Source organism: Sphingopyxis sp. JAI128, assembly GCF_014207235.1.
Classification (GTDB): Bacteria; Pseudomonadota; Alphaproteobacteria; order Sphingomonadales; family Sphingomonadaceae; genus Sphingopyxis.
On the sequence record NZ_JACHDA010000005.1, the window covers coordinates 57,672 to 114,289 of the forward strand.

General features: G+C 65.2%; 50 protein-coding genes and 1 pseudogene (1 of these 51 only partly in view). 17 read left to right on the top strand and 34 right to left on the bottom strand.

Features of this window, described 5'->3' with window-relative positions; all coding sequences use genetic code 11:
- The 3 genes in view from HDC35_RS13140 to HDC35_RS13150 are tightly spaced (each overlapping or abutting the next) and all read right to left on the bottom strand, a layout consistent with a single transcriptional unit that may run on beyond the window.
- Nucleotides 1–1,039: the 5' portion of an ABC transporter permease gene (locus tag HDC35_RS13140; protein ID WP_184647518.1), read on the bottom strand. 212 nt of this gene lie to the left of the window's left edge; the window shows 1,039 of its 1,251 coding nt (coding positions 1–1,039); it begins with the start codon at nt 1,037–1,039; its stop codon lies off the left edge, out of view.
- Complete coding sequence (locus tag HDC35_RS13145) at nt 1,036–1,743, bottom strand: ABC transporter ATP-binding protein (protein ID WP_184647520.1); 708 nt, start codon at nt 1,741–1,743, stop codon at nt 1,036–1,038. Before HDC35_RS13145 ends, HDC35_RS13140 begins: the two co-directional genes overlap by 4 nt.
- Nucleotides 1,727–3,013 (bottom strand): efflux RND transporter periplasmic adaptor subunit, encoded by a 1,287-nt coding sequence (locus HDC35_RS13150; protein WP_184647522.1) that lies wholly within the window; start codon nt 3,011–3,013, stop codon nt 1,727–1,729. Before HDC35_RS13150 ends, HDC35_RS13145 begins: the two co-directional genes overlap by 17 nt.
- A gap of 343 nt (nt 3,014–3,356) precedes the next feature.
- Here HDC35_RS13150 and HDC35_RS13155 point away from each other — a divergent pair, with 343 nt between their 5' ends.
- Nucleotides 3,357–4,244: a GyrI-like domain-containing protein gene (locus HDC35_RS13155; RefSeq protein WP_260397721.1), complete on the top strand. Its 888-nt coding sequence runs from the start codon at nt 3,357–3,359 to the stop codon at nt 4,242–4,244.
- Nucleotides 4,245–4,342: 98 nt separating this feature from the next.
- Here the strand turns inward: HDC35_RS13155 and HDC35_RS13160 are convergent, their stop codons facing one another.
- From HDC35_RS13160 to HDC35_RS19955, 4 genes and pseudogenes are all read right to left on the bottom strand, one after another.
- Nucleotides 4,343–5,125, bottom strand: coding sequence for an alpha/beta fold hydrolase (locus HDC35_RS13160; protein ID WP_260397722.1), 783 nt, complete (start codon nt 5,123–5,125; stop codon nt 4,343–4,345).
- Between the two features lie 62 nt (nt 5,126–5,187).
- The gene (locus tag HDC35_RS13165) at nt 5,188–5,778 is read right to left on the bottom strand and encodes a DUF1993 domain-containing protein (protein ID WP_260397723.1); all 591 of its coding nucleotides are present in this window, start codon (nt 5,776–5,778) and stop codon (nt 5,188–5,190) included.
- A gap of 72 nt (nt 5,779–5,850) precedes the next feature.
- The gene (locus tag HDC35_RS13170) at nt 5,851–6,093 is read right to left on the bottom strand and encodes a glutathione binding-like protein (protein ID WP_184647524.1); all 243 of its coding nucleotides are present in this window, start codon (nt 6,091–6,093) and stop codon (nt 5,851–5,853) included.
- 181 nt (nt 6,094–6,274) lie between these two features.
- Nucleotides 6,275–6,505: pseudogene (locus tag HDC35_RS19955) on the bottom strand (glutathione S-transferase N-terminal domain-containing protein); the annotation flags it as partial.
- A 464-nt stretch (nt 6,506–6,969) separates the two neighbouring features.
- Between HDC35_RS19955 and HDC35_RS13180 the strand changes: the two are divergent.
- On the top strand, nt 6,970–7,590 hold the full coding sequence (locus HDC35_RS13180) for a LysE family translocator (RefSeq protein WP_184647526.1): 621 nt from the start codon (nt 6,970–6,972) through the stop codon (nt 7,588–7,590).
- 53 nt (nt 7,591–7,643) lie between these two features.
- On the opposite strand, the gene HDC35_RS13185 is transcribed toward HDC35_RS13180, so the two are convergent.
- Entirely contained in the window at nt 7,644–8,528 is an 885-nt protein-coding gene (locus tag HDC35_RS13185; protein ID WP_184647528.1) for a LysR family transcriptional regulator, read from the bottom strand.
- A 93-nt stretch (nt 8,529–8,621) separates the two neighbouring features.
- Between HDC35_RS13185 and HDC35_RS13190 the strand changes: the two genes are divergently transcribed.
- Nucleotides 8,622–9,305, top strand: coding sequence for a glutathione S-transferase family protein (locus HDC35_RS13190; protein ID WP_184647530.1), 684 nt, complete (start codon nt 8,622–8,624; stop codon nt 9,303–9,305).
- 52 nt (nt 9,306–9,357) lie between these two features.
- Here HDC35_RS13190 and HDC35_RS13195 read toward each other — a convergent pair whose 3' ends face one another.
- Nucleotides 9,358–10,941 carry a pyridoxal phosphate-dependent aminotransferase gene (locus HDC35_RS13195; RefSeq protein ID WP_184647532.1) on the bottom strand — a complete coding sequence of 528 codons (1,584 nt, stop codon included), beginning with the start codon at nt 10,939–10,941 and terminating at the stop codon, nt 9,358–9,360.
- Between the two features lie 81 nt (nt 10,942–11,022).
- Between HDC35_RS13195 and HDC35_RS13200 the strand changes: the two genes are divergently transcribed.
- Nucleotides 11,023–11,901 carry a LysR family transcriptional regulator gene (locus HDC35_RS13200; RefSeq protein WP_184647534.1) on the top strand — a complete coding sequence of 293 codons (879 nt, stop codon included), beginning with the start codon at nt 11,023–11,025 and terminating at the stop codon, nt 11,899–11,901.
- Between the two features lie 378 nt (nt 11,902–12,279).
- Here HDC35_RS13200 and HDC35_RS13205 read toward each other — a convergent pair whose 3' ends face one another.
- Entirely contained in the window at nt 12,280–12,651 is a 372-nt protein-coding gene (locus HDC35_RS13205) for an MAPEG family protein (RefSeq protein ID WP_184647536.1), read from the bottom strand.
- 268 nt (nt 12,652–12,919) lie between these two features.
- On the opposite strand from HDC35_RS13205, the gene HDC35_RS13210 reads away from it, so the two are divergent.
- Nucleotides 12,920–13,492 (top strand): TetR/AcrR family transcriptional regulator, encoded by a 573-nt coding sequence (locus HDC35_RS13210; protein ID WP_184647538.1) that lies wholly within the window; start codon nt 12,920–12,922, stop codon nt 13,490–13,492.
- Between the two features lie 154 nt (nt 13,493–13,646).
- Nucleotides 13,647–14,612, top strand: a complete 966-nt coding sequence (rlmN, locus tag HDC35_RS13215; RefSeq protein ID WP_221438251.1) for a 23S rRNA (adenine(2503)-C(2))-methyltransferase RlmN — start codon at nt 13,647–13,649, stop codon at nt 14,610–14,612.
- A gap of 115 nt (nt 14,613–14,727) precedes the next feature.
- On the opposite strand, the gene HDC35_RS13220 is transcribed toward rlmN, so the two are convergent.
- The 3 genes from HDC35_RS13220 to HDC35_RS13230 all read right to left on the bottom strand — a co-directional run bounded on the left by HDC35_RS13220 (nt 14,728) and on the right by HDC35_RS13230 (nt 18,439).
- Nucleotides 14,728–15,282 carry a GNAT family N-acetyltransferase gene (locus tag HDC35_RS13220; protein WP_184647542.1) on the bottom strand — a complete coding sequence of 185 codons (555 nt, stop codon included), beginning with the start codon at nt 15,280–15,282 and terminating at the stop codon, nt 14,728–14,730.
- Between the two features lie 202 nt (nt 15,283–15,484).
- The gene (locus HDC35_RS13225; RefSeq protein ID WP_221438253.1) at nt 15,485–17,194 is read right to left on the bottom strand and encodes an FAD-dependent monooxygenase; all 1,710 of its coding nucleotides are present in this window, start codon (nt 17,192–17,194) and stop codon (nt 15,485–15,487) included.
- 297 nt (nt 17,195–17,491) lie between these two features.
- Entirely contained in the window at nt 17,492–18,439 is a 948-nt protein-coding gene (locus HDC35_RS13230; protein ID WP_184647544.1) for an alpha/beta fold hydrolase, read from the bottom strand.
- Between the two features lie 74 nt (nt 18,440–18,513).
- Here HDC35_RS13230 and HDC35_RS13235 point away from each other — a divergent pair, with 74 nt between their 5' ends.
- The gene (locus tag HDC35_RS13235; RefSeq protein WP_184647546.1) at nt 18,514–18,867 is read left to right on the top strand and encodes a helix-turn-helix domain-containing protein; all 354 of its coding nucleotides are present in this window, start codon (nt 18,514–18,516) and stop codon (nt 18,865–18,867) included.
- 174 nt (nt 18,868–19,041) lie between these two features.
- Here the strand turns inward: HDC35_RS13235 and HDC35_RS13240 are convergent, their stop codons facing one another.
- The 3 genes from HDC35_RS13240 to HDC35_RS13250 all read right to left on the bottom strand — a co-directional run bounded on the left by HDC35_RS13240 (nt 19,042) and on the right by HDC35_RS13250 (nt 20,691).
- Nucleotides 19,042–19,464 (bottom strand): DUF3224 domain-containing protein, encoded by a 423-nt coding sequence (locus HDC35_RS13240; protein WP_184647548.1) that lies wholly within the window; start codon nt 19,462–19,464, stop codon nt 19,042–19,044.
- Complete coding sequence (locus HDC35_RS13245; RefSeq protein WP_184647550.1) at nt 19,461–20,171, bottom strand: glutathione S-transferase family protein; 711 nt, start codon at nt 20,169–20,171, stop codon at nt 19,461–19,463. Before HDC35_RS13245 ends, HDC35_RS13240 begins: the two co-directional genes overlap by 4 nt.
- A gap of 133 nt (nt 20,172–20,304) precedes the next feature.
- Entirely contained in the window at nt 20,305–20,691 is a 387-nt protein-coding gene (locus HDC35_RS13250) for a VOC family protein (RefSeq protein ID WP_184647552.1), read from the bottom strand.
- A gap of 86 nt (nt 20,692–20,777) precedes the next feature.
- Here HDC35_RS13250 and HDC35_RS13255 point away from each other — a divergent pair, with 86 nt between their 5' ends.
- From HDC35_RS13255 to HDC35_RS13265, 3 genes are all read left to right on the top strand, one after another.
- Nucleotides 20,778–21,350, top strand: a complete 573-nt coding sequence (locus HDC35_RS13255) for a TetR/AcrR family transcriptional regulator (protein WP_184647554.1) — start codon at nt 20,778–20,780, stop codon at nt 21,348–21,350.
- 395 nt (nt 21,351–21,745) lie between these two features.
- Nucleotides 21,746–22,273, top strand: a complete 528-nt coding sequence (locus tag HDC35_RS13260; protein WP_184647556.1) for a hypothetical protein — start codon at nt 21,746–21,748, stop codon at nt 22,271–22,273.
- A gap of 274 nt (nt 22,274–22,547) precedes the next feature.
- Nucleotides 22,548–23,330 (top strand): alpha/beta hydrolase, encoded by a 783-nt coding sequence (locus HDC35_RS13265; protein ID WP_260397724.1) that lies wholly within the window; start codon nt 22,548–22,550, stop codon nt 23,328–23,330.
- On the opposite strand, the gene HDC35_RS13270 is transcribed toward HDC35_RS13265, so the two are convergent.
- Complete coding sequence (locus HDC35_RS13270; RefSeq protein ID WP_184647559.1) at nt 23,327–24,247, bottom strand: dihydrodipicolinate synthase family protein; 921 nt, start codon at nt 24,245–24,247, stop codon at nt 23,327–23,329. The two genes, HDC35_RS13265 and HDC35_RS13270, sit on opposite strands and share 4 nt — an antisense overlap.
- Before the next feature lie 155 nt (nt 24,248–24,402).
- Here HDC35_RS13270 and HDC35_RS13275 point away from each other — a divergent pair, with 155 nt between their 5' ends.
- A complete protein-coding gene (locus HDC35_RS13275; RefSeq protein ID WP_184647561.1) occupies nt 24,403–25,743 on the top strand; it encodes an amidohydrolase family protein in 1,341 nt (446 codons plus the stop codon).
- 47 nt (nt 25,744–25,790) lie between these two features.
- Entirely contained in the window at nt 25,791–28,622 is a 2,832-nt protein-coding gene (locus HDC35_RS13280) for a pitrilysin family protein (protein WP_184647563.1), read from the top strand.
- Here HDC35_RS13280 and HDC35_RS13285 read toward each other — a convergent pair.
- Genes HDC35_RS13285 through HDC35_RS13305 form a run of 5 tightly spaced genes read right to left on the bottom strand, consistent with a single transcriptional unit; the run spans nt 28,619 to nt 34,680 of the window.
- Entirely contained in the window at nt 28,619–29,884 is a 1,266-nt protein-coding gene (locus HDC35_RS13285) for an amidohydrolase family protein (protein WP_184647565.1), read from the bottom strand. The two genes, HDC35_RS13280 and HDC35_RS13285, sit on opposite strands and share 4 nt — an antisense overlap.
- Nucleotides 29,881–31,287, bottom strand: a complete 1,407-nt coding sequence (locus HDC35_RS13290) for an amidohydrolase (protein ID WP_184647567.1) — start codon at nt 31,285–31,287, stop codon at nt 29,881–29,883. Before HDC35_RS13290 ends, HDC35_RS13285 begins: the two co-directional genes overlap by 4 nt.
- Nucleotides 31,284–32,006 (bottom strand): hypothetical protein, encoded by a 723-nt coding sequence (locus tag HDC35_RS13295; protein WP_184647569.1) that lies wholly within the window; start codon nt 32,004–32,006, stop codon nt 31,284–31,286. The genes HDC35_RS13290 and HDC35_RS13295 overlap by 4 nt, the downstream gene beginning before the upstream one ends.
- A complete protein-coding gene (locus HDC35_RS13300) occupies nt 32,003–33,286 on the bottom strand; it encodes an amidohydrolase family protein (RefSeq protein WP_184647571.1) in 1,284 nt (427 codons plus the stop codon). The genes HDC35_RS13295 and HDC35_RS13300 overlap by 4 nt, the downstream gene beginning before the upstream one ends.
- Nucleotides 33,283–34,680: an amidohydrolase gene (locus HDC35_RS13305; RefSeq protein ID WP_184647573.1), complete on the bottom strand. Its 1,398-nt coding sequence runs from the start codon at nt 34,678–34,680 to the stop codon at nt 33,283–33,285. The genes HDC35_RS13300 and HDC35_RS13305 overlap by 4 nt, the downstream gene beginning before the upstream one ends.
- Nucleotides 34,681–34,831: 151 nt before the next feature.
- Between HDC35_RS13305 and HDC35_RS13310 the strand changes: the two genes are divergently transcribed.
- The 5 genes from HDC35_RS13310 to HDC35_RS13330 are packed head-to-tail and all read left to right on the top strand — an operon-like array spanning nt 34,832 to nt 40,211.
- Nucleotides 34,832–36,031, top strand: a complete 1,200-nt coding sequence (locus HDC35_RS13310) for a PLP-dependent aminotransferase family protein (protein ID WP_184647575.1) — start codon at nt 34,832–34,834, stop codon at nt 36,029–36,031.
- Nucleotides 36,031–37,152, top strand: coding sequence for an ABC transporter ATP-binding protein (locus HDC35_RS13315; protein ID WP_184647577.1), 1,122 nt, complete (start codon nt 36,031–36,033; stop codon nt 37,150–37,152). The genes HDC35_RS13310 and HDC35_RS13315 overlap by 1 nt, the downstream gene beginning before the upstream one ends.
- Entirely contained in the window at nt 37,149–38,198 is a 1,050-nt protein-coding gene (locus tag HDC35_RS13320) for a polyamine ABC transporter substrate-binding protein (protein WP_184647579.1), read from the top strand. The genes HDC35_RS13315 and HDC35_RS13320 overlap by 4 nt, the downstream gene beginning before the upstream one ends.
- Nucleotides 38,179–39,375: an ABC transporter permease gene (locus HDC35_RS13325; protein WP_221438254.1), complete on the top strand. Its 1,197-nt coding sequence runs from the start codon at nt 38,179–38,181 to the stop codon at nt 39,373–39,375. Before HDC35_RS13320 ends, HDC35_RS13325 begins: the two co-directional genes overlap by 20 nt.
- On the top strand, nt 39,372–40,211 hold the full coding sequence (locus HDC35_RS13330) for an ABC transporter permease (protein ID WP_184647582.1): 840 nt from the start codon (nt 39,372–39,374) through the stop codon (nt 40,209–40,211). Before HDC35_RS13325 ends, HDC35_RS13330 begins: the two co-directional genes overlap by 4 nt.
- Nucleotides 40,212–40,331: 120 nt before the next feature.
- Here the strand turns inward: HDC35_RS13330 and HDC35_RS13335 are convergent, their stop codons facing one another.
- The 12 genes from HDC35_RS13335 to HDC35_RS13390 form a co-directional block, all read right to left on the bottom strand.
- A complete protein-coding gene (locus tag HDC35_RS13335) occupies nt 40,332–42,146 on the bottom strand; it encodes a DUF885 family protein (protein WP_184647584.1) in 1,815 nt (604 codons plus the stop codon).
- Complete coding sequence (locus tag HDC35_RS13340) at nt 42,143–43,954, bottom strand: DUF885 family protein (protein ID WP_184647586.1); 1,812 nt, start codon at nt 43,952–43,954, stop codon at nt 42,143–42,145. The genes HDC35_RS13335 and HDC35_RS13340 overlap by 4 nt, the downstream gene beginning before the upstream one ends.
- A complete protein-coding gene (locus HDC35_RS13345) occupies nt 43,951–45,894 on the bottom strand; it encodes a S9 family peptidase (RefSeq protein WP_184647588.1) in 1,944 nt (647 codons plus the stop codon). The genes HDC35_RS13340 and HDC35_RS13345 overlap by 4 nt, the downstream gene beginning before the upstream one ends.
- Before the next feature lie 72 nt (nt 45,895–45,966).
- Entirely contained in the window at nt 45,967–49,344 is a 3,378-nt protein-coding gene (locus HDC35_RS13350; protein ID WP_184647589.1) for a TonB-dependent receptor, read from the bottom strand.
- Between the two features lie 72 nt (nt 49,345–49,416).
- Complete coding sequence (locus HDC35_RS13355) at nt 49,417–50,391, bottom strand: FecR domain-containing protein (RefSeq protein WP_184647591.1); 975 nt, start codon at nt 50,389–50,391, stop codon at nt 49,417–49,419.
- On the bottom strand, nt 50,363–50,932 hold the full coding sequence (locus HDC35_RS19960; RefSeq protein WP_184647593.1) for an RNA polymerase sigma factor: 570 nt from the start codon (nt 50,930–50,932) through the stop codon (nt 50,363–50,365). The genes HDC35_RS13355 and HDC35_RS19960 overlap by 29 nt, the downstream gene beginning before the upstream one ends.
- Nucleotides 50,933–51,075: 143 nt before the next feature.
- Nucleotides 51,076–51,801: a hypothetical protein gene (locus HDC35_RS13365; RefSeq protein WP_184647595.1), complete on the bottom strand. Its 726-nt coding sequence runs from the start codon at nt 51,799–51,801 to the stop codon at nt 51,076–51,078.
- 11 nt (nt 51,802–51,812) lie between these two features.
- Entirely contained in the window at nt 51,813–53,510 is a 1,698-nt protein-coding gene (locus HDC35_RS13370) for an alpha/beta hydrolase-fold protein (RefSeq protein WP_184647597.1), read from the bottom strand.
- Between the two features lie 122 nt (nt 53,511–53,632).
- Nucleotides 53,633–54,097 (bottom strand): hypothetical protein, encoded by a 465-nt coding sequence (locus HDC35_RS13375; protein ID WP_184647599.1) that lies wholly within the window; start codon nt 54,095–54,097, stop codon nt 53,633–53,635.
- 152 nt (nt 54,098–54,249) lie between these two features.
- The gene (locus HDC35_RS13380) at nt 54,250–55,482 is read right to left on the bottom strand and encodes an RNA polymerase sigma factor (RefSeq protein ID WP_184647601.1); all 1,233 of its coding nucleotides are present in this window, start codon (nt 55,480–55,482) and stop codon (nt 54,250–54,252) included.
- Between the two features lie 39 nt (nt 55,483–55,521).
- A complete protein-coding gene (locus tag HDC35_RS13385) occupies nt 55,522–55,959 on the bottom strand; it encodes a YciI family protein (RefSeq protein WP_184647603.1) in 438 nt (145 codons plus the stop codon).
- A gap of 100 nt (nt 55,960–56,059) precedes the next feature.
- A complete protein-coding gene (locus HDC35_RS13390) occupies nt 56,060–56,575 on the bottom strand; it encodes a DNA -binding domain-containing protein (RefSeq protein WP_184647604.1) in 516 nt (171 codons plus the stop codon).
- Nucleotides 56,576–56,618 lie beyond the last annotated feature (43 nt).

Below are 56,618 nucleotides of genomic sequence, written 5' to 3' on the forward strand. Positions count from 1 at the left end.
CCGCGGCTTCGACCAGGAATTGATTGCGGATATCGGCGCGCTTCGCGCCGAGCGCCATCCGGAGGCCGATCTCGCGCGTGCGCTCGGTGACGCTCACGAGCATGATGTTCATGATGCCGATCCCCCCGACGAGGAGCGAGATCGATGCGATGGCTACGAGCAGCGCCTGGAATATCTGCGTCGCCTCGCCCGTGACCTCGGCGATTTCCGTCGTCGTGCGGACGGTGAACGGATTGATCTTGCCTTTCGCGACGCGGTAGCGATCGCGCAGGATTTTCTTGATCTCGTTCTGCCCGGCGATGAGCGACGGTTCGTCGTCGAAGCCGACGAAAGCGATATGGATGTCGTCGGGTCCCTGCGCCGGAGTGTCGAGCAGGCGCTGGCGCAGCGTTCCGAGCGGCACGATCACCAGATCGTCATTGTCGTTGCCGAAGCTGCTGCCCTTGCTTTCGAGCAGGCCGACGATACGGAACGGGACGCGGTTGATCCGCACCGTCTCGCCGACGGGATCGTAACTTCCGAACAGGCGGGTAGCAACGGTCTGGCCGAGGACGGCAATGCGCGAGGAGGCATTGGCGTCGCCCTGCTCGATGAAGCGGCCTTCGTCTGTATTGACGTTGCTGACGATCGCATAATCGGGTGTGGCGCCGATCACCTCGGTCGTTGTGTTACGCCCGGCCGCGACGAGTTGCACGCGGGTCCGGAGCTGCGGCGCGGTGGCGGTGATGCCCGGCACCTGTTTGGCGATCGCCTTGATATCCCGTTCGGTCAGCCGGCCGCGATCGGTGGTCCGGCGCGGACCGTCGCTGTCGGGCTCGGGCACGACGATCGCCATGTTCGCACCGAGCGCGCCGATCGATTCGGTCACCGACACCTGCGCCCCGGCGCCGATCGCGACTGCGAGGATGACCGAGAAGACGCCGATCATGACGCCGAGCGTGGTGAGGATCGAGCGCATCAGGTTGACGCGGAGCGCCGTCAGCGCGATCGCGACATTGATCCCCCACCCCGCAAGACTGCGCCAGAGCCGAGCGATCATGACGCAGGGCTCCGCCGGTTCTTTACCGGCTCGTCCTCGATGACCTTGCCGTCGCGAAACAGGATACGGCGCTCGGCATAGTCGGCGATATCGGGTTCATGGGTCACCAGCACGACGGTGATGCCCGCGGCATTGAGCGCCTGGAAAATGCCCATGATGTCGTTCGAGGTCTGCGTATCGAGCGCGCCCGTCGGCTCGTCGGCGAGCAGCATCAGCGGCTCGGTGACGAGGGCTCGCGCAATCGCGACGCGTTGCTGCTGCCCGCCAGACAATTTGGCCGGACTGTTCTCCAGCCGGTCCCCGAGCCCCATCGCTTCGAGCTTCGCCCTCGCGCGCTGCTGGCGCTCGGCGCGGCCGGCCCCGGCGTAGATGAGCGGGACCGCGACATTGTCGAGCGCGCTGGTGCGGGGCAGCAGGTTGAACTGCTGGAAGACAAAGCCGATCTTGCGGTTGCGGATGTCGGCGAGCTCGTCGCTCGACAGGCTGTTGGTGTCGATGCCATCCAACCGCAGCGTGCCCGACGTCGGCGTGTCGAGGCAGCCGATCATGTTCATGAAGGTCGATTTGCCGCTGCCGCTCGCGCCCATGATCGCGACGAATTCGCCGCGCTGGATCGCGAGCGACACGCCGTTGACGGCGTGGAGGATCTCGCCGCCGATCATGTAATCCTTGACGAGGGCGTCCGTCTCAAGAAGCGGTATCATCGCCGCTCTCCTCGTCGCCTGCGCTGCCCTCGTCTTTCCGGGGTTTGAGGGAGCGGCTGCGAACGAGTATCTTCTCGCCCGGTTTGAGGCCGCTGACGATCTCGGTATATTCGTCGCCTTCGACCCCGATGGTCACCTTGCGCATCGCGGGCCGATAGGGATCGTCGGTCGCGACGAACACACGGTGGGCGGGCTTGCGCTTCTTGTCCGGCGGTTGCTTCTCGTCATCGCGCGCGTCCGCTGGCACGTCGTCGGCGCGCGGGCGAAAGCGCAGCGCGCCCGACGGAACGCGGACGACCTTCGGGCGCGAACCCGTCACGATGTCGACATTGGCGGTCATGCCCGGCAGCAGTTTGCCGTCGAGATTGGGAACGTCGGCGATCACGAGATAGCTCACGACATTCTGGTTCTCGACCGCGGCCTGCCGGACCTGGCGCACCGTCGCGCGGAAGATGATGTCCGGATAGCTGTCGACCGAGAAATTGACCGCTTGGCCAACCTTGACCTGGCCGATATCGGCCTCGTCAACCGACGCCTCGACCTGCATCTGCGTGATATCGGTTGCGATCTCGAAGAGGTTCGGGGTCTGGAAGCCTGCGGTAACGGTCGACCCGGGTTCGACCAGCTTGTTGATGATGACGCCGCTCGACGGCGCGACGATGCGGGTTCGGGTGAGATCGAGCTGCGCCGACGAGAGCTCGGCGCTCGCCTGGCTGATCTGTGCCCGCGCACTCGACACTTGCGCCCTGTTCACGCTGGCCGCTGCACGCGCCGCGCCGAGCTGCGCGTCGGCGGCATCGAGATCGGCCTTCGACACGAAGCCGTTGCCGGCGAGCGCCTTGCGCCGCGCGTAATTGCGCTGCTGGATCAGCAGGTCATTATCTGCCTTGGCGACATTGGCCTCGGCCTGCCTGAGGCCCGCGCGCGCGAGCTCCAACTGTGCCTGTCCCTGCTGCACGCGCGCCTGGACACGGGTGGGGTCGATCAGCGCAAGCAGCTGCCCCTTTTTGACGGGACTGTTGTAATCGACGAAAACTTGCGTGACCTGGCCCGAGACCTCGGCGCCGACATTGATCGTGTTGAGAGCGCGCACCTTGCCGCTCGCCGACACGACGCGGTCGACGTCGCCGCGCTCGACTTTGGCCAGGACATACCCATAGTCGCGCGGCGCCGGCGACAGGATCTTGTAGAGCAGGAACGCTGCAATGAGCACGATCCCCGCTGACCAGAAGCGATGCCTGCCGGCCCACCCGCGCACTGTCCGCAACATTTGATTGCCCTTTTAAGACCGACCGAATCCCGGTTCGCCGGAGAACCGGTTCTGCCGGCTGCCTATCCTTGGCATGCCGGCGTGATCTTGCGAAAGCGGAATCGAGCATGACGGTACGGCCGCAGTTCCCCCGAGCCCGTCATCCCGATATCCCGATATGCCGATGCAAACCGCCGATTTGTTGTCTGGCCAAGGGAAAGAGCCGTGTCCGCCGTGGGGGCGTCTGCACGCGCAAGCTGGGCGAGCCCGCACGATGCGTCTTGGACCGGAGCATCGAAAGCGCAAGATCGGTCGAGCGCATGGCGGAGGCATCGCCTATTCCGGATCTGCCAAGCAGGAGTGAATGATGACGGCGGCCCGGAAGAATTATGAGGACCGGATGCAGAGAGTGCTCGATCATATCGACGCGCATCTCGGCGATGACCTCGACCTCGAAGTGCTCAGCAGTGTCGCCGCCTTTTCGAAATTTCATTTCCACCGGCAGTTCGCTGCGACCTTCGGGCTTTCGGTGCATCGCTATGTCCAGCTGGCCCGGATGAAGCGGGCCTCGCACCAGCTCGCGTCCGAGAAGGGACGGAGTGTGACGGAGATTGCGATGGACGCCGGCTATGACGCCCCTGATGCCTTCGCCCGCGCCTTCCGAGGCCGGTTCGGCCAATCGCCGTCGTCGTTCCGCAAATCGCCCGACTGGACGCCGTGGCTTGCGGCCTTCGGGCCTCTGAATAACGCGAGGAGCAGACTTATGCCGGTGCATTATGAAATCGACGACGTGACGATCCGCGACGTGCCGCCAACGCCGGTGGCGATACTGGAACATCGCGGCGATCGCGCGGGGCTGCCGGCCACGATCGAGACCTTTATCGCCTGGCGCAAGACCGTAGGTCTCTCGCCCGCGACGAGCCCGACCTTCAATATCTTTCGTTCGGAGCGGACGCCCGCAGACCCTGGAGACTACAGCATGGATCTCTGCGTCGGGACCGAGCTGCCCATCGATCCGGACGACGCGGTCATGCGGGCGGGGGTGATCCCGGGCGGCCGGTGTGCGGTGCTGCGCATCGAGCATGATACCCATAATCTGGAGCCTGCCGCCCTTTTCCTCTATGGCAGCTGGCTCCCGGCGAGCGGCGAGGAGGTCCGGGACTTTCCCATCTATTGCCGCCGGCACCTCAGCCTTTCTCCAGACGGAGGCGCTCAGGATGTGGTGGTCGAGCTGTTTCTGCCGCTCAAATAGCGCCAGAGGCAGCAGAGCTTTATCGGCCGGCGCACGCCCCCCCCCCCCCACGATATCGGAAACCCTGGGGAGAAGCGACGCTGGAGATGTTGAAAGACTTAAGCCTGGCGCCTGGGCTGCATCGTCTGCCTGAGCCAGGAGGCGAACCTCTCGGTGTGCATTATCATACCAAGATGGTTTCCGGGGGCGTCCCGGAGAGCGACGCCGAACTTTTCTGCGAGCATTTCCGTTGCCACCCGCGCCGGTTGCCCGATCGAGGCCTCGCCAGCCGCGACAATTATCCTCTCGCGGAGGATCGACGGGATGGACGGCTGAAAATGCACGGTGCACGGCGCCATGCGGCCAAGCGCGAAGCGCTGCTTCCCGCTTTCCTCCGTCGACAAGGGCGGCAAAATTATCCGTTCCCGCTTGGAATCTGCACTGCGCGTTTCCTGAAAGACCTGGCTGAGGTCGGCGAAAGCCTGAAGAGCTGCGCCGGGATCGTCGCGTGCCAATCGGAACGCCTTGTCGGCCTCCGCAAGCAGCATCTCGCCGTTGGGCGCCAATCCGAAAAGCGGGGGCTCATGAGCTACGAGTAGCTGCACAATCTCCGGATGTTCCAGAACCAGATGCAAACCGACCGCCGCGCCCCCACTGGCGCCAAAAATGAACACCGGTTCCTGCGAAACGGCTTCGACGATCGCACGAAGATCATCAGCGAGGACTGCCAGAGAAAAAGGAGCACCATCTGGCAGGAGGCTTTCGCCGACCCCGCGCGGATCATGCCGCACCACGGTGAAATCGGCTGCAAGCTTCGACGCAAGCGCCTCAAACCCCTGAATGCCAAGCGGCGCCCCTGTAAGGACCAGGAATGGCCCCGCGCCTTCGACGATGTAGCGCAATGTCACACCATCGCGATGGAGCCAATTTGGCACTTTGTTGCCCTTTCCAGCCGAATGCGACCTCATGAGCTGGGCCGCCCCTGCGCGTCTGCCTGCGCCGTGTGGCGGTCCATATGCGGTATGAAATCCATCTTGCCGATCGGCACACCTGCATGGCGCAACAGGGCGTAGACCATCGTCACGTGGAAATAGAAGTTCGGCATGATCCAGTCCCTGATATCCTCTTCTGCCGACATCACGAAGCGTACGCCATTGGGAAGCGTGAGATCGACGACCGCGTCTGCGTCCGCCCACGCGGCGGCTCCCGCCTCCTCCACCTGCGAGAGAATCGAGGCAATCCGTTCGCGAATCTCGGCGAGCGTGGTGTAGGCGGTCTCGTCGAGCGGAACGGCTTTCCCTCCGACCTGATTGAGGGCAAGAAGCACCTGATTGAGCGCGACGCGGAACTGCAGTTCCAGCGGAAACATGTCGTCGGTGAGCTTTTCCGCAAGCACTGCATCCGTCATTCCCGCGTCGAGAGCCTTGCCAACGAGACGGTCGAGCATCCCGAGCATGTCGATAAAGATGATCCGGGCGGAATGCGCGTAAGTCATAATCTTCCTTTGCAGTGAAAAGTCTGGTGATGCTGTAGCGTCTGCAGTGGTGGCGGACATCCGTCGACTTCGGCCAGATACGGGACGGCGGCCATCGGCCGCTGCGTACGACCGTTGGCTCGCAGACTTTGGTCATCGCCAGAGAGAAATATTCTCCTGTTCGAGCGCGCGCTGGACGGCTGGCCTCGCCTCGATACGCCGGGCGTGGCAGGTCCAGTTGGGAAAGGATTTCGGCATGTCGATGCTCATCCGCATGCCCCACCGATAGAAGACCGCCAGATAGGGATCGACGACCGAATAACGCTCCCCCAGCGCCCAATTGCCGTTGGCAAGCTTTGCCTCGATCACGCCGTAGGCACCGGTGAGGTGCTCCATTCCCCTTGCTTCGGATGTCGGGATGAGCATCGCTCGGATCGCAGAAATAGTCGGGCCGCCATATCATGCGGACCGCGACCGCGTGGACGCTTCCCGAGAGCCAGTTGAACCACTCGACAGCGCGAACGAGCGCTGCGCCGTCAGCGCCGAGCAGACCGACATCCGGACGCTCGATTGCCAGATGCAACAGGATCGCCGGCACTTCGGTGATGAGAAGGTCGTCAGCCGTCAGGACAGGGATACGCCCTTTAGGATTGAGCGCTCGAAACGCATCCGATTTCGTTTCGGGATGCCCCGGCGACATCAGCGCCAGCGTGTAGGGCTCACCGATCTCCTCCAATATGATATGGGGCGCCAGCGAGCACGAGCCAGGTGCCGCGTGCAGCGTGTAGCGATTTTTTTCTTCGTTCATTCAGTCGGTCCCCGTGTCGGCATGGGCAGAGCGGACATGCCGGACATCCGCTTCGATGCGGATGGACGCACCCCATGCCGCAATAGGAAGCGCGGTGTCACCGGGGCGCGTCGATGATGAGGATGCCCTCAGAGCCGCCGGCGGCCGGGTTGGCAAATATCATTCGCCTCCGCCCCTACGCTGGCCATCATCAAGTCGTTTACCCCGCACACCTGCCTTTATGCTGCGGCATTAAGCGGAGCGTTCTCCCCGCCGCTTCGACCCTATCATGCCATATTCGCGCGCACGGACCAGACCGCTTGGCCGCACCGAATGACCACTCGCCGCTAATCGGGCCATTCGCGCGGATCCAGGGTCTAATGCCTCAGCCAGTATCAGTGAAGGCGAAGGGCGCGCAGGGTGTCGAAGCCAGCTCCGAGCGGCGAGCGCCGGTTCGACCCCGGACGGTTTCAGCGAGGAAACACATGGGTTCCTGGATCATGTTCGCGTCGGCGGCGGTACTGCTCAATATCCCACCGGGACCGGACCTCCTGTATGTTACGTCGACGGCGATCGCGAATGGCAGGCGGGTGGGCGTGGCGGCGGCCGGAGGAATCGCGGCAGGCGCAATGGTTCACGTGATCGCGGTATCGCTCGGACTCTCCAGCATTCTTGCTACGTCGAAGGCCGCCTTCACTTTCGTTACCCTGGCTGGTGCCGCTTACCTTGTGTTCCTCGGGTTGCGGAGCTGGAGAACGGGCAGCGCGGGACAACTCGGGCGGCCCGGGGGCTCGATGAGTACCGGCACAGCCTTTCGCCAAGGCATGTTGGTCGACCTGTTCAATCCCAAGTCGGCCCTGTTCTTTCTGGCCTTCCTCCCGCAATTTGCCGATGTTTCGGCAGGCAATCTCGCAGCACAGCTGTTGCTGCTCGGCTTGACGACGATCCTCATCGGCCTGGTCGTGGAAGTCGCCGCGGCTCATGGGGCCGCGCAATTCACCGATACGCTGCGGGCGCGCCCGCGTGCCGCGATGTGGCTGGACCGGATGCTCGGCACGATCCTGATCGCTCTCGGTGTGCGGCTTGCGCTGCAGCGGCACGCTTAGCGCACCCTCTCCGCGCCGCATTCCGCATGTCCAGCGGGCCGCTCGATCCCCGACTATGTCTTGACGGACAGCAGGGCATCGACGACCGCGCGGACGGCGGGCAGAAGCCCGCGTCGCGTGGTGGTCAGCAGCGTGGTGCGAACCTCGCCCGCCGTCCACGCAGGGAGTATCCGCACCAGTCGGCCCTCCCCGATCGCCCCAGCCGACATCCATTCGGGAAGCGCCGATATGCCGAGGCCGGCGGAGCATGCGGCGAGCATGACCTGGGCCTCGTCGGCAACCATCCGGACTCGCGGCTGGACGACCTGGGCATCCCCCTCCGTCGAACGTAGCGACCATTGCGCCTCTGGAGCAGGGATAACCGCCAGGTGGCGCGCAAGATCGGTCACCTCTTCGGGCAGGCCATGTTCTCCGACATAGGCAGGCGAGGCAACCAGGACGACCGGTGCCCGCCTCAGCTCCCGCCCGATCAGGTCGCTGTCGGGCAGCGGCCCGGAATGGCTGCGCAAGGCAATATCGATATTCTCATGGACGAGATCGACGAACCGGTCGGTGACCTGAACCCGCAGCTCCACTTCGGGCAGGCGCCGGGCAATCTCCGGAAGCAGCGGCGCAAGGTGCCATTGGGCACCAGGTACCGACGCGGAGATTGTGACGGGCCCTGCGGGTGTGGATGCACGCCGGGCGATCACGTCCATCGCTGCCTCGCCTTCGCGTCGGAGATCCTGCGCGTGGACCAGCACGTCCCGTCCGAGATCTGTCAGCACGACGTTTCGGGGGGTGCGATGAAGCAGCCTTGCTCCCATCGCATCCTCCAGCGCAGCCATGCGCTTGCTCAATCCCGACTTGCGCCTGCCGCACAGCCGGGCCGCCGCCGAAAAGCTGCCAGCCTCGGCGATGATCGCGAAAAGGGCAAGATCATCGAGCCGCGGCAGCATTGTTCACTTCTGTGAACGAAGGAGAGAAAAATAGCGCACTTTCGAGCATATCGTTCATGATTTAGCACTGCAGGTCTCACATTCAAGGAGACAATGATGCCCAACCCCACCTTGCTCATCGGCTATCCCATGGGCAGCCCGATCGGTCTTGCGGCCGCGCTCGCATGGGCCGAAATCCCCCACGACATCGGGCGCGTCGACCTGCTCGATCGTCCCGCGGCCTTTCTGGCGATCAACCCTCGAGGGGAAGTGCCGGTTCTCATCGACGCCGAAGGACAGGTCCTGACCGAGACGCTCGCGATTGCAAGGTGGATCGAAAACAGGGACGACGCGAGGCGCGTCTCCTTTGCGCCGGGCAGCCGCGACGCGCTGCGCATGTGGGAACTCGCCTCCTTTCTCAACACCGGTTTCACTGGTGCCTTCGTTCCCTTTTGGGCAGCGATGGAAGCGCCGCACCTTACCACCGAACAGCGCGAATTTCTCCGCAGCTTCGGCACCGGCCTCGTCCGGAAACGGCATGAGCAGCTCGAAGCCATGCTCGGAGAGGGACCTTGGCTCGTGGGCGAACGCCGCAGCCTCGCCGACGCGATACTCCTCGGGGTCGGTCGGTGGGTGGAATTTCACGAGGTGTTCGATGTTGCCGACTATCCGCGTATCGCCGCCGTTCGCGCGCATATCGAAAAGGATGCCGTCGCCCAGGCAGCTGCCCGGCTGGAAAGCGATCCGGCCGACCCACGCGTCGTCGACCTCGCGGAGGCTCTCGCACGGGCACGATGACGGAATGCGCCGCGCTCCGCTCCCTGTCGCATCGGGCCTGCCGCTCCGCTCTCTATGCCGATGCGCCGGACATGCCCGGCAACCGTTCTGGGTCGGGATCGCGGCCGCAGCGGTCCGGCGAAACGAAACATCGGCGGGCGGCGACCGAAAACAGCCGCTCACGCGAATAAGAGCGCAAGGGATAATCCCGCGCGGCGAGCGGCGACGACTGGAGGAGGCCGAACAGCTCGTCGACCGGCTGGCCGCGATCGTTAGCGACCAGGAAATCGCCGAGGGCGCGGACGTAGAACTCGGTGATCGTCGCATGATAGCCCGACTGATCGGAGTTCGGGGTGCCAACCGCCTCGTTGTACCGCCTGATTATCCCTGGCATCTCGCGCGAGACCTGTTCAGCCGTTCGATGACGGAGCAGCCACAGGCAGGCGCCAAGATGGGCGTCATGGGTCCAATCGTCCTTCGGCAATGTGCCTGACACGAGCTTCTGCACCAGTTCGCCGAGCCTGCTTGGTTCCGCGGCCACCGCCATCGTTGGCGCCGCCTGCCGCAAAGCGGCGCCGAGGGCGTCGAGTGCCTTGTGCAACTCCTGCGTCGAGCGAAGGCCGAAGCCGAGCCGATAGATGTCATCGTGATCGCCCAGCAAGGTTGCGGGCGCCAGTGCAACGCCGTGCCCCGCCAGGCAGCGAGGGAAGTCGCGAACGGCGCCCGCACCGAGATGTCGCAACGCGATGATCGCGCCTGCGTCGGGACTGGTCCACTCCAGTGCACTCGCATGACGCTCAAGCCAACGTAATGTGATGACCAGTCGCTCAAGCAGCATGGCGCCCTGCTCGGCCAATATGCTCTCGTGCTGGCTCAGAACGGCCGTAGCGACGCCTTCTTCGAGCACCGGGCAGGAGTGGAACAGGTTGGCCGCAGCCTCGATGAGCGACTGCCTCAGTAAAGGGTCGCTGACGGCGATCCAGCCCATCCGCAGCCCCGGCACCCCATAGGCCTTCGACAGCGATCCAATGGTGACGACCTGGGCGCCGAGCCCTGCCGCACTTGGGGCGGGCTTGCCACCGAAGCCCGCCTCGCGAAAGGTCTCGTCGACGACAAGAATCGCCTGCGGCGCTCGCACCTTGACCATATCTGCGAGCCGCCGAATATCGTCACACGGCACGATCTGCCCTCCCGGGTTGCCGGGGGTGGCAAGACACACGAGCCGCGTGGCCGCAGAAAGACGGCGCCCCATCCGGTCGATATCGAGCCGATAAGCGCGATCGAACGTTGTGCGCTCCTTGTACACTGTCGCGCGAAGGGTGCGAAGATAGTCGCGTGCGGGCGGATATCCCGGTGTGACAAGCAGCGCCTCTCCGCCAGCCGCGAGCGCGCATGACGCGGCAAGCGCAAGGCCCGCGGTAGCGCCCGGAACCACGATGATGTCTTCGGCGGGCACGCCGCAGACGGAAGCGATCGCTTCCTTCAGTTTATCGCTTCCGCCGGGATGGCCATACGGAAGATACGAAGGACCGACAGAGGAGAGCATGGCGGACACGTCCAGAGGCGGCGCGGTGCTCCCCGCAAGAGGATGCGGCCCGCTGCATTCGAGCAGGGCGATGATCCCGCGCTTCGTCGGGCCTGATGAGGACATGTTCATCCGCATATCGTGTAGATATGGAAAATTTTGTGCAAACTAATCGTTCTGGCCCATTTGACCTAGATCTGCTAACCTGTCCGAATGAACCTTCGCCATTTGCCCCTTGGCGCATTGCGAGCCGTCGCGGCCGCCGCTCGGCTCGGTAGCTTCGCGCGCGCCGCAGACGAGTTGCACGTGACGCCAGCAGCGGTGAGCCAGCAAGTGAAGCTCGTCGAGGATTACCTCGGCGTTCGACTGTTCGACCGGCTCCACCGCGGGCTTCGGCCGACGGCTCGGGTTCTGGCTCTACAGCTTGAACTCGACCGCGCCTTCGCGACGATATCCGGCGCCTTGCATGAAACCGCCCGCGACGAGCAGCCTCCACTCGCCGTCGGCGTGGTGGGCACTTTCGCGCTCGGATGGCTCTTGCCGCGCCTTCCCCGGTTCGAGGCAAGTTTCCCGTCGGCGCGCGTGCAGCTGTTCACCCACAATAATCGCAAGGTCGACCTTCTCCGCGATCGACTCGATGTTGCAATCCGTTTCGGAGACGGGGGCTGGCCCGGCTGCCGGAGCCGGCATTTGCTTGACAGCTGGCTGACACCGCTATGCACGCCGCGCGTCGCTGCCGTCATGGACAGTCCGCGGGATCTCCGTCGCACGACGCTCCTGTCGACCTATCACCGGGACGACTGGCCGCGCTGGTTGTCGGCGAGCGGTATTGAGGTCGACGGCCGCCGCGGCCCGGTCTTCGATTCGTCGGTCGCGATGATACAGGCGGCGCTCGGGGATTTTGGCGTCGGTCTCGCGGACCCCCGGATGTTCGCGCGCCAGATTGCCGAAGGCGCTCTCATGCAGCCCTTCGGGACATCGATCCCGGCGGTTGGGGAATATTGGCTGACATGGAGGGAGCAGGTCCAAAGCCCGCCCGCTGCAGCCTTCTGCGACTGGATCGTCGCGGAGGCGGCCTCCACTTCCGGGTAGAGGGGCTTTTCCGACACGCGGCGCCGGGTGTGCATCGAGCTTGGCGGTCCGAACTCCTCGCCCGGGCTCGACGGGTGTGCGGTTGGCCTGAGGCCTGCCTATCGAGCTGTTCGGCAAAATATGTGGGTCGCGCCGTGGTCCTGCGTAAAGCTTATCAACGGCGCTACCGCGGGGAAGTCTTTGCGCAATATTCGTCGAACAACGTTCGCCGTGGCTCGCGTCGCAGCCGTTTCCTCCCCTCGCCTCCATGTACCGGGGGCGCGGCCCATCCAGCCAGGATCATCCCCAGCGCCAGCGCGGGTTGCAGCACCTGTGACGCTGGCGACGCCGGCCGCCCCGAATGCCTAACATGGCGCTTCGCATGCGGAGCGAGGGGCCTCACGGGAATAGCAGCAATTCGGCGAGAAGGAGCAGCGAAGCATAGGTGGCAATCATTGCTGGAGGGCGCACGGGCCAGACGTCGAGGAGCATGGCTGCGGCATGCAGAATCCGGCCGACAATCAGCAATCCCGCCGCAAGCAAAAGCCAGCCAGACGGAGCGGCGCGATATTCCGCGAGGCCGCAGAGGATCAGCGCCAAGGGAACATACTCCACGAAATTGCCCTGCGCCCTTATGTGGCGCAGCAGTCGCTCGTCCTCGCCGGTTCCCAGTTTCACCCTGGCTTTCATGCGGGCAAGACTCACAGCGAGGCTGAGACCGAACAAGGCGATCGCGGACAGGGCGGCAAGTGCCGAGGTGATGGGAAGCATCGATAACTCCGTGGTCGAGGATGCTCTGCATGCGCACACGCTTCGCGGTTGGAGCAGACAGATAGCCCGAATCCACCACCTGGCGCCGTAGAAGGCGAGCCTCAGGCGGCGGAGCGCCAAATCATCCTGCCGAACCGCACAGGATGCCGGTGCGATCGGCCGACAGGTCCTTGAATCACCCGGAACGCGGCCCCTTGCGTTTAGCGGATCGTTGAGCCGAAAGTCTTTCCGGGGTAACGGTCCCGGGCCGTTACCCTGCGAGAGACCCATGCCCAGACCCAAGCTCCATAGCGACGAGGACATCCTGACCGCTGCGCGCGACGTGCTCCTGAGCGAAGGTCCGGTGGATTTCACGCTCGCGGACGTTGCAAAGGCCGTCGGCATTTCGCGTGCCGCCCTTATCCAGCGCTTTCAGGACAAGGCGACGCTCCATCGCAAGGTCATGGAGGCCATGACGCAGGAGGTGCGCGATTATTTCGGCGCCAGATCGTTGGTGCCGGGCCTTGACGGATTGTGGAGCCTGCTGCGCGAACTGATTACGGGCATGGATCCCGAAACAGGCAATGAGGCTTATCTCCTGCTGTTCTGGGGCGATATCGTCGACCCGCAGCTTCGCCGCCTCGCGCTCGAACGCAATGAACTGGTGCGCCATGCCATCGAGAGCAGCCTGCCGGTTGCCGAGGGAGACCAGCGCTCCCGGTCCGAGCTGGTCCAGTCGGTCATCCAGGGATCCTATATGCAGTGGATGGTGAGCCGCGAGGGCGAGCTCGCCGATTATATGGCTCTGCGCACCTTGCGGGTTCTCCAGCTTCTTTATCCGGACCATGAATTCCGGCTCTGACATCGAACCCACTTGATAATAACCGACGCGACGGTTATATATTTTGCAGCAGCAGCTTGGCTGCTTTTTGCTGCGAGCAATATCGATGCCTTCAGTCATGCTTCCGCCGGCCCGGCCGGTCGTCAGGGGTGCGCCCCCGAAAGCCCTGCTCGGTTTGAGCGCAGCCGCGTTCGACGCGCTTCGTCCGCCCCCAGGATGCGCCTACCGGGACCTGTTTTCTGCCAGGCTGCGGCCCGACGTCGCGCGCTGGGCAACCGGGCACGGCCTCGCGCTCCATGCGCTCAAGCAGCTACAACGCTCCCGCGGCGGGCGGTCCGAGAAATTTCTGTTCGGCCTGGGCGACGGCTATGCGGTGGAAAGCGTTCTCATCCGACGTCGCGACGGGTTTACGGCGTGCGTTTCTTCGCAGGTCGGCTGCGCCTTTTCCTGCCGCTTCTGCGCCTCGGGGCAAGCCGGCCTGAAGCGCAATCTCACGGCGGCCGAGATCGTGGAACAGGTGGTGCACCTCGGCCCCAGGGTCAACCGCATCGTCTTCATGGGGATCGGCGAGCCGCTGAACAATTATGACAATGTGCTCGGCGCGATCCGCCTGCTCCGCGACCGCCGCGGCCTCGGCTTTCCGACGACCGGGATCACATTGTCGACGATCGGCATTCCCAAGGCGCTCCGCCGGTTGCGCGAAGAGCATCTCGGCATAAACCTGACCATTTCGCTGCACGCGACGACGCAGGCAGTTCGCGATCGCCTCATTCCGGGCGCCGCCAGGCATGATATCGGCGAAGTCGTCACGCGCGCGCTGTCCTGGGCCGATCGTCACCGGCGCAAGGTGACTTTCGTGTACCTCGTCCTGCCGGGGGTCAATGACAGCGTTGCCGACGCGCAGCGGCTGGTGTCGATGTTTGCCGACAAACCGGCACGCATCAACCTGATGCGCTGGAATCCCGTCGACGCGATCAAGCTGAGGCGCACGGAGGACCGCATGCTGAGCTTCTTCCGCCACCGGCTCGACCGGGCCGGAATTCCGGTCGTGGTGCGCGACACGCAGGGAAGCGACATCGACGCCGCATGCGGGCAGCTCTGGCTTCGTGACCTAGGAGGGAACCGGGCAAGCGACAGGTGAGCCGGGGCGCGGCCGTCGACGTGACCCGCCCCGCGCCTGGCGGAACTGGCGCGCGATTGGCTGCTAGGCGGCTCCCGCCCTGGCCAGCGGGAGCGGCACGGCAAACTTTCGCCCTTTATGTGGCACGGGCCGCTGCCCACGCGTCGTGTGACATCTCGTAAAATGCCTCGCCCTGCTCCGAGCCGGCAATCGGGTTGGCGTAAGCGACGAACTCGGTGCGGAGGAGCCTCATACCGATCTTCTCGAGCACCCTCCGCGACCCCCGGTTCACGGCCATCGTCTGGGCCGTGATCCGGGCGTAGCCGGCATGAGCGAACCCCCAGTCGACAACCACCCGGGACATCTCGGTCGCGAACCCTTGTCCCCAGGCGGACCGGCACAGCCGGTAACCGAGCTCCGCGCTATCCTCATCCCCGGGTATCAGCGATATCCATCCGACGAAGCCCCCTCCAGCCCGCCGACGGAGGGTCCACACGTCGCGCTCGATGCCCCTCGGCCTGAGGAACGGGGTGTCCTCATTGCTCGCGGTCTCGTCATCGACGGCGCCGCCATTGAGGAAGCGCATGACCTCGTGGTCGCGCTCAAGACGCGTGAAATGCTCCCGGTCTTGCGGCTGACACGGCGTCGCAACCAGCCGCTGCGTAATAAGGGTTCGATCGTTACCGTTCATCACACACGCCATACCAGACTCTCCGCGCGTGGATCGCATGCCCTTAGCGCGAGAGGAAGACGTCGAGCAGGGCCGGTCGCTCCCGCCAAGCGAGGCCACGATCTCCCTCGTGGCCTCGCGCGGAACGGTAATCCAAGGCGAAACGAGTACCCCAGGCAGCGGGCGTCAGACGCCCGAGCGCGAAGAGCGCCCGCGCCTCGGCCTACACACCATCGCTGCCGAACCAGAAGCCGAGCGCATCCCGCAAGCTGGCGTCATCGAGGCTTCCCGCCCAGGCGACGTAGCCATCGGGACGCACGAGCAGCGCCTCGGGCGGTTCGACCGGCCCCAGAACCGGCAGGTCCCAAGTCGCTTCGCATCGCGCCGCGATCCGCAGGACCCGGTCGCTGGCCGCAACCTTCTCGGGATCGGCGCCTTTTGCGAACGCGAAGAGAACCGGCCGTCCCTCGTGAAGATATTCGTACATGGTCCGGGTGCGTCCTCCGGCGACGATCTCGAGATCGGGGAGACGGCGTCCGACGAGCGGATGGTCGCCGCCGAGATCGTAGCGAATGGTCAGACCAGCGCGCTCGGCCACGAGATATTTGCGCGGGGCGTCCATGGCGGCCAGTTCGGACATTTTCTCTCCCAGCGCCCGGCTGCGGGGGTCGCGTCGCTGCAATGCCACTTCGGCCATGGCGTTGCGAAGCACGCGGTCGGCGACAGGGTGACGTTCAGCCTGATAGGTGTCGAGCAAGGCGTCGGGAGATAGGCCCTGCACCACCTGCGCCAGTTTCCAACCCAGATTGAAGGCGTCCTGGACCCCCATGTTGAGCCCCTGCCCCCCCATCGGCGGATGGATGTGCGCGGCGTCGCCGGCGAGAAGCAGGCGGCCCTGTCGATAGGCGACCGCCTGGCGGCACTGATCGGTAAAGCGCGAGATCCAGGTCGGGTCATGGATACCGAAGTCCGTCCCGTAAACCTCGACGAGAAGGGCCTTGACCTCCTCCAGTCTCGGCTGATCGCCGCGATTGAGAGCATGCTCGACAAGCACGATGCGCACCCGGTCGGGTTCCTCCATCTTGCCGAGCGCATAGGTTCCATGGGCGTCGTCGGCGATTCCCCACCGCGGTTCCTCCCGCCATCTGGCCTCGGCGATCAGCCAGCTCTTGGAGGGCTCCCAGCCCGCAAACTCGATGCCTCCCTGCTTGCGGATGGCGCTTCGCGCGCCGTCACAGCCGACGAGATAGGCCGAGCGCAGATGCGTGCCGTCCCCGAGCTGTGCCTCAACCCCCTCCTCGTCCTGCCGGAAGTCCACGACCTCCTGTCCGCGGTAAATGCGAACGCCCTGTCCCGCGACACGGTCGGCAAGCATTGCCTCGAAGCGGCTTTGCGGAAGCGCGAGGAAATAGTTGCGGCGCGTCGGCGTGTCGCTGACGTCCAGCATCGTCTCGTGGAACGGCGCGATCTGGAAGCGCTGCCCTTCCGCGACGAATTGGTCGCCGACGCCGCGCTGATCGAGAAGTTCGAGTGTTCGCATGTGGAGGCCGCCCGCACGCAGCCCCGAAAGGGCCTGCGTTGCGCGCTTCTCGACGATCGCGACGTCGACCCCTGCAAGTGCCAGCTCCGATGCGAGCATCAGGCCCGTGGGGCCGGCGCCCACAATCAGGACCTGGTGCGTATGAGGAGCGTGTCCGGGCGAGCCGGTCGAAGCCGCGATACCTGAGTTCTGCGTCAAAATTTTTCTCCTGCCTTGTAAGCCACTGAAAAATATCACGAACTTTTTTCTCGCCAATTCTTGAAGAAATGCCATCCGGGCCCATTTAGATACCGAGGAAGACGTGCGCGTTTTGTACGCTCCGGGCGGATGGTCGCTACTTTGCCCAAACTCTTCTGATCCTGTGCAAATTTGCCCATTCGGCGCGCCGGGCACGACTGCCGCGCTACGTCTGCGCGGGCCGTATGGCGGAGCAGCACCGACGCTGTTTCCAAGTTTTTTTGCGGGAACGAATCGCTCTCGATTCGCGCGCCGGACCCCGGCGCGCCGCTCGGGAAAGTCGATTGTGCCTCCCACAAGTTTCGTCTTCCCGCGCGACCGGGTCCGCACCCGGTACGTCCCCTCTTTCAAACCTGGAGAATGACGGCTCGATAAAGCGAGCAGCAACCTATGTCGCGCTAGGCACCACGGCAAAGCCCTCCAGACAACGAGAGCATGATCTGACACGTTCGATTACGCCCAAAGGAACCTGGCCTCCGCGATGACGATGTCGGGCCGCTCTTCGGTGAAGAAGAGCTTCGCGCCGTCCACCTTGCGGATACCGCGCGACGCCGGGAAGGTGCGATCGAGCCACTCGGCCCATTCGAACCTGAAGTGCACATCGCCCGTGCCCCAGATCATGCGCACGGGACCTCGATAAGCCTTGAGGCGCCCCTCGATCGCGGGCAACAGGTTGGGCTCGAACGCAACGCCATACTGCTGGAACTGCGCACGCCGTAGCGGGGTCGCGAGAAGCGGCGTAAAATATGTGCGCATCGCTTCTTCGGTCAGATTGGCGGGATCGGTATAGCAGATGTGGCCGAGACCCAGCGCCGAAACGGAAAAGCCCGGCTCGGCAAGATGCCGGGCGATCAGATCGGCAAGCGAACCGTTGCGGGCGGCCTCCAGGGCGGGTCGTAGAGCCTCGGGCGGGCTGTTCGTGTGGGCATCGCCATTGCTGAGAAGAAGGCTGTCGATGCGGTGAGGGTGGGAGGCGGCAAGGAATTGCGCCACGCCGGTTCCGCTGTCATTCGCGACGATATCCGCCGAGGCGACGCCGAGCGCATCCATGAGGCCGAGGATCATGCCGGCCTGGGCCTGCGGCGAGAGATCCTGTTCCGCCCTGACTTCGCTGTAGCCAAGCCCCATGAAGTCGGGCGCGATGCAGCGCCGCCGCTGCGACAGCACTGCAATCGAATCCCGCCAGTGAAAGCCGTTCAGCGGCCATCCGTGCAGAAAGATTGCGGTCCGCGGCCCTTCTCCAGCTTCGACATAGGCGATATCGCCCTCAGACAGTGTCGCAATACGGCGCTGGTCGGCGAACTCCGCCGACGCGAGGCGGGCTCGGGCCGGCAAGGCCGGTCCGGCGGTGGCGGCCGCAGCAAGGCCTGCACCCATCTTCAATATGTCGCGGCGAACCATTATCCTTCTCCTTCATGATGCGATTCGCCGGGCCGGATAAGGCAGCGTCTCGCTCCTATCCAAACGGGAAGCAGATGAGCTACGACGAGGAAGCAGTCGCGGTCGCGAATCTTCACGACGAACAGTTTTTCAGGCTCGCGAGCGAATGCACGGTCGAGGCCTGGCTGACCTTTCTCGGGCACCGCTGGTCGGCGCTGATCCTGTATCACCTGTCGCAAGGCCCCAAACGATTCGGCGAGCTTTCAGCATGCCTCCCGTCCGTCACAGCCAAGATGATGAGCGAGCGCCTCTTGTCGCTTCAGCGACGCGAACTGCTGGAGCGCGACGGCCGTCATCGCGACGCTGCGTATCGACTGACACCCAAGGCCGGGCAGCTTATGCCGATCCTCGACGCACTTGAGCGATGGGCAAGACCGTCGCCTGAATAGGGCCAACCGCCCCGCGAAGCGATTTCGGTGAGCGCAACGGCGGCCGACGGCAACGCCATGGAGGAGGCGCTTTACGCCAGTGCGGCGCCCTTGCCGGCGACATGCAGGGAGGCCGCAAACCACCCCTCTGATACGATCAGCCGCGCCGCCGCAGAGGCCCGCCCATCCTATCTTTCAGCCTGATTCGAGCCGGTAGTCGATATAGATCCTGTGCGTGCCGTCGGGCGCGATCTCGATACGGCCTGTCCCCGAGATGCCGGCGAGTTCGCCTGTTCCGCTCGATTCGACGATCCGGAAAAACTCATCCGTCCGGTCGGCTCCGCGGGTGGAGGCGGAGTGCAGGAAGACGAAGGCGCCACTATGCCCGTCTACGCATCCTTCGAAGCTTTCCATGGCAATGTAGGATCCTACGCCGCTGACTTGGTCGAACGCCGACGTAAACAGCGTAATCGAGCAGCCTTCGACTGCGCCGACGTAGATTTTCCTCATGGTGAACACGCCAACCGGGAGCGCGGTGGAGATGGGAGGAACCGCGACCGGCGCGGCCTGAAAGTTCTGAACCTCGAACACCGCGGCCGCATGGAAAAAACCTGTCATCGCATCCCGCTTTCCTGTTGCTGCTCCGGCGCTACGCCGTTCGGCCCACGCATCGCGCCAGATGCGCCCGCCATGATGAACCCATCGACGTCCGCGCGGGGCCATGGATCGGCCCAGGCAGGATATTCGAGCAGATGGTCCAGCCATTCGGTGATATTCCCGTAGTCCCCGAGCGGCATCCTTGCATCGCGCCAGTAGGTCGCCATCGAGGCAAGCGCGAAATCGGCGATCGTCAGTCTGCCGCAGGCAACATGGGTTCGGCCCGCAAGGTGGAGGTCGAGGACGGCCGCAACGCCGTGAACCCCATTCGTCCTGTCCGTTAGCACTGCCTCGTCGGGTGCCCCGAGCCCGAAGGTCGGCTTGACCACGTGTTCGAAATAAAATGGTGCCAGCGCGGGCGACCAATGGCTGTCGCCCCACGACAGCCAGCGCAGCATCTCGACCTGTTCAGAGGGCGCTGTCGCGGGCCACATGTCCGATCCGCTGCGAATGCAGAGATGAGCCATGATCGCATTCGACTCCCAGACCGTCTTTTCTCCGTCGATGAGAACTGGAACCTTTCGATTGGGATTGATTGCGGCAAAGGCGGCAGCCGCAAGGTCCCCCCGGACCAGATCGAGTTCGATAAGATGCACCCGGATGCCAAGATGCTTCACGAGCGCCAAAACCCGCCGCGGCGCCTGAGCCTTGATCCAGTAGAGCTGCATCAGCAGGTCTCACTGCGGAAGGAGCTATCCGAGCCCGCTATGCCTATGCCGCTGCTGGCTCGTGCCGCGGCAATTATGGGCCGGACAGCGCGGCAGGCGGGGCGACCGGAGGCGTGGAACGGGACGCTCCTGTTCACGCCGCGGAACCGCTGCGGAAGACCGCCTCGATATTGTTGCCGTCCGGGTCGAGCACGAACGCGGCGTAATAGCCCGGAGGATAGCCCGGGGGGCCCTGGCGCAAGCCGGCATCGCCATTGTTGCGTCCACCGCTTGCCAATGCGGCCGCGTGAAAGGCGTCGACCCGGTCGGGCCCACTGGCGACAAATGCTACATGCTGACTGACGCCATGGGGATGAAAGCGATCGATCCAGAAGACCGGGTAGGTCATGCCGTAGCCGATGGCGTCGGCCCCGTCGCCAAGCGACAAGACGCGCCGGAGTCCGAGCGGCTCGAGCGCTGCATCGTAAAATTGTCCGGAAGCCGCGACGTCGCTGACCCCGATTCCCGTGTGATCGATCATATTAGCCATCCTTTCGTCCGGGCCCGATTGCCAGCGTTGCAAAATATGTTCAAAGACATAAATAGGCCTGCCTTCCTCGGACGACGATGCCGTACAGCGCGTTCCATAAAGCCCGCACTCGCGAGCGCATTCTCGACGCGGCGCGCCGCGCGTTCGCTCGTGTCGGTTACGAGGCGGTGACGATCGACGAGGTCATGCGCCGAGCCGGCCTCACGCGTGGCGGATTTTACAATCATTTCCGTCACAAGGCGGACCTCTTTGCGGCGGCGGTCGAAAGCTACGGGACCGCGACACCCTGGCAGGACGCCAAGACGTCGGGCAGCTCGGCAAACGGCCTTGCCCGCTGGTTCATCGACTTTTACCTGTCGGACGACATGCTCGCCAACGTGGAAATCGGGTGTCCGCTCTACGGGTTTCCTAACGATATCGCCCGTGCGGGGTCCGCGCCGCGCCACGCCTATACCCGGCTGATCGAGCGGACCGCCGCGATCTTCGAAGCAGCGCTCGGTTCGGAGCCGGACGCCGCCGAACGGGCCGAAGCAATTCTGTCGCTTTGTGTCGGCGCGATGCTGCTCGCCAGCACGACGGAAAGCGAGACGCTAAGAGTATCGATCCGCCGGTCGGCGCGACGCACCGCACTTGAACTTCTCGACTCCTGAAAACAGCGAACGGCCAAGACATTGTCGAGCGCCAGCCTGTCTTCGGCCCGCCAAGGCCATTGAACTTACCCAGGAGGTTCGTCCTCGAGACCATGTCTGTTTGTGGACCATGCTGAAAGTTCGGCAAATGGTTCCCCGCGCTTGTCCAAGTGCCGGGCTCAAGCGGCACCTCGTGATCGCAGCCCCGGGACCAAGCTTGGCCGGCACGTCGGTTTCAGTCGCAGCACCGGGGCGCATGCTGGCTCTAGAGGACCGGCCGACCCATGTAGGCACGTCGCAAACTTCGGCCGCAATTCGGCGAACGGTCGTACGGTGCTGCTCAACTGCAAGTTCGAAAAGACATGGTTAAAGTATCTGGAGCGAAAATCGGCGACCAACCTTGCAGGAGCCACACCATGCACATTTCGAACCGTCCGCCCTATCATTCTGCCACCATCTCAATGTCCCGTCGACAGGCTGCAGGCGGACCCGACGCTCCTCCGCTCGGGAGCAGAGGGGCGTCCGACAGGCAATTTTCAACCGATCTTCTGAACGCGCTGATGAACAGCGCCGGAGGCGGAACCAACAGCACGCTTCGCCTTGCCAACATTGGGGCGGGAGAGACGCCGCTCACCGGTTACACCGTCGATACGCCAGATGGCCCCAGGACTTACGCGCGCGGGGGCGAACCCTTGCATGACGCGGCCTACCGCCGCGACGCCGCGGCGCTCGCATTCGATCTCGTAAGTGCGATCGGATCGGAAGGGGCTGTGTCGCTGGCCGAAGTGGAGAAAGCCATGGGTATTGAGGAGGCAACGTGCGACGCGAAAGATTTGCGCGCCATCCGTTCCGTGATCGAGAACAATTGGGATCGGCTGAGCGGCGGTTCCCGTGTGATGACGGCAGGTCAGCTTTCGGATGCGATCGCTCATCATCTCGGTTAGGACGACGCGTGAGAGAAGGCGAGCCAAGGTTCCGGCGCCCGCCGGGGGCCGATCACCTTTCACATCATCCTTCTGTCCGGCACAGGCAATCCTTGCTTCTGCCTGACCCGGGGCCGCAATTGCTTCTCGCTGGCGCCGCGATTGGAATGAGCGTCGAGCATCAATGGAGGCTAGCTTGTTGATCCGATCCTGGGGCGCTGCGCTCTCGCTGCATCTTTGTCTGCTCGCTGCTGGCGTTCCCGTATCCGCGCAGGAAATCGCGAGGAACGAGCCGTTGACGATCGGCACATCCTTTCGGTTTACCGCGCTCGACGCAGAGCGACGCGTCCACGTCGTGGCACCTGCCGGTTATGAGGACAACGACACCGCCTATCCGCTCGTTCTCGTTCTGGACGGGGGACTGAAGCAGGACTTCTTCCTGACGCTGGGTATGGAGCGGTGGAACCAGCTCTGGCAGCGTAGTGCTCCGGCGATCTTCGTCGGCATCGAGACGGTCGACCGGCAGCGCGAACTTCTGCCTCCTACGTTCGATCCGGAGGAGCGCAAGCGCTATCCGACCGCCGGGGAAAGTGACGCCTTCCGGTCCTGGCTGACCGATACCGCGCTGCCGGCGCTCCGCAAACGCTACCGTACCGATGGACGCGCGTTCCTCATCGGCGAGAGCGCCGCCGGCCATTTCGTGGTCGAGACCTGGGTCAAACAGCCCGGCGCGTTCGACGGCTATGCCGCGCTTTCGCCGAGCCTGCAGTGGAACGGTCAGGCGCTGAGCCGGGCCTTTCACGCGGCACCCGGGCAGCGGCGCCCGCCGCTCTTTCTTTCTCTCGCGAACGAGGGGGGCGCTACCGAAGAGGGAGTGATGCGGTTCGCCGAGGATTCTAACGCCTGCTTTGCCGACCGCCGGACAGAGCTTGAGCATGCGACCACCCTGCACGGCCTGTTTCCCGAAGCGCTGCAATATCTGCTTCCGACCGGCGCCGACTGGCTGAAGGGCTTTGGCCTGACCGTAGGATGCGTGGAACGGGATCGAGAGGCGGCAGCGGACGATGCCGCTCATTAGGTCGCGGCATAGCCATATTTTTCCGCCAGTCCGAGGTCGTGGACGATCCGCAGGCCGGCCGCGACCTGCATAGCGTCCAGCTCGCGCAGCGGCTTGCGCAGCGCGCCGACCGGCAAGCCGCACGCGCGCATCAGCGACTTCACCGCCACCGGGTTGATTGCGGAGTAGTTGAAATGCAGCAGCGGCAGCAAGCTGAGATATTGTTCACGAAAGCCGGCTGCCTTCGCCTCGTCTGTCCACGGTGCCGAGATGGTCGCCATCTCGGAAGGCGCGATATTGCCGCCCATGTTGGCAGTGCCATGGCCGCCGAGCGCCATCGTCGGAACGACGAGGCCGAGGTTGGGAGAATCGCAGCACATGACCGATACTTCGGGCGCGGCCGCGAGAATCTGCGCCACCTGCCCGACGCGCGCCGTCGATTCCTTGTGGATGACGATGTTGGGGTGCCGGAAGAGCCGAAGCAGTTGGTCGCATTGAAGGTCCGTCCGCACCCGCGGCGGGTTGTTGTAGATACCGAGCGGGAGGTCCACCGCGTCGGCCACCTCGAGGTAGAATTGCTCGATATCGGCCTCGGATGCGCAGATATAGGGCGGTGCAGCGATAATCGCTCCATCAGCGCCGTTTGCCGCGGCGAAGCGGACATTCTCGATCACCTGTTCGGCCGATGGGCCGGTGCAACCGTAGAAAAACGCCATGGAGCCGGTCCGCATTTTCACCGTCTCGACGATGATCCGCTTCTTCTCGTCTGGCGAAAGCAGCGAGGGCTCGCCGGTCGAGCCCATGAACAGGATGGCGCGCGTGCCATGCCTCTCCTGATGGTCGAGCAACGTGCGCCAGGCGCCGAAATCGATCGCGCCGTGGCGGTCGAACGGCGTGACCGTGGCGACGAAAGATCCCTCGATCCGCTTGGCGGGCATGGCGCGGCTCCTCGAATGATGTCGGACGAGGACAAGGAGGCCCGGGCGCAGAAAATCCGCTACTCCGGCTGGCGGATTTCAGCGCCTCGCTGCTCGTATAAAGGGAACAAGCCATAGCCGCGCCGACCGGCGCGGACGACGCGGAGGACCAAGCGATGCGAAATATTGCCGGAAGCATTGCACGCACTCTTGGCGCAGGCCTCCTGTTTCTTTGCGCGGCCTCTGCGGCGAGCGGGTCGGCGCCCGAGGCACCGGAGACGATCGTCCTGCGCGCGGCGCGGATGTTCGACGCCACAAGCGAGCGGATGCGAACCGACGCCGTCCTGGTCGTGCGCGGCGGGAGGATCGTGGGGATTGGCGACAGCGCACCGGTCCCCGACGGTGCCCGGATCATCGACTTGGGCGACGCGACGCTGCTTCCGGGTTTCATCGACGCCCACTCGCACCTGACGCTCGAACCCGACGAGAATTATTACCGCAAGACGCTCAACGAGCTGATGCGCAATCCCACCGAAATGGCTTTTTACGCTGCCGCGAACGCGCGGCGCACGCTGGAGGCGGGGTTCACGACGGTGCGCCACGTCGGCGCGCGCGAGTTCATCGACGTCGGGCTGCGCAATGCGATCTCCGCGAATCTGGCCGACGGCCCGCGCATCCTCGCCGCAGGCAACGCGATCACCGCCACCGGCGGCAGCTGCGACCGGCCGCCTTTCCCGCCGCAGCGCGTCGCTCCGCTGACGCCGGCCGAAGGCGTCTGCACCGGCGCCGACCAGTGCCGCGAGGCAGTGAGAAGCCAGATCAAATGGGGCGCCGACGTCATCAAGGTGTGTGCGTCGGGCGGGGTCCTTTCCTATGACCCGGTCGACGTGCCGCAGTTCACGCGCGCCGAACTCGAAGCCGCGATCGGCGAGGCGCATCACTGGGGCCGCAAGGTCGCCGCGCACTCCCACGGCGACACCGCCTCGCGTCTCGCGATCGAGGCGGGTGTCGATTCGATCGAACATGGCAGCTTCCTGTCGGAGGACACGCTGAAGCTGATGAAGTCGCGCGGCGTCTTTCTCGTCCCGACCTTCATGGCGCTCGACTGGGTGGAGCGGAATGCGGACAGCTATCCTGCCAATATCGGGGAGAAGGCGCGCACCGCGGCCGCGTCGCACACGGCCATGTTCAGGGCGGCGCTACGCCTCGGCGTCCCGATCGCGCTCGGCACCGACGCGACGGTCCGCCCCGACGGGCATGGTCGCAACGCGATGGAGTTCGGGCTGATGGTCGAGGCCGGCATGCGTCCCGCTGCCGCGCTGCTGGCAGGCACGCGCAATGCCGCGCGGCTGCTGGGCCTCGAGGACGAGATCGGTACCCTCGCTGCCGGCAAGGCCGCCGATATCGTCGCTGTCCCGGGCGATCCGCTGACCGATATCCGTGTCACCGAACGCCCGCTGTTCGTCATGCAGCGCGGGCGGGTGATCCGGCAGGACGGCAAGTCGCTGCTGCGATGACGCGGCGCAGCGCCACGCAACAGTCTCAAGCAACAAGGGGAATTCCGATGCGTCGCCTTTTGACCGTCCTGCTGCTCGCCGCAACTTCCCTGTCGACAATCCACACTGCGGCGCAGGCCGAGACGGCCTCCCGAACCGAGCCCCCTCCCCGGACCGAGACGCCCCCCGACAGCGAGACGTCGACCCCCAAGTTGCTCGACGTTCCGCGTCTCGCCTTTACCAGGCGTGTCCTCGCCAATGGCGCCACCCTCTATGCGATCCGCGACACCACCACAGCGACGGTATCCGTCAACATCTGGTACGATGTCGGCCAGCGCGACGACCCTCCCGGACGCGGCGGCTTCGCGCATCTGTTCGAACATCTGATGTTCAAGACGACGCGGAACCTGCCCGGCGGCGTACTCGAGACCGTCAACGCGATGGGCGGCAGCAGCAATGCGTCGACCCTGTTCGATTATACGGATTATTATATTACCGTCCCCGCGAACGAGCTGGAAGCGATGCTGTGGGTCGAGGGGGAGCGGCTTCGGAACCTCGTGATCGACGAAAAATCCTTCCGCTCCGAACGCGAGGTCGTGAAGGAAGAATTGCGCCAGCGCGTGCTTTCGCAGCCTTATGGCCGCATTCTGTACATGTTGCTTCCCGCCTTCATGTTCGACGGCCACCCCTATGAGCGGCCCATAGGCGGCTCGATTGCCGATCTCGACCGCGCCGAGCTCGCCGACGTGCGTGCGTTTCACGAGGCCTATTATCGCCCCGACAACGCGGTCTTCGTTGTGTCGGGCAATTTCGAGCCGGCAAAGCTCGATGCCTGGGCGGACCGCTACATCGGCTCGATTGCGAGGCCTGTCCGCCCGATCCCGCGCGATCCGGCAAAGGGAACGCCCGTCGCCGCGAGGACGATCGACGCCTATGCCCCGAACGTCCCGCTCCCCGCGCTCGCGGCCGCATGGCGGGCGCCTTTCGCAGCCGACGCGGATGCGGCGGGGATCGACCTCATCGACGCGCTACTCACCCGCGGCGCCTCGTCCCGACTGCGGCGCGCGCTCGTCGACGAGCAGGGGCTCGCGTCGGCCGTTACCAGCTATAACCTGCCGGCGCGCGACGGGCATGCATACGCGCTTGTCATCACGCTCGCCAAAGGCCGCGAACTCGCCGATGCCGAAGACGCGCTGGCGAGCGAACTCAGGCGCTTGCGTGACGGACCTGTCAGCGACACCGAACTTCGCGCCGCGAAAAACGGTCTGTTCGGCGATGCTCTCACCGCGCGTGAAACCGCGCGCGGGCGCGCCTATGCGCTCGGAGGAGGCGCCGCGCTGACGGGAGATCCGGCGCTTGCCGACAAGCGCCTCGACCTGATCCGCCGGATGACGGCGGCCGATGTCCAGCGCGTCGCGGCGACGTGGCTCGACGACGGGAAGCGCATCACGCTGCGCTATCGCGACGAAAGCCAGCGTCCCCCAGGCTATGCCGGCGACCGGCCTGCGGACGTGTCGGCAATGGGACCGGCGGTGCCGCCCGCAAGCCAGCCGCCGGTCGAGATTGCCGGCGACGGTGCGCGCGAAAGGCGCCCCGCGCCGGCGCATGCGATTGCGCCGTCGCTTCCAGTCGTGGCCGAGAGCCGGCTCGCAAACGGACTGCGCGTCGTGGTCGCGAGATCATCGACCGTGCCCCTGACCTCGCTCAAGCTCGTGATCGACGGAGGCGATGCGGCCGACCCTGCGGGACAGTCGGGACGCGGAGATATATTGGCTGCGCTGGCAATCAAAGGAGCGGGCGACGTCGCCGCGCTGGGCGGGACGATCGCCGCCAGTTCGGAACCAGACGCGACGGTCCTTTCGGTGAACGTCCCCGCGGCGAAAATCGAGCCCGCGGCTCGCATTCTTGCCGACGTCGCGATGCGTCCGGCCCTGCGGGCCGAAGCGTTCGAGAGCGTCCGCAGCCAGCAGCAGTCGGCGCTCGCGGTGACCGCCAAACAACCGATGCAGGCGGCCCTGCGGGCCGTACCTGCCGCAATGTTCGGCAAAGCCTCCTATGGCGCCATGCCTACCGTCGCCTCGCTCGGTGCGGTAACGCGCGAGGACATCGTTGCGGCGCAGCGCGGCGGCTGGGGCCCGCGCGGCGCGACGCTTATTATCACCGGCTCACTGGCCCCGGAGGCGGCGCTCGAACTTGCCGGGCGCCTGTTCGGAAACTGGACAGGCGGCGGGATCAAGGAGACATCGCCCCGAGCATCGTCCATCGCCCAACCGCGCGTCATCGCGATCGACATCCCGGGAGCTGCGCAGGCTGCCGTCATCGCCGCCCTGCCTGCCACCGGCCGCGACGATGCTGACTGGCCCGGGGTGCGGATCGCCAATGCCCGGCTCGGCGGCGGCTTCCAAGGCTGGCTCACGCAGGAGATACGGGTCAAGCGCGGGCTCAGCTATGGCGCAGGCAGCCTGCTCGACGTCCGGCGCGATGCGACGATATTGATGGCGGTGACCCAGACCAAGAATGAATCCGCGGTCGAAGCCGTCGGGCTGGTCCTCGACCAGATCGCCCGGCTTTCACGCGAGCCGATCGACGAGGTGGCCGCGACCGAGCGCAGCATGTTCCTCGCCAACGGCCTCTCGAGCCAGCTCGAACGAGCATCCGGCCTTGCGGATTATCTCGCCTCGCTCGTCGCCACCCATGCGCCGCTCGCTGCGCTGCAGCCGGAAATGTCTGTCGGAGCGCCACCGTCGCCCGAGGCCATCGCCGCGGCGATCGCGGCGCACCTGAAGGCTGATCGGGCGACCATCATCGTCGCGGGCGATTCCGGACAATGGGCGGCCGCACTCCGCAAGCGATTTCCTGCCCTTGAGCATATGGACGCGGACGGGAAGCCCCTGCCCTAGGGCGCGCGCGGCAGGTAGCGATCGCGCAGTTCGAGCGGACGCGCGGTCAGCGGCTTTTCGGCCCCCTCAACGAAGATCGCCTGCGGCTGCGACAAGGGTTCGAGCGGGTCGCCGTTCCACAAGACGAGATCGGCCAATCGGCCCGCTTCGAGCGATCCGACACGGTCGGCGACGCCGAAGACGCGCGCGGGATTGATCGTGATCGCTGCGACAGCCACGTCGTGGGGCAGGCCGTAAGCCACGGCATTGCCCGCGCCGTAGCGCAGCTCACGCGCGCGATGCGCGGTTCCGCTCCCGGTCTTGATGATCACCGTGACCCCGGCAGCGTGGAGCCGCGCCGCATTTTCCATCGTCGCGCCGAGTTCGGAGAAGCTGCGCGGCAGGTTCGCAAGCGGATCGACGATCACGGGTAGCCCTGCCGCGGCGATGTCCGTGGCAACCCGCCATCCTTCCTCCGCCCCGTCGAGAATGACACGCAGCTTCTCCTCGCGTGCGAGCGCGATGATCTCGCGAATATCCGATGCCCGGTCAACCTTGACGATCAGCGGCATCCGCCCTTCCGCGACGGGGATCAATGCCTCGAGATCGATCCGCGACAGTTTCTGTGGCCGGCCCTTGCCGCGGTCGTAGTCGGCTCTATGCGACGCGAAATGTCGCACGTCGGCGAGCGCAGCCTTGAGCGCCACGATCGCAGCGGCGCGCGCGCCGCCGGCGCGTTCGGCCCCGCCCTCGCCCATTTCGAGCACCATCGCGGCGCGGGGCCGGGTGATCATCGCCGGCCCCTGCGCGAGGTCGATCACCGCGGCCTGACCGGCGAACTGCAAGTCGCGGCCGGCCCGATCGTCGTAGAGCGGCGTCGCCACCGCGTGGGTGATACCGGCCAGCCGCGATACGGGCAGCAGGATCGAGTCCGGATTGAGCCCGAGCGACAGGTCGAAGCCGGCGCTGATTGCGGCGCTGTGGGTGGCGCGATCGGTGCTTGCCGGCACCTGGCTGACCTCGACTGCGCCCAGGGTGCTGTCGGCCTGCAGGAATCCCGGCGTCACCGTGCCGCCGCGCCCGTCGATCACCTTCGTTCCCGCAGGCACCGTCACCGCGGGACCGATGGCGACGATACAGCCATCGCGGATCAGGATCGTGCCGCGCTCGATCTCGCCCGCTGCCGCCATCGTCATCAGCCGCGCGTCGACGATCGCGATTGTTTCGGCGCGCGCCGACGTCGCAAGGGCAAACGCCGCGAGAGCGAGCAGGCGGCGGTTCATTGCGTGTCTCCCGGCTGGCCGAGTAGCAGGTCCGAATGACGTCGGCAGGCCGGATCGGCGCGGTCGAAGACGACGGCGCCGTCGATCCACACTTTCTCGGCGCGGGCATAGATGCTGAAGGGATCGGCGCTCCACAGGACGACGTCGGCGTTCTTTCCGGGCTCGAGCGTTCCGACCTTGTCGGCGATGCCGAGCGCTTTCGCCGGATTGGCGGTGATCCATCGGATCGCATCGGCCCTGGCGATCGGTATGCCTGCCCGCCATGCCGACGACAGCGCCGCCGCCGCTTCCTGGTTGAGATGCTGGACGAGGATTGCATCGTCGGAATGGATGATGGCGCAGCCGCCCGCAGCGTGAACGAGCGCCGCATTTTCCTCGAGCGCATCGTACACTTCCATCTTGTACCCCCACCAGCTCGCCCAGGTCGCGACGCAGATATCTTCCTTCGCCAGCAGCGGCGCGATCTTGTACGCCTCGTTTGCGTGGTGGAAGGCGCGGATGCTGAAACCGAACTCGCGCGCGATATCGATCATGTTCGCCATTTCGTCGGCGCGGTAGCAGTGGTTCTGTACGAGAATCTCGCCCTTCAGGACCCCGGCGAGCGTTTCGAGTTGCAGGTCGCGCTTGGGGCCATCGCCGACGCGCCCCCCCTTTTCCCATTTGTCCTGGCGGCGCGCATAATCCTGCGCGTCGATCCAGGCCTTGCGATATCCCGCGACATTGCCCATCCGCGTGGCCGGTGAACGTCCGCGCCCGCCGTATACGCGTTTCGGATTCTCGCCGCAGGCAATCTTCAGTCCATAGGGCGCGCCGGGGAACTTCATCCCCTGCATGGTCACCGACGGAACATTTTTCAGCGTGACGGTCCGTCCGCCGAACAGGTTGGCGGATCCCGGCAGCACCATCATCGTCGTGACGCCCGCTTCGCGCGCGGTGTCGAAGCCCGGATCCTGCGGCCAGACCGAATGCTCGGCCCAGACCTGCGCGGTATTGGGATCGGTCATCTCGTTGACGTCGTTGTTCGCCTCGACCGTGTCGGGCTGCGACCACACGCCGAGGTGCGAGTGCGCGTCGATCACTCCGGGGGTAATCCATCGGCCGCGCGCGTCGATGCGTGCATAGCCGTCGGGCACGGCGAGATCGGGGCCGACCGCCACGATCTTGCCGCGGTCCATCAGCACGGTGCCATTCGCAATCTCGTCTCCCGCTGCGGTCAGCACCGTAGCGCCGACGAGCGCGACCCGCCCCGCTGCCGGGGGACGATAGGTCGCGGGATAGGGATTGGGAGCGACGAGCGGTCCCTGGACTTCGGCAGCCGGCGACACGGCGGGCTGGGGCCGCTCCCCCGCCGCGCATCCGGCGAGCGCCAGCGCCGCCAAGACAGTGACCGCGCGCACGCTCATTTGGTGTCGGGGCTGACCGACCGGAGCACCGCGCCCTTCTCGTCGAGGAAGTCGATCGACGCCTTGCCGTCGGGCGTGACCTTCATCATGATACGCGGACGCCCCATCGCGTCGCTGAGCATCACCGCCGACTCGCGGTCGCGGGTCTTGCCGACGTAGAGCCGCTGGCGGCCGAACGTGCCATCCGCCTGAACCTTCTGCAGCGCGGCGGTCCGCTCCGGGCCTTCGGGCATTTTCGAGATGCGCTCGGCGAGACCGAAATCAAGCGCATTGTCGGGCCGGTCGTTTACGACCATGGCCGCCCACCGCCGCCCGCCCTGCTCATTCTGGGTCAGCTGGATCACCTGGTCCTGCTCATACTGGTCGAAACTCAGATGCCCGCCGCTCGATATCTTGCCATCGGGTCCCTTCCGGCCGCTGAAGGTCAGGCCGCCGTTCTCGGAGCCTTCGTCATTGTAGAAGATGATGCCGGCGCCGCGATTGCCTCCCGGATGCGGGCGTTCCTTGCCGTGCATGATGATGCCGGGCGAGCGGCTGGTGTTCGACACGATCATGCGGATCGTCCCGTCGTCCTCGCGGACGTTGATCCGCTTGACGTCGATCTCGTCGAAGGCGGCCTTGACCGGGGCCGTATCGGCGCCGGCATTGGTCGCCAGGCCAAATGCGAGCGCGGCGGTCACCACGCCCGAATAGAGGGCGAGCAGCTTGTTGGCATTCATGGCTTGTCTCCATTGGCAGGCGGCAGGACGCCGGGAAGATAGCGGTCGCGCAGCTCGGTCGCGCGCGATTGCATCGGCTGGGGGACGCCGCGGATCAGAACCGCGATCGGCCGGGACAGCGTGTCGAGCGGGTCGCCGTCCCAGACCACGACGTCGCCGTCCTTGCCGGGTTCCAGCGAGCCGATACGGTCCGCGAGCCCGAAGATGCGCGCGGGATTGATCGTGATGGCGGCCAGCCCGGCCCGCCAGTCGAGGCCGTTGGCGACCGCGTTCCCGGCGTTATACCGCATCTCGCGCTCGCGGTGATTTCCATTGCCCTGGATCGCGACGGTAACGCCCGCTTCAGCGAGACGCCGCGCATTGGTGAGCGTTGCGCCGAGCGCTTCGAACGACGCCGGCGTATTCTCCACAGGCGTCACGAGCACGGGCACGCCCGCCGCGGCGATGTCGGGCGCGACGCGCCAGCCCTCGCTCGCACCTTCGAGAATCAGCTTCAGCCGTTCGCTGCGGGCCATTTCCAGGACGTCGCGGATGTCCGACGCGCGGTTGACGCTGACGAGGAGCGGCATCCGCCCCTCGACCACCGGGATCAGCGCCTCGAGGTCGGAGCGCGAAAGCGTGTAGCTGCGGGTTTCGCCGCGATCATAGGCAGCACGGCGAATCTTATAGTCGCGTACCTCGGCGAAGATCGCGCGGAGCGCGACCAGTTCGGCGGCGCGTGCGCCACCGGCGCGCTCGGCGCCGGCATCCCCCATTTCGAGTACCATCGCGACCCCGCGCCGCATCAGCATCGGAGTCCCATCGAGCACGACCGCCGCTGCCTGGCCGGCGAACAGCAGTTCGCGGCCCGGCCTGTCGTTATAGGCCGGTGTCGCGATGGCGCGGGTGATCCCGCCCAAGCGCGCGACGGGGATGAGCATGGAATCGGGGTTGAGGCCATAGCCGGCATCGAAGGCCGCGCTCAGGCCCGGCGCGCCGCTTCCGCGGTCGTCGGTGGCCTCGACGGTGCGCACCTCGATCAGCCCGAGCGCCGTGCCCGATGCCACGAGCCCGGGGGTGACCACCTTGCCGGTCGCGTCGATGATCCTGGCGTCGGGCGGAACGGCGACATTCGCACCGACGGCGACGATCCGGCCGTCGCGAACGAGAACCGTTCCCTTCGCGATGTCGCCGCCCCCGGCCACGGTGACGACGCGGCCACCCGTGATCGCCACGGTCTCGGCGCCGGCCGGCGCCCCGAGGGCGCATGCAAGCAGCGCGGCTACGAACGCGCGGATCATCGGCTGGACTCCTGCCCCGGCTGCCCGAGCAGAAAATCGGACGGCGCCTGGTAGCGCGGGTCGGCTCGATCCCACACGGGCACGCCGTCGATCCAGACGCGCTCGGCCAGGGCATAGACGCTGAACGGGTCGGCGCTCCACAGCACGACATCGGCCATCTTGCCGGGTTCGAGTGTCCCGACGCGGTCCGCTATTCCCATCGCCCTGGCAGGATTGGCGGTGATCCATTTGATCGCCTCGCCGCGCGGGATCGAAAGGCCCGCGTGGTTGGCGGCCGTCATGGCGATCCCCGCCTCCTGGTTCAGACGCTGGATCAGCAGGCCATCGTCCGAGTGGATGATCGCACAGCCGCCCGCGGCGTCGATCATCGGCGCGTTTTCCTCGAGCCCGTCGAGCGATTCCATTTTCGCGCCCCAGCTGTTTGCCCAAGTCGCGACACAGATATCCTCCTTCGCGAGCAGAGGTGCGATCTTGAAGGCCTCGTTCGCATGATGAAAGGCGCGGATCCGGTATCCGAATTCGCGCGCGACATCGATCATCACGACCATCTCGTCGGCGCGATAACAATGATTCTGGACAAGGATTTCGCCTCTCAGTACGCCGGCCAGCGTTTCAAGCTGCAGGTCGCGCCTGGGCGGATCGCCGGCGCGGCCGTCCTTCTCCCATTTTTCCCATTTGCGCGCATAGTCTGCGGCGTCGATCCACGCCTTGCGATAGCCGGCGACATTGCCCATGCGGGTTGCGGGCGAGCGCCCCTTGGCACCGTAGACGCGCTTCGGATTCTCGCCGCACGCCATTTTGAGACCGTAAGGCGCATGGGGGAACTTCATGCCCTGCACCGTCACCGCTGGTACGTTCTTCAGGGTCACCGACCGGCCGCCGAACAGATTGGCCGACCCAGGCAGGATCATCAGGCTGGTCACCCCTCCGGCGCGCGCGAGCCGGAATTTCGGATCCTGCGGCCACACCGAATGCTCGGCCCATACCTCGGCGGTATTGGGTGCAACCGCCTCATTGCCGTCGTCGTGCGACGGGGTTGCGGGCGACGGGTAGACGCCAAGATGCGAATGCGCGTCGATAATCCCGGGCGTCACCCACTTCCCGCGCCCGTCGACCGCGGCATAGCCATCGGGCAAGGCAAGCTTTGCGCCCACCGCCTCGATGACCCCGGCGCGGACCAGCACGACGGCATCGGGAATCTCGGCCCCCGACCCTGTCAGCACCGTTGCACCGACAATCGCGAAGGGCGGCGCGGCAGCCGCACGATAGGTACTTGGAAACGGGTCGCCCCCCGCCGCATCGGGCGCCGCAAGCGCGCCCGCGCTGCCGATCAGCAGCGTCGCTGCGAGGGTCGCGGCCCGGCCGCTGCTCTTGAAATATTCCGTCAGCCCCATTTGCTGCCTCCCGCCTGAACGAGCGACGGGCGCGGCAAATCCGCCATCTGCTTTTTGACCTCGCCGCGATGGCGGATTTCTCACCGCGGATCATCGTCTTCGGCAGGGCGCGCTGCATGTCCGGGCGCAGCATTCGGGGGAGGGGCCAATCTTGTTCAGTGACAATCGCCTGGCGCGTCGGGCAAGGACGCTGTCGACCCAAATGCCCGCGCCGCATTTTCCGTCGGAGTTCGGCGAGCAGACGATCCTGTTCGACTCGGGCTTTGCCGCGCCGCAGCTCCTGCCCGACCTTGCCGCGCACGCGGCAAACGCGCTGACCGCGCACCGCGACGAAGTACTGCAATATGCATCGGGCCGCGGTCAGCCCTATCTGCGCGAATGGCTGGCCACATGGATGAATTCTGACGGCTGTGCGCTGACGTCCGACCATATCCTGGTCACCAATGGCGCGAAACAGGGCATCGATCTCGTCTGCCGGCTTCTCCTCGACGAAGGCGACGCGATCGTCGTCACGGCCCCGACGTATTTCACGGCAATCCCGATCTTTCGACACCATGGGGCCGAGTTTATCGAGATCGGCCAGGATGCGCACGGCCTTGACGTGGACGCGCTCGCCTCGGCGCTCGACGCCCGGTCGGCAGCCGGCAAGGCCCCGCCCAAATTCATATATAACATTCCCGAGTTCCATAATCCGACCGGCGCCACCATGTCGGCCGAGCGGCGGGCCGCGCTGGTCGCACTGGCCGAGGCGCGAGATATTCCGATTCTCGAGGACAGCCCCTACCGCCGCGTGCGTTTCGAAGGACCCGACGAGCCCTTGCTGAAAGCGCTCGATCGCTCGGGCAATATCCTCCATCTCGGTACATTCTCGAAGCTCGTGGCGCCCGGGCTGCGGATCGGCTGGGTTGCCGCCGAACCGGCGCTGATCGCGCGGATGATCCAGCTCAAATCGGAAGGCGGCTCGTCGCCGCTCATCCAGCGGATCATTTACGACTTCGCTCGTTCCGACGCGTTTCCCGCGCACATCGCCCGCGTCCAGACTGCCTATTGCGAGCGGCGCGATGCGATCATTGCCGCGGTGAAGCACGAACTGCCCGGTACGCTGATCGCGATACCCGACGGCGGCTATTATGTCTGGCTGACATTACCCCTGCCGGTGGATGGCGACGTGCTCGCGGCGAAAGCCGGCGAGGCGGGCGTCCACCTCATCGCAGGCAGCCGGTTCTTCGCGGGCAGCGGCGCCGGCGTTCCGCGCAACCATGTGCGCCTCGCCTTCAGCTTCGCGACCGCGGAGCAGATCGCCGAAGGGGTGGCGCGGCTTGGGGCAGTCTACCGGTCGATGGCCGGTTGATGACGTCGTCCGGCGGGCCTCTTGTCGCGTTCCGCGGCGTCGAGAAGCGCTACAGCGTCGGTGGGCGCGCCGCCGTGGCGGGGCTCGACCTCGAGGTGGCGCGCGGCGAATTCCTGACGCTCCTCGGGCCGTCGGGTTCGGGCAAGACGACGACCCTGATGATGCTCGCGGGCTTCGAGACCCCGAGCGCGGGCGATATCCTGCTCGATGGCCGGTCGCTCGTCGATCGGCCGCCCTACAAGCGCAACATGGGCGTGGTGTTTCAGAACTATGCGCTCTTCCCGCATATGAGCGTCGCCGGGAATCTCGCCTTTCCGCTGGGGGTCCGCGGGATCAAGGGGGCAGCCGCCAAGGCAAGGGTCGATGCCGCGCTCGCGCTCGTGAAGCTCGACGGGCTCGGCGGCCGGCGCCCCGATGCCTTGTCGGGCGGCCAGCGGCAACGCGTCGCGCTCGCCCGCGCGCTGATCTTCGAACCCGATCTGGTGCTGATGGACGAGCCGCTCGGCGCGCTCGACCGTCAGCTTCGCGAGCATCTCCAATCGGAGATAAAGCGCATCCAGCGGGTGCTCGGTCTCACCATTCTCTACGTCACGCACGACCAGGACGAAGCGCTGACCCTGTCGGACCGCGTCGCAGTCTTTGCGGAAGGATCGATCCAGCAGATCGGCAGCCCTGCGCAGATTTACGACCGCCCGGCGAACGCGTTTGTCGCCGGGTTCGTCGGCGAGAACAATCTGCTCGCCGGAACGCTTGTGACGCGTCAGGGCGACGAATGCAGTCTCCGCCTGCGCGGGGGCCAAATGGTGACCGCGACCGCAACCGGCACTATCGCGCCGGGCGACGACGTCATCGCGGCGGTCCGTCCCGAGCATGTGGGGACCGGGGCCGATCGACCGGCACTTTGCAATGCGCTGGATGCCCGCGTCGACGAGCTGGTCTATCGCGGCGACCACAGCCGGATCCGCGTCGGCCTCGAAGGAGGCGGTTCGCTGTTGATCCGCGCGCCGAGCGCACCCAGCGTTGCGGTCGCCGAGCGGCTGCCGGTCGGCTGGTGCCGCGATCGCTGCTTCGCCTTTCCGGCGACCGGTGTGGCCCTCGCCTCGACGGACACCGGGGCATGAAGGTCGCGCTTCGCCTGCTGGGTGCGTTGGCCCTGCTTGCCGGATCCGCGTGCGGTTCAGGCTCCGATGTCCGCCCGCTTACCGTCGTCGGCTGGGGCGGCTCCTCGCAGGACGCGCACAGAAACGCCTATTGGAACAGCTTTACAACCAGCAGCGGGATCCCCTTGCGCGAAGACAGCTGGCGCGGGGGCGTCGGCGTGATCCGCACCAAGGTCATCGGCGGCGACGCGAGCTGGGACATCGTCCAGGTCGAGACCGAAGACCTCATCCTGGGCTGCGAGGAAGGGTTGTTCCAGCGCCTCGATTGGGCCGCGCTCGGCGGCCGCGACGCATTCATTCCATCGGCCGTCCATGACTGCGGGGTCGGCGCGATGCTCTGGTCCTATGTCATCGGCTACGACGGCGATCGTATCAAGGGAGCGGGTCCGCAGAGCTGGGCCGATTTCTGGGACGTGAAGCGCTTCCCGGGCAAGCGCGGCATGCGCAAGACGCCCAAATATTCGCTCGAGTTCGCGCTGATGGCCGACGGTGTTCCGGCCGGGCAGGTCTATTCCACGCTGCGCACGCCGGCGGGCGTCGACCGCGCGTTCCGCAAACTCGACGAGATCAAGCCGCATGTGATCTGGTGGTCGTCGATTTCCCAGGTTCCCGACCTGCTTGGCTCGCGGGAGGTCGTGATGTCGGTGACCAGCCCCGGCCGCCTGATCGTCGCCAACCGGACCGAAGGCCGCAATTTCAAGCTCGACTGGCACGGCAATATCTACGCCGTCGACTATTGGGTCATCCTCGCCAACAGCCCGCGCCCCGCCGAGGCGGCGCAGCTGCTGCGCTACATGACGCGCCCCGAGAACCAGGCAAGACTCGCGCGCTATATCCCGACCGGCCTGACCAGTGTCGAGGCGAACCGCATCGTCGATCCGAAGCTCAAGCAGAATACGCCGAGCGACCCCGCGAACATGACCGATGCGCTGGAGCTCGATGCCGATTTCTGGGTCGAATATGGCGATCAGCTCACCCAGCGGTTCAATGCCTGGGTCGCGCGCTAAGTCGGCCGACCCGCGGCGGCGCTGGTGGCCGTTCGCGCTCGTCGCGCCGCTTCTTATTTTCCTGCTCGCCAGCTTCATCCTGCCGGTGGTGTTGATGTTGTCACGCGCCTTGACCGACCGCGAACTGCAGACCGTCTGGCCCGACAGTGCCGCCGCGCTGCGTCACTGGCACGGCAACGGCCTGCCGCCCGATGTCCTTGCGCAGCGGGTTGCACGCGAGATGGTGGCCGCCCGCCGGAACGGAACGCTCAATCGCGTCGCCAATCGCCTCAACTATGACATGGTGGGGTCGCGCACCCTGCTTTACGGGACCGCCGACAAGCTGCTGGCCGGGGCTCCTGGGAACAGTGTTGCGGCGCTGGCGAGAATCGATCCGCGCTGGGGCCGGCCCGCCATATGGGCGGCGATGCGTCACGCCGACGGACCACTGACCAGCCACTATCTGCTCGCGGCGCTCGACCGGCGTCTCGACAAGGACGACCGCATCGTCGGCGTCGCGCCCGAGCAGGCGGTGTTCACCGCCATCTATCTGCGGACGTTCAAGATCAGCGCGCTCGTCGCGCTGTTCTGTATCATCCTCGGCTATCCGGTCGCCTATCTGCTCGCATCGCTTCCCGAGCGCCGAGCCAATCCGCTGCTCATCCTCGTGCTCCTCCCCTTCTGGACCTCCGCACTCGTCCGCACGGCTGCCTGGGCCGTGCTTCTGCAGACCGACGGGGTGATCAACTCGCTGCTGCAGGCGATCGGCCTGCTCGATGCGCCGGTGCAGCTCATCTACAACCGGCTGGGGGTCTATATCGCGATGACGCACGTGCTGCTGCCGTTCTTCATTTTGCCGCTCTACGGCGTGATGAAGGGTATCTCGCCGGTCGCGATGCGCGCGGCAAGCTCGCTCGGCGCCTCGCCGCTCCGTGCTTTCCTCAGGATCTACCTGCCGCAAACGCTGCCCGGTGTCGCTGCGGGAGCGATCATCGTCTTCACGCTTGCACTCGGCTATTATGTCACGCCCGCGCTTGTGGGCGGTGGTGCCGACCAGATGATCAGCGCGTCGATCGCCTTCTACACGAACCAGTCGCTCAACTGGGGGATGGCAGCAGCGCTCAGCCTGCTGTTGCTCGCGCCGCTGCTGCTGATGCTCCTCGCCGGCCGAACCCTCGCCCGGGCGGTGCCGGCATGAGCAGCCACCGATCACGACCCGAGCGGATCGGCAGGGTGTTGCTGATCCTGTTCTGCGCTCTCGTGTTCGCCTTTCTGGTCCTGCCGATCCTGGCGGTCATCCCGCTGTCCTTCAACCCGGGGAGCTTTCTGGTTTTTCCGCACGATGCGGTCTCGCTCCGCTGGTACCGGGTGCTTGCCGGGTCGCCGCAGTGGACGCACGCTTTCGGCAACAGCCTGAAGATCGCCGCGGCGACGACGCTGATCGCCACGCCGCTCGGGACACTCGCCGCGATCGGGCTCGCCGCGATGCGCTCGCGTGCCAAGGTGCCGATCGTGGCGATCATAACGGCGCCGCTCGCCGTGCCGGTCGTCGTCGTCGCGATCGCCTTCTACTTCCTTTTCGCACCGCTGGGGCTGGTGAACGGACCGGCCGGGCTGATCGTCGCGCATAGCGCGCTGGCCCTGCCCTTCGTCGTGATCGTCGTGCATGCGGCGCTCAGCGGCATCGACTTCGAACTGCTGCGCGCCGCGGCGAGTCTCGGGGCGCGGCCGGCAACGGTGCTGGCACGCGTCCTGGCGCCGCTCATCGCGCCCGGGATCGCAGCCGGCGCGGTATTTGCCTTCATGACCTCGTTCGACGAAGCCACGGTCGCGCTGTTTATCGCAGGACCCGAGCAGCGCACGCTGCCCATCCAGATGTTCGAAGGGGTACGCGAACAGGTCAGCCCGGCCATCGCGGCGGCGGCGACACTGCTGGTGATCGCCTCGACGCTGTTGCTCGGCGCTGCCGAACTGTTACGGCGCCGCGGCGAGCGATTGCGGGTGGGGTCCACGGCCGCGCGCAGCGGCGAATAGCGCAAGAAATGCGCACCGCCAGCGATCGGCATGCCCGCGCATCACCGCGTTCGGTGCGCTCGCTGCCCGCGGTCCGGCTCGAAGCACGAGTCGTCGGCACCTTTGGCCGTCACGGTCGGGTCAGGCGATATCCCCGTCACCGCCTCGGGCGATCCAGGCGTCGATACGTTCTTCGAGCAGTGGCAACGGCAGCGGTCCGGCGCCGAGCGTCACGTCGTGAAAGCGGCGGAGGTCGAACCGGTCACCGAGGCGCGCGCGCGCGCGCGCGCGCAGTTCGATGATCTTCTGCATTCCTATATAATAGGAGGTCGCCTGCCCCGGCAGCACAATATAGCGCTCGACCTCGCGCTGGTTGTCATAATGGCTCGATGGCATGTTCGCATCGAAATAGGCGATTCCCTGCTCGCGCGACCATTCGAGCGAATGGATTCCGGTATCGACCACGAGGCGGCACGCGCGCATCAGCGAGAGCGAGAGGCGTCCGAAGTCCGAATAGGGATCGGCGTAAAGCCCCATTTCCTTCGGCAGCAGCTCCGAATAGAGACCCCAACCTTCCGAAAAGGCGGCAATACTTGCGAAACGGCGGAACCTGGGCAGCCCTTCCATCTCGTGCGCGACGCAAGTCTCGATGTGATGTCCGGGGATGGCCTCGTGATAGAGCGTCGCCGCAAGCTGGTATCGCGGCTGCGCTTTCATGTCGGCGAGGTTTATATAGAAGATGCCGGGCGCCGATCCGTCCTGCGGCGGGTTGCGATAATGCGCCTTTGGCGCCGATTTCTCGCGCCACGCCTCGATTGCGCGAACCTCGACCGGCGCTTTCGGCAGATGTTCGAACAGCTCGCCCTGCCGGGCGCGAATTTCTTCCAGCAGCGCCTCCGCCTCGGCCACATAGGCGGCGCGGCCGGCCTCGGTGTCGGGATGATAGAAGCGCGGATCGCTGCGCATAAAGGCGAAGAAGGCCTGCAGGTGTCCCGTAAAGCCGACCTCCTTCATGATCGCGCGCATCGCGTCGTGGATGCCGGCGACTTCTTTCAGGCCCAACGCATGGATGTCGGCCGCCTTCAACGGCAAGGTCGTATAGCTTTCGAGCTGCGCCGCATAATAGGCTTGCCCATCGGGCAACTTCCAGGCGCCCGCGCTTTCGTCGGCTTTCGCTTCGGCAGCGCGCAGATGCGCGATCAACGCGCCATAGCCCGCCGCGAACCCGCCCCGCAGCGCCGCGATACCGCGTGCGAGGAGGTCAGCGCGCTCGGCGTCGGACAGATCCGCCTTCGCAAGCTTTCCCCGGAAATCGGCGAGGATCGGACTGTCGCCCTCACCTTCGAAGGGCGCGCCGCTGAGCAGGTTGAGGCAGGGTTCGAGGACGAGGCCATAGACGAAGCGCGGCGGGCGGATTCCCTTCGCCTCCTGCGCCGCCATCCGCTCGACCGCCTGCGCCATCAGCGGCGCGACGGCGTCGAGCCGCTTGATATAGGCTTCGGCATCGGCTTTGGTCGCGATCGGATGGCTGTTGGTGAGCGTGCTCGGGACGCGGGTGTGCATACCGCCCATCTGGGTCATCACATAATCATGATGACGCCATCGGAAATCGCGGATCGCGTGCTCGGTCGAGCGCTCGAACATGCGAAGACTGAGCGCCGCCTGCGGCGACAGCGTCGCCGCGTCGAAGCCTTGTAGCGTCGCTTCATCCCCCTTGCGCAGTTCCTGATCCTCGAGCTCGCGCGCTTCACTGAGGTCGTCCCACTTATCCTGGTCGCGGCGGATGCCGAGCGCTGACTGGCGCGTCGGGCTGCGGGCGAGCGACCGCTGGAAGACGGTCTCGAAAAAGAGATCGAGCCGCGCGTCCTCGTCGGTCTCGATCGCGAAAAGGGGCGGCGCGATCAGTGTCGCGCCGACGAGCGCCGCCGATCCGAGAAAGTGGCGGCGGCCGATCATGCTTTTCCTCCTGTGGCGATCCACGCATCGATGCGGGTTTCGAGCATCGGCAGCGGTAGCGGCCCGCAGCCGAGCACGCGGTCGTTGAAGCGGGCGAGATCGAATCGCGCGCCGAGCTGTGTCCGCGCCCGATCGCGGAGTTCGACGAGTTTGAGCTTGCCCATCTCGTAGGCGCATGCCTGGCCCGGGGTGACAATGTAGCGCTGGATCGCGGTGACATTATCGGCGTGGTTCGACGGCGTATTCTCGTCGAGCCACGCCACCGCCCGTTCGCGGCTCCAGCGCAGCGCATGGACGCCGGTGTCGGTTACGAGGCGACCCGCGCGCATCAATTCCATCGAAAGGCGCCCGAACTCCTGCCATGGATCGTCATAGAGTCCCATATCGATCGGAAGCTGCTCGGCATAAAGTGCCCAGCCCTCGCTGAACGCGGTATAACCGCCGAAGCTCCGGAATTTCGGCAGGCCGGTCAGGCCGCGCGTCACCGCCTTTTCAAGATGATGGCCGGGCACGCCCTCATGATAGGAAAGCGCCGACAGTTCGAAAATCGGCAGGTTTCGCATGTCGCGCGTGTTCACATAGAGGATCCCGGGGCGCGATCCGTCGGCCGACGGGGCGAAATAGCCCGCGGTGCCTGCCGACGCTTCAAGCCAGGGTTCGACCGGCTTCACCAGAACGCCGGCGCCAGGCACATGGCTCGTCAGTTCGCCGAGGCGCGCGCTCACCGCGCCGATCTTCGCCCGCATCGCGTCGAGATAGGCGGCCCTCCCGGGCGCGGTGTCGGGATAATAGAAGCGGTCGTCGGTGCGAACATGCGCGAATAGCTCGGGCAGCGTGCCGGCGAAACCTGCGCGCTTGGCCACCGCGCGCATCTCTTCGTGGAGGCGCGCGGTTTCTTCGAGGCCGATGCGATGCACTTCGGCGGGTGAAATCGGCAGCGTCGTGTTCCAGCGAAGCTGCGCGGCATAATAGGCCTCGCCATCGGGCAGTCGCCAGACGCCTTCGTTGCAGTTCGCATCGCAGCTCAGCCTGCTAAGATGGTCGATGAGCAAGCGAAAGCCCGGCCCGAAGCCGTCGAGCAGCCCGGTTTCTGCCGCTTTCAGTAACCTCGCCTTCTCGCCGTCTCCTGCCCCGAGCTTCGCGAGCTTGCCGCGGAAATCTGCAAGGATCGGGCTGTCGGGCAGGCCTGGCTGAAAGGGTGCGCCGGCGATCAGCTTCTCGCAGTTGCCGACGACGAGCGGTACCGAGAAGGGCGGCGGGACGACTCCCTGCGCTTCTTGCCGCAGGAGCTCGGTGACGACCGCGGCGAGATAGGGACGCACTGCGTGCAACCTTGCGATGTAGCGCTCCGCGTCGGCGACGCTTGCAACGGGATGATTGTTGATCAGTGTCTGCGGAACGTCGCGCTGCGGCCCGCGCATCTGGCATACGGGATAATGGTTGCCACGCCAGCGGTGGCGCTCGATCGCCTCTTCGCCGTCATAGGCGAACAGATCGTAGCTGATTTGCGCTTCGGCTGGCAGCGCGGCGCGATCGAAGCGCCGGAGTTCGGCGAGGTCCCGCCGTACGAGGGCCACATTTTCGTCGGCGCGCGCCTGGCTGACGTCGGGCCACCAGCCCGCGGTCCCGGCCATTACCCCCAATGCCGACTGCGCCGCGGGGTCACGCGCCAGATCGCGCTGAAAGACACTCTCGAAAAAGGCATCGAGCCGGGCGCTTTCGTCGGCGGGTGCACCCCGTGCCGGCACCGCGGCGGCGAGCGCCCCGGCGACGATCAGTTCGCGGCGACTGAGACGGAAGTCGTTCACTGGCCGTTCGGAAAGTCGCCGAGCGGCGACACCGCCGCCGGCCGAGCTTTGCCGGCCCCGGCCGGCCCATGCTTCACATGGGTATCGAGAAATTCGAGTATCTTGCGATAGGCGACGATCTGGTTCGCCTTCTTGCGAAAGCCGTGGCCTTCGTCGGGGAAGACGACATAGTCGACCGGCACGCCGTTCGCCTTGACCTTCGCGACGATATCCTCGGACTCGACGGGGAGCACGCGCGGATCGTTCGCGCCCTGGAGCACGAGCAGCGGCTTCCTGATATTGCCGGCATGAAAGACGGGCGAGATTTTACGAAGATAGTCGGAGTCGGTCGCGGGGTCGCCAATCTCGGTGAAGAGCAGTCGGCGCAGATCCTCCCACCAGCCCGGCGTATTGGCGAGCAGCCGCGGCCAGTTCGATACGCCGTAGATGTCGACTCCGGCTGCGAAAGCGTCGGGGCGAAAGGCGAGCGCGGCCAGCGTCATGTAGCCGCCGTAGCTCTGGCCCTGGACCGCGACCCTGCCGGGGTCGACGAAGCCCGTGGCCGCCAGCATCGCTTTCGCCGCGACGACGTCGTCGAGGTCGGCATCGCCATGCCTGCGATCGTCGAGATGATAGAAAGTGCGTCCGGAGCCGCTGCTGCCGCGATTGTTGATCTCGAACACGACATAGCCGTGATTGACGAGATACTGCTGCAGCGGGCGATAGCCGATCCGGCTTTCATCACCCGGTCCGCCGTGGACGTGAATGACGGCCGGGAGCGCATCGCCTTTTCTTGCTCCCTTGGGGACGTAAAGAATGCCCGGCACATCGACGCCGTCGTAGGATTTGAAGCGCACGACCTCACCCGCCACCAGGTCGTCGGGCGCCACGCCGGACGCACGCGCGTCGAGAAGCGGCGTCCGTTTGCCCGTAGCAAGGTCGAGCAGCAGGATTTCGCCCGGCGTGGCGCCGTTCGAGGCGCTCAAGAGCGCCTTTTCACCATGGTTCGCGAGAAGCAGGCCGGCGCTTGCATTTGGTGCCGGGTCGGCAAGGCGCCGGGGAGTGAAGGTCGAGGCGTCGAGAAGATAGGGACGTGAGCGCGCATCCTCGTTGACGGCGACGGTCAGCGTGCGGCCGTCGCGCGACAGGCTCGCGCTCTCGACGTCCCAGTCGGGCTTGAAGACCGTGACGCGCTCGCCCGTGGCGAGATCGTGGCGCACGAGGAAGGCAAACTCGCCGCCGTCATCGGTAGTGTAGAAAAGCTGCGCGCCCTTGTCGGTAAAGGTCTGGGGTTCGCACGCGACGGGCTGGCCATCGGTCGTGAGCTGGATCAGTTTCGTCGCGGTCCGGTCATAGACGTAGCAATGTTTCGTCGCATTATCGACGATCCGGCTGAGCCCGACATAGCGGCGATCGGGGCTGACCGCGCGGACCTGATAGGCCCTGTCGTTCTCGAACAGCAGCGTCTTCGCATAGCCCTCGACCTCGACCTGGTAGAGATCGAAGTAGCGCGGGTCGCGCTCGTTGGTCTGGACAAAGAAGCTCTTGCCATCCCTCGCCCATTCAACGAACCGCGCGACATGCTTTTCGCCCGGGGTCAGATCGCGCGTGGTGCCATCGCGTTCGCGCACGTAGATATGCGCGAGCTCGTTGCCGCCCTGATCGCTCGAAAAGAGGATGCGCTCGTCGTCCGGAAAATATCCGATCGCGCTGACCGTTTCCTTGACCGAGCTGGTGAGCGGGGTCGGTACGCCGCCGCCGGACGGCATTTCGTAGATGTTGGCGATGCCGGAGCGGTTGCTCGTGAAGATGATCTTGCTGTCGTCGGGGGACCAGGACAGGCCACTGATCGAGTCCGAAGCCATGAGCTGTTCGATCGTGTAGAGCATGGGCGGATCGGCCGCGTCTGCCGATACGGCCGGGGCCAGGGCAAGTAGCCAGATGCCAAGCCAATTCCGCATGTCATCCTCGTTCTCGGTGGCAGGAAAGGAACGGTAAGGCGGCGTATTGTCGGAGCCGCCTTACCCAATTGTTCAGAAGCTGGCAGTCGCTGTCACCAGATAGCTGCGACCGAGAATGTCGAAGCTGCCGTACCGATTATAGGCGATTGCGGCGAGCGGGACATCGCGGTCGAAGATGTTGTTGACGATCAGCTGGAAACGGAGCCGTTCATCGACACGGTACCCCAGCGTTCCGTTGACCAAAGTGTAAGCGCCGACGTCATTGGCGGGCGTGTCCTCGATGGTCGCGAGCGTATCGATCTTGGTCTTGTCCCTCCAGAGGACCTGGAAATCGAGATCGGTATTGCCGAGCGTTACCCCGACATTCGTCTGGACGCGCCATTTCGGGAAATTTACCGATCCGACCGCTTCGGTTGGAAGCTCGCCTGCAAACGATGTGAGCGTGTATCTGTCGGTGTAGAATAGCTTCGTCCCGAGGCGCAGCATGGCGGGCTCGGCTCCGCTGATATCGACGTTATAGTCGCCCGCCACGATCAGGCCGGCAAAGTGCAGGCTTGACGTATTGACAAAGCCAGTGGTGTAGCCATTCGCGATGTCACCGACCGAACGCGCGATACCGCCGGTTCCGTTGCCGGAAGCGATGTCTTCGGCGGTCAGGCGGCGAAACGATCCGCATGCCGAATTAGTCGGGAAATCGGCGCTGTCGTAACAGGATGACAAAAGCGAATTGATACCCAGATTCTCGATCCCACCGGTCAGCCGGATGTCGGTCCAGTCGGCCGCCAGGCGTAAACCTGGAATGGCGCGCGGCTGATAAACCAGCCCGACGGACCAGGATTTTGCTTTTTCATTATCAAGGTTGGCATTGCCCGATACATTGCCGGACACCGATCGACCATCCGTGGTCGGCACGAACGCAGCAGGGGCCGGTGCATTCACGGCGGCCAGCGCGATCGCGCAATTGGCCGCGCGCACATCGGGGTTGTTGCCGCGGTTATAGTTGCTGCTACTGCACGGGTCAGCCAGCGTGCTCGTGGTCGGCGACGAGGCCAGGAACAGCTCGCCGATCGCAGGCGACCGGATCGCGCGGGTGTAGACACCGCGAAAGGTCAAGCCCTCTCCGAGGCCCCCGAGTTTAGGCGTGAGACGCCCTCCCGCCGACCAGGTAAGAGCGCCGCCGGCAAGCGAATGATCGACATACCGGATCGATCCGTCGAGTTCAGCTTCGCGGATCAGGGGGAAATCCTGGTCCCGCGAGACCAGCGGGACGACAAGTTCGCCATATACTTCCTTCGTACCGAACTTGCCCGCCACCGGAGAATAGGCGCCGATGCCGTCCCCGAGCAGTTTCACGCCAGCCTGCAATATTTCGTCAGGCGCGAAGATCGCCTTTTCAACGCGCCGCTCGACGCCGATGTTGAATGCGATCCGCTCACTGGAGACCCCGATCGGCAGCTTGCCGCCGAGATTCGCAGTAAGCACTGCTTGCGTGTTGGTGCTCTTCGAACGGCCGGTATCGGTCACATAGGCGACGGCCTCGGCGCTCGGCGCGCCGAAACCGAAAAGGTTGATCGGAACGCAGCCCGCTGGCGCCGCGCCGCCGCACACGATCGATCCGTCGGCAGCGCGAACGGCATTCGCTGCCGCAAGGAAGCGGGTCGGGTCGACGTAGGTAACCTGCGAATTGTTGCGCACACGACCATAGTTGTAGGACAGGTCCCATTTCCAACGCTCGCCGGCAACGTCAAAGCCGCCTTCCAGGCCGCCTACCGCACGGAACATTTCCTGGATCGATTGCTGGGGCGTGCGCTGGACAATGTCATTAAGGTTGCGCGTCATGTTGAAGCCGGTCAATCCGTTCGCCAGCAGCACCGACCGCGCCTGATCGGTGAGAAACGGATTATCGACCGAGAAGGTCAGCTTCGGTCCGCCCAGCAGGCCCGGCGCAATCACCGACGTCAGGTCGGAGAGCCGAACGACTTCGCTCCGTGCATATGCGCTCTCGAAGAAAACCCGCACATCGGGCGTGATATCGTAACGGGCATTCAGGTTTGCGAGAACGCGATCGGTCGGCGTCAGCAGCGAGGTGTATTCAGCGGGGCTGAGGCCGTTGCCGCCATTCGCCGCAACGGGCAATGTACCAAGACCCGTTCCTCCCAAAGCATCGTCGGCGACGAACCCGGGGTTGTAAACGACCAGGTCCCCATTGGGCCCGAATTGCAACGGCCGCCCTTGGGCATCGAATATATAGTTGCCGTTGGGCGCAATGCCGAACGGCGGCAACGACAAGCCCGGGCCATCGGCCCCGAGCAAGCCTTCAGCCCCCGAATCGAAATAGGGAAGCCCTCCCTGCGTTATGAAAGGAATCCGATAATCGTCGATGATGATCACCGCGGGGATACCATCGGTCGAATCGACATTGGCGGGGTTGGGAACGCGATATTTGAAGCCGCCGAAACGGTCACCGTACAGCAATCCGCTCTGCCGCGTATATTCAACGCTGCCGACGACATTGCCGCGCCCTTCGGCAAAGCTCAATCCGCCGAGTGCCTGCAGCCGATAGCGCGACGAGGCGCCGTCTTCGCCGACCCCGGCCAGGCCGGAGAGTTGCAGACCTTCGAAATCATCCTTGAGGATGATATTGACCGTGCCGGCAATCGCGTCCGATCCATAAATCGGCGCACCGCCGATCGCGATCGTTTCCACCCGATCGACCAATCCGGACGGAATGAGGTTGAGATCGACCTGGGACCCCGCCGATGCGTTGCCGCCGGCCGCAGCCGAGTTCGCCGAAACGAAACGGCGTCCATTGACCAGCGTCAAGGTTCGCTGCGAGCCCAGGCTGAACATGTTGACAAAACGCTGGCCAGTTCCATTGACTGCCTGGTTTCCACCGACCGCGCTGCTGTCCGACGTACCGAACAACGGATTGGACTCCAGCGCGTCCGCGACATTCAGGTGCCCGCGCTTCTGGATTTGTTCGGCGTCGTCGACAACCGCTGGCTGCAACGTATCGAAGCCCGCGCGTTCAATGCGCGATCCGGTGACGACGATTTCTTCGTCGACAGTTTCGGTCGCCGGTTCCGGAGCAATGTTGTTACTGGAGGTTATGCTGTTGTTGTCCGTGCCGCTGCGCCGGATCACGACGACATTGCCCTTCTGGACGATCTCGAGGCCCTTGCCTGCCAGCATCCGTCGCAGCGCCTCGACGGGCGTGAAGGATCCGCTCACGCGGTTCGTCGTGACACCGGAAAGATCGCCATCCGGGGCCATGATCTGCAGCCCGGACTGCACTGCGAGGCGCTGGACAGCCGCGGCCGCGTCGCCGGACGGAATGGAATAGGCCTGCCGGTTCTGCGCTGCCGCTGGCGCCGCCCACAGCATCGTTACAGCTGCGCCAAGCATCAAGGCCGACCGCATGGCCTTACGGTTTCTCTGTTCCCACCTCATCGCATACTCCTATGCCCCGAAGCGACCCCGCGCTTCCCTGACAAGAGAGCAGCGGCGCGAAAAAATCCGCCACTAGTGCGATGGAGAATTCTGCTGGCGCACCAGAACGAGGTCGTTTCCGCGGCGCACGACCTCGCCATTGAAGGCTTGAGCGGCAGCGCCTGCAAAGGCTTGCGCATCGCCAAGCTTGAACACGCCCACAAATTCCGCCCGCGCGAGGGTGGGATCGTCGATCACCACGCGAAGGCTCGAATAACGATTAACTTCCGCGGCCGCTGCGCCGAGCTGCTGGCCGTTGAAAACGAGCATACCGTTGCGCCAGGCGATCCGGCGTTCGACGTCGGCTGGATCGAGGACAGCCTTGCGCGGCCCGGTGGTGGCCGACACGAATTGTTCGTTGCGGCGCACATAACGCGGCTGGGTCGAGCCGCTCGCCTTGCCGCCGACAGCAACGACACCTTCCTCGACGGTCACCTCGACGCCATCGTCCTCGATACCGACGATAAATTCAGTCCCTACCGCACGGACATCGAGCCCTTCGGCACTGACCACAAACGGGCGCTCCTTGTTATGGGCGACCTCGAACGACGCCTCGCCGCGACGGAGAATGACGCGCCGGATGTCCTCTTCATATCGGATCTGCACCGCCGAATTGCCGTTGAGCGTCAGGACCGATCCGTCGTCGAGCGCGATCCGGCGCACCTCGCCGCGGTCGGTCGATATCCGCCCGGCCAGATGATCGTAAGCCGCAGTGCCCGCGAAAGCTGCCAGCGCGACCGATGCGGCCATCGCATAGCGCCGCCAGGGGCGCTGGCGAACGGGTTCGGGAACCTCCCGCACCGTTCCGCTGTCGAGCGCGGCGACCCGGTCGATATCGAGCCAGATCGCCTGCGCGCGAACATAGGCCCCCAGGTGGCGACTGTCGGTCTCAAGCCATGCGTCGAGCTGTCGCTGTTCGGCGCTGCCCAGCGGGCGCTCGGCCGATCGAACCACCCAGGCTGTCGCCTGGGCGTCGACGTCAGCCCCATTTCCAGAACCTGCGCTCACGCTGTCTTCCATCCTGCGCGCCGCCTGGCGCTTCCTTCATTGCGTCGGAAACGAGCCGAAGCGCCTTGGAGAGATGCTTCTCAACCGTGCTTTCGGCTATTCCCATATGTTCGGCGATCCGACGCTGCGAAAAGTCCTGGAACTTCTTCAACTCGAACGCCTGTCGGCATTTTGGCGGCAGCGTCTGCAATATTTCGTGCAGGCGCGCCAGTTCTTCCTGTCCGCTGAGACGCCGGTGAACGCTCATCTCTTCGTCAATGATGTTCAGCGAGTCCAAATCCGCCACAAAATCGATCGCGACGATACGCGAGCGGCGAAGATGCTCGCCGACAATATGGCGCGCGGTTACGAAGAGATAGGCTCGCGCGTTGCGGATCGTCTCGGGATCGCCGGTCCAGAGCCGCGCGTAAGCCTCCTGCACCACTTCATCGACATCGCAGGACCCGAGACCGCGAACCCGCGCCGCGAGCCACTTGCGCAAGTCGGGCTCGTGCGGAAGCACCTCGCGTGCAAACCAGCGGAGTTGGGCCTGACGATCCATGTCGGCATGGCATCAGCATTCGGATTTCAGGTCAAGAAAAAATGACAACTCCGTGACATTTTTCTTTTATATTCAATTTGTTAGAAGGCAACACAAAGCGGTCCGGGAGCCGCGTCCCGGCCGGCGCGCAGAGATGGGGAAGCCTATTGCGTGATGCGCTTGACGACCCTCCCCGCCGTGTCGAGGAACTCGATGCTCGGCTCACCGTCCGCGCCGACCTTGAGGAGCAGCCGGGGTCTGCCGCTCTTGTCGGCAAGCCGAACGATCGCGTCGTCGGTCGTCTTGCCGGCGAAGACGCGCTCGGCCCCCGCCCCGCCGTTCGCCATGGCATAGGCGCGCATTTCGTCGCGGATGCGGGTCCGCCCGACCTCGTCGGATGCCGCCGCAGCGCGCGCGCTCATTTCCATGAGCGGCTTGATCGACCAGTCGGGGCGGTCCCAGACGCGCAGCCCGGCGGTGCGTTTCCCGTCCGCCTCGCTATACTGGATGCCGACGGTCTGGTCCTGCTTGTACTGGTCGAACATCAGCGAACCGGAGGCGCGGCGGTTTTCGCCCACCGTCTTGCTGCCGAAGGTCAGCCCGCCGACCTCGTCGCCCTCATCGTTGAAGAAGAGCATCCCGCCGCCGTCGCGGCTATGGTGTTTATATTCCCTGCCCTCCATGAACAGGCCAGGGAAGCGATCAGAATTGGCTAGGACGAGGCGATATTTGCCATCGGGTTCGACGATGTTGATCCGCTTGACGCTGATTTCGTCGAACGCCGCCTTTTGCGGTCCGCTGTCGGCCATCACGAGCGCCGTCGGTGCCGCGGCTCCCATGACAAACCCGGCCGCCACGAGCGCGAGACGCCTTCCCCCGAATTCGACCATCTGCCCTCTCCTCAGTAGTTCCATTGATCGACCGCTGCCCCCTCGGGGGCATTCTTCCGGACGTGCGCGGCAACTTCGCGCACGACGCCGGCCCAGTCGGTGTGGTGCCAGTTATGCCCCTTTTTCGGCCGCCCATATTCGAAGCGGATCGGATAATCGCTGCCCGCGACCCCGGCGATCATGTCCTCGAACCGGTAGACCGCGAGGTTGAGGTAGAAATCGTCCATCTCGCCCGCGAAGAAATTGAGCTTGCCGCGAAGCTTCGGACCGAGGGTCGCCCAGTTGTCACGGGTATAGGCCGACAGGTCGAAGCCCTTCTCGCGCATGTACCTCGCGACATCCTTGTTGATGACGCCCGTCCTGTAATCGAACAGCATGACGGGATAGCCCTCGGGGCCGACCGGGCCGTGCGTCGCCTGCCAGATGCCGAGTTGATAGCCGGAGCGGCCTTTCGAGCCGAGCATCGCCTCAAGTGCTGCGAGGGTTCGCAGGTCGACGAGCGGCTGGCCTTCGCGGCTGCGACGGAACGGCTTCTCCTTCGTGATCCAGTCGTTGATCTTCAAGGTGAACATATTGTCCTCCTTGTAGATGTCGGTGAGCTGGTAGCGGGTAAAGTCGATGGGGTCGGGGTTGAACACCCATGCGCCGCCGAACAGGTCGGGATAGTGGAGCTGCAGTGCGAGCGCCTCCCAGCCGCCAGTCGAAGCGCCCTCGACGATACGGCCGTAGGGCTGGTCGACCAGGCGGAACCTCTTTTCGAGATAGGGCATCAGCTCCTTGGTGATCGCGTCGCCCCAGGGACCGTTATTGGCCGAATTCAGGGCATAGGATTCGACGAAATAGGGTCCCGGCGTCTCGAGCGTGATCGCGGCCATGCGCGGAAAATCGTCGCCGTTCCACGCCTGGTAGAATTGATATCCGGTTTTCACATTGGCATCGGCAGCGGCGCGGCGCGCGGCCTCGCTATCGCCCGCCGGGTCGGTGTCGAAATTGAACGACCCGCCGAAATGCCCGTAGGTGTAGATGGCGGGATAGCGCGCGTCCGGATGCTTGTCGAAGTCCTTGGGAAGCAGCACTTCGGCGCCGATATACATTGGCATCCCCCAGAAATCCGACAGCAGCTTGCTCTTGATGCGAACGCGCCTGATCCACGGTGTATCGGCTTCGCGGGCGATCGGTCCGATCGTCTCGGTGAGCGCCAGCGCCACAGGCGCATTGGCAGAGGGGTCGAGTCGGACGTCGGCAGGCCTGCTGTAGGGATTGCCCGGAAACAGCGGCGCGATAACGCGCTGGTCGCTCATCGGCACCCAGACGGTATGCCCGTCGGCGCGCTTCGCCTTCTTGTAAGGGATCAGCACCGCCTGGACGCGATAGTCGCCGGCCGGGAGACTATCGAGCCCGAACGGAAAGCCGTCCGACGTGGCATCGAGGGTAACGGTTGCGCCGGGCCTGAGATTCTCGACGTCCATGCCGAAGGCCGGCGGGCCGTTCATGCCGATCATTTCCCGCGGCTCGGCGCGCACCGGCGACCCCTCCTCAGCGCGGCGGGTCGTCACGACGATCAGGCGGCCGGTGACGGGTTCGCTCGCGGCGGACTTTGGCAGAGTCACCGAAAAGCTGATCTGCGCGGCAAGAGGGCCGGCGAATGCGAACGCGGCCGCCGCAAGGCTCCAGCGCAGCAGCGGCCTGACAAGCTTCGAAATCCCCATTTCAGTCCCCCGAATATTCGTCTCCGCCATTAACGATGGGCGGGGTCGGAAAATCCGCCACTGGGCAGGAGCCGGCCCGGTTTCGAGGACGGACAAGCGCGGCATGACCCGGCACCACCGTGTCAGCCCAGGTCCACTTCGGTGGATGCATTTTCTAGGAGAGCGAGAAGATGGTCGACGGCTCCCTCCAGATCGTCCGCTTCGAACCGACGCTCCTCGCCGCTGCCTTCGAAACCGCGTCGGGCGCCGTGGTTGACCATCGGAAGCACGTGCAGAATATCCTTCTCGAGGGTGACGTCGACCAGCACGGCCCTGGCCATAAACGCCTTGTGGCTTTTCAAGCCCGCCGCCGCGACGACAGGCCCGAAATCAAAAGCGTCGCGGTGCGGTGTCGCCATGATCCGGCCCGATGCGGCGAGCGCCTCCTCGATCGCACCGATCATGGCTTCGCGGCCGATCGGCCAGTCGAACGCGGCAGGCGGACCTGCGAGAAAAAATCCGGCCTTCGTCAGGAGCTGCGGGCAGAGGACAAGGCGGTCCGCGACGCGATAGACCGAGGCGGAACGGATGGTCGCAAGCTCGCGCAACCGGCGGTGCCACGCGAGCCTTGCAGCAAGGAACCGGAACATGGGCGGACCTTTCGGGTGAATGCGGGCTCACGGGCGTTTATCGCAGCGCTCGGCACACTTCCCGTATCAAAAGGTAACAGCGCCATTCGGCGCAGGAGTTCGGGGGCCAGCTACAGTTGATCGACATAGGCCCTGATCTGGGCGGCTTCAGCGGCGCTTTCGGCAAGTCCAAGCGCGCGTCGATAGGCCGCCGCGGCTTCATCGCTTCGCCCCAGCGCTGCCTGCAGTTGGCCGAGCACCACATGATAAGGAAAATAGCCGTCAAGCGCCGTCGCAAGGGGCTCGGCTTGGGCAAGCGCTTCGCCCGGGCCCCGCGACCGCCAGATCGCCACGGCATGATTGAGGGCGACGACGGGAGTGGGCCACATGTCCTCGAGCACCCGGTACAGGCCTTCGATCTGGTCCCAGCGCGTGTCGGCGAAGGTGGGCGCGCGGGCGTGCATGGCCGCGATTGCTGCCTGCAGCTGATACGGGCCCGGCTTCCCCATGCGAAAGGCGCGATCGGTTAGCATGATTGCCTCGACTATCCCCGGGCGATCCCAGCGGCCGCGGTCCTGCGCCTCGAGGAGAACCACACCGCCGGCGGCGTCGAAGCGGGCATCCCGCCGCGAATCCTGCAGCAAAAGGAGAGCGGCGAGGCCCAAGACCTCGGGCTCTTCGGGGAAGAGGTCGAGGAGGAGCCGGGACAGCCGGATCGCCTCGTTGCAGAGCGGGCGGGCCCGCGCTGCCTCGTGCGAGGCGGCTGCATATCCCTTGGTGAACAGAAGATAGATCATCGATGCGACAGCGCCCAGCCGTTCGGCGCGGAGCGCGGGCGAAGGCGGTTCGAAGCGGATGTCGGCCTTTGCAACGGCGCGCTTCGCGCGGGTGATGCGCTGCTCCATTGCCGCCTCGCTGACGAGGAAGGCGCTCGCGATATCGGCAACGGAGAGTCCGCAGACGATGCGGAGCGCCAGCGCGATCTGCTGCGTCGCCGCGAGATCCTTGTGGCAGCAAATGAAGAGCAGCCGCAGCATGTCGTCGCCATAGGCGGCTTCGTCGAGAACGCCTGCGATGTCGTCTTCGGCATCGCCCTGCGGCGCCGCGATATCTGCGGGCAGCGAGGTTTCGCGAAGCGCACGCCGCACGGTGTCGATGCCGGCATTGGCGCCGACGCGAACGAGCCACGCCGTGGGATCGCGCGGCGTCCCCTGCTCGGCCCAGTGGCGAAGCGCGCGGAGGCACGCCTCCTGGAAAGCCTCCTCCGCCGCCTCGACGCTGCCGAGACGGCGAAGAAGCGCCGCCATTGCGCGCGGCCGCGCGGTCCGCAGCGTGGTGTCGATCCAGTTCGGGTCCGGGTTCATCTTGGTCTCACTGACGATCGATCCGCGCAGGCGGAAGGCTCACATGTAGCGGCCGTGCTGCTGCTCGATATCGCGGGTCAGCTGTTCCGACTGGGCGTCGATCTCGGGGGTCGAGACCTCGGCAAAGTCTTCCATGCCGAAAAGCGGCCGGATTTCGAGATCAGAATCTGACATCTGCGGATTGGGACAGCGCTTTGCCCATTCGATCGCCTCTTCCATCGAGGCCACCTCCCAGATCCAGAAGCCCGCGACGAGTTCGCTCGTTTCGGCAAAAGGGCCGTCGGTGACGGTGCGGTTCTCGCCCGAGAAGTGCACACGAGCACCTTGCGAAGAAGGCTTGAGGCCCTCCCCTGCGATCATCACGCCCGCCTTCACCAGCTCCTCATTATAGTTCATCATCGCAGCGAGCAGTTCGGGCTGGGGCATCAGCCCCGCTTCGCTGTTCTTGTCGGCCTTGACCAATACCATGACACGCATTGTTTTTCTCCTGATCGAGGGGTTGCGGCACAAGGACGTGCGAGCATGCCCCGATCCGACATCGCCGAAGAAAAAAATTCAAGACCCCCGATCACCTCCCCTAACTCGAACCATCGCGCAGCAGATTCCGCCACCCGCTCGTGGTCATGCGCCGCGCCTCGCGAACGAGCCGCCGAACCCGCGAGCGCAGCGAGTCCGACGCGATCCGCCAATCGGACGCTATCCTTTCCTCCCCGAAAAGCGTGGCGGCAATATCGCGCTGGGAGGCCCCGTCATGCAGCGCGTCGGCGACCCGCAGCACGTCGATGAGACGTTCGATCCGCCGTTCGCGCGGGAAAAGCGCAGGAGGGAAGCGCCCTGTGCGCAGCACGCCTGCAAGTCTCCGTAAGGGCGCGAGTCGGGTCTCGACGTCGCGGGCAAGCACGCCGTCGAGCCTGTAGCGGAGAAGGATTGGCCGTCCGGCCGCGAGGCTGCCCTCCTCGATATCGAGGCGGAGATGCCGGTATCCGTCCGACAGGACTGCGTGCTCGCGTCCGTCCGCCCCGCCGACGATCGTCGGCCAGCGTACGACACGCTCCACGTCGAAGCGGTCGCTGTCCTCGGCATCCGCCCGCACGGCTGCAACCCGCAGCGCCGTGCCGTCGACGCGGGCATGCCAG

What these genes read in the sequence shown, in the direction of transcription:
- HDC35_RS13245 (WP_184647550.1), bottom strand. Translation starts at nt 20,171, where the DNA reads ATGCAGCTCTACTGGATCAAGGCTCAGGCGCCGCGGCGGGTTTTGGCG.
- HDC35_RS13170 (WP_184647524.1), bottom strand. Translation starts at nt 6,093, where the DNA reads ATGGAGCACCTCACCGGTGCCTACGGCGTGATCGAGGCAAAGCTTGCC.
- HDC35_RS13325 (WP_221438254.1), top strand. Translation starts at nt 38,179, where the DNA reads ATGCCTGGGTCGCGCGCTAAGTCGGCCGACCCGCGGCGGCGCTGGTGG.
- HDC35_RS13335 (WP_184647584.1), bottom strand. Translation starts at nt 42,146, where the DNA reads ATGATCGGCCGCCGCCACTTTCTCGGATCGGCGGCGCTCGTCGGCGCG.
- HDC35_RS13230 (WP_184647544.1), bottom strand. Translation starts at nt 18,439, where the DNA reads ATGGTTCGCCGCGACATATTGAAGATGGGTGCAGGCCTTGCTGCGGCC.
- HDC35_RS19960 (WP_184647593.1), bottom strand. Translation starts at nt 50,932, where the DNA reads ATGGATCGTCAGGCCCAACTCCGCTGGTTTGCACGCGAGGTGCTTCCG.
- HDC35_RS13285 (WP_184647565.1), bottom strand. Translation starts at nt 29,884, where the DNA reads ATGAACCGCCGCCTGCTCGCTCTCGCGGCGTTTGCCCTTGCGACGTCG.
- HDC35_RS13200 (WP_184647534.1), top strand. Translation starts at nt 11,023, where the DNA reads ATGAACCTTCGCCATTTGCCCCTTGGCGCATTGCGAGCCGTCGCGGCC.
- HDC35_RS13205 (WP_184647536.1), bottom strand. Translation starts at nt 12,651, where the DNA reads ATGCTTCCCATCACCTCGGCACTTGCCGCCCTGTCCGCGATCGCCTTG.
- HDC35_RS13270 (WP_184647559.1), bottom strand. Translation starts at nt 24,247, where the DNA reads ATGCCCGCCAAGCGGATCGAGGGATCTTTCGTCGCCACGGTCACGCCG.
- HDC35_RS13210 (WP_184647538.1), top strand. Translation starts at nt 12,920, where the DNA reads ATGCCCAGACCCAAGCTCCATAGCGACGAGGACATCCTGACCGCTGCG.
- HDC35_RS13155 (WP_260397721.1), top strand. Translation starts at nt 3,357, where the DNA reads ATGATGACGGCGGCCCGGAAGAATTATGAGGACCGGATGCAGAGAGTG.
- HDC35_RS13280 (WP_184647563.1), top strand. Translation starts at nt 25,791, where the DNA reads ATGCGTCGCCTTTTGACCGTCCTGCTGCTCGCCGCAACTTCCCTGTCG.
- HDC35_RS13320 (WP_184647579.1), top strand. Translation starts at nt 37,149, where the DNA reads ATGAAGGTCGCGCTTCGCCTGCTGGGTGCGTTGGCCCTGCTTGCCGGA.
- HDC35_RS13185 (WP_184647528.1), bottom strand. Translation starts at nt 8,528, where the DNA reads ATGCTGCCGCGGCTCGATGATCTTGCCCTTTTCGCGATCATCGCCGAG.
- HDC35_RS13345 (WP_184647588.1), bottom strand. Translation starts at nt 45,894, where the DNA reads ATGCGGAATTGGCTTGGCATCTGGCTACTTGCCCTGGCCCCGGCCGTA.
- HDC35_RS13380 (WP_184647601.1), bottom strand. Translation starts at nt 55,482, where the DNA reads ATGAACCCGGACCCGAACTGGATCGACACCACGCTGCGGACCGCGCGG.
- HDC35_RS13300 (WP_184647571.1), bottom strand. Translation starts at nt 33,286, where the DNA reads ATGATCCGCGCGTTCGTAGCCGCGCTGCTTGCATGCGCCCTCGGGGCG.
- HDC35_RS13365 (WP_184647595.1), bottom strand. Translation starts at nt 51,801, where the DNA reads ATGGTCGAATTCGGGGGAAGGCGTCTCGCGCTCGTGGCGGCCGGGTTT.
- HDC35_RS13255 (WP_184647554.1), top strand. Translation starts at nt 20,778, where the DNA reads ATGCCGTACAGCGCGTTCCATAAAGCCCGCACTCGCGAGCGCATTCTC.
- HDC35_RS13240 (WP_184647548.1), bottom strand. Translation starts at nt 19,464, where the DNA reads ATGACAGGTTTTTTCCATGCGGCCGCGGTGTTCGAGGTTCAGAACTTT.
- HDC35_RS13295 (WP_184647569.1), bottom strand. Translation starts at nt 32,006, where the DNA reads ATGAATGCCAACAAGCTGCTCGCCCTCTATTCGGGCGTGGTGACCGCC.
- HDC35_RS13195 (WP_184647532.1), bottom strand. Translation starts at nt 10,941, where the DNA reads ATGAACATGTCCTCATCAGGCCCGACGAAGCGCGGGATCATCGCCCTG.
- HDC35_RS13290 (WP_184647567.1), bottom strand. Translation starts at nt 31,287, where the DNA reads ATGAGCGTGCGCGCGGTCACTGTCTTGGCGGCGCTGGCGCTCGCCGGA.
- HDC35_RS13190 (WP_184647530.1), top strand. Translation starts at nt 8,622, where the DNA reads ATGATGCCCAACCCCACCTTGCTCATCGGCTATCCCATGGGCAGCCCG.
- HDC35_RS13250 (WP_184647552.1), bottom strand. Translation starts at nt 20,691, where the DNA reads ATGATCGATCACACGGGAATCGGGGTCAGCGACGTCGCGGCTTCCGGA.
- HDC35_RS13260 (WP_184647556.1), top strand. Translation starts at nt 21,746, where the DNA reads ATGCACATTTCGAACCGTCCGCCCTATCATTCTGCCACCATCTCAATG.
- HDC35_RS13315 (WP_184647577.1), top strand. Translation starts at nt 36,031, where the DNA reads ATGACGTCGTCCGGCGGGCCTCTTGTCGCGTTCCGCGGCGTCGAGAAG.
- HDC35_RS13370 (WP_184647597.1), bottom strand. Translation starts at nt 53,510, where the DNA reads ATGGGGATTTCGAAGCTTGTCAGGCCGCTGCTGCGCTGGAGCCTTGCG.
- HDC35_RS13165 (WP_260397723.1), bottom strand. Translation starts at nt 5,778, where the DNA reads ATGTCCGCCACCACTGCAGACGCTACAGCATCACCAGACTTTTCACTG.
- HDC35_RS13150 (WP_184647522.1), bottom strand. Translation starts at nt 3,013, where the DNA reads ATGTTGCGGACAGTGCGCGGGTGGGCCGGCAGGCATCGCTTCTGGTCA.
- HDC35_RS13305 (WP_184647573.1), bottom strand. Translation starts at nt 34,680, where the DNA reads ATGGGGCTGACGGAATATTTCAAGAGCAGCGGCCGGGCCGCGACCCTC.
- HDC35_RS13275 (WP_184647561.1), top strand. Translation starts at nt 24,403, where the DNA reads ATGCGAAATATTGCCGGAAGCATTGCACGCACTCTTGGCGCAGGCCTC.
- HDC35_RS13220 (WP_184647542.1), bottom strand. Translation starts at nt 15,282, where the DNA reads ATGAACGGTAACGATCGAACCCTTATTACGCAGCGGCTGGTTGCGACG.
- HDC35_RS13235 (WP_184647546.1), top strand. Translation starts at nt 18,514, where the DNA reads ATGAGCTACGACGAGGAAGCAGTCGCGGTCGCGAATCTTCACGACGAA.
- HDC35_RS13180 (WP_184647526.1), top strand. Translation starts at nt 6,970, where the DNA reads ATGGGTTCCTGGATCATGTTCGCGTCGGCGGCGGTACTGCTCAATATC.
- HDC35_RS13350 (WP_184647589.1), bottom strand. Translation starts at nt 49,344, where the DNA reads ATGAGGTGGGAACAGAGAAACCGTAAGGCCATGCGGTCGGCCTTGATG.
- HDC35_RS13330 (WP_184647582.1), top strand. Translation starts at nt 39,372, where the DNA reads ATGAGCAGCCACCGATCACGACCCGAGCGGATCGGCAGGGTGTTGCTG.
- HDC35_RS13145 (WP_184647520.1), bottom strand. Translation starts at nt 1,743, where the DNA reads ATGATACCGCTTCTTGAGACGGACGCCCTCGTCAAGGATTACATGATC.
- HDC35_RS13385 (WP_184647603.1), bottom strand. Translation starts at nt 55,959, where the DNA reads ATGCGTGTCATGGTATTGGTCAAGGCCGACAAGAACAGCGAAGCGGGG.